We start from the raw sequence: 57,671 nt of genomic DNA on the forward strand, positions 1-57,671 counted from the left end.
TAAAAGGTTTTATATCTCTCAATTTTTCAAATATTTCACCTGTATACAAAATATTTACTTTATCATGTTTTAGTAATGATGGTTTCTCTCTTTGTCTTAACCTATTAAACAAATCTTTATCAAACCCTCTTGTTACAACAAATGTATCTTCTGAATCTAAGTTATAGGTTTCTATATAATCTTGTCTATTAGGTTCTGTAACAAAAATATATCTATCTGCTACATCTACAATCTTTTTTTCCATTCTTTTTTCTATCATTTTTTTTATAATAAATGAATTTTCTTTAGTTGAATCTTTAAGCCACGGATCACTCCAATAAGTTATCCATGGAATATCTTTAAATCTCTTTTTTATTTTGTATGCACATAAATGTGATGAAGGCGGTTCATGCATTGAAAATATAACATCTATATTCTCTTTTTTTATAATATTCATTCCAACCTTACTTGCTCTTTTTGCCCAATTATAATACATATCTGGAATTATTATTGCATTTTTGATTTTTCTTAAAATCTTAAACCTTTTATTTTTTTTGTTCTCATCATATGCTGTATTGTTAGTTTTTTTAGGAACTAATCTATTAAAAATAGTTCCTCCATCTATTTGAAAAACCTTTATATCTTTATCTAATAATTCTGCTAATTTTTCATCATAATATATTGAATTCTGCGGAAATCTTACAGTTAATAAATAAATCTCGTTTTCTACTATCTCGTTTAATTTATTCAAATACTGCAATGATTCTATTGCAGCCGAATTATTAATAAATGGCGAATAACACGCTATAAATAATATCTTCATTTTCTTCTCCTTCTAATCAATTCAACTAATTCCTTAATTCCATTAACTTTAAATAATACTATTGTTATAATATATACTATTCCTCCCAAAACAACACTTATAATTAATATAATAAAATTATTATATTGCTTAAGAAAATTCTTTAAAGGTACTAAAGTTATTATCATTATTATTGATGCTATGATTATTTTTACAATATCATACCCTATATTCTTAAAATTTATATATTCATATTCTTTTTTTATGTAAATAGACAACAATATAGAAGTAATAATCATAGAAACTGATGATGCAATAGCTATACCCATAATTCCTATAAACTTAGACAACAAAATACTTAGAATAATATTAATAATAACCCCTATCACACTAATTTTAGCTGTTATTTTTGTCTTTCCCATAGAAAAAAATGATGAATTAAGTAAATCCTTAACTCCTATAAAAAATATACCTATAGAATACCCTACAAATGCAAGAATTGTAAATTTAGTGGCTTCCAAAGTATATTCACCTCTTAAATACACAACTTCTATAATTTCTTTTCCATAAACTATTGCCCCAAAACTTATTGGAATTAATAAAATTCCTAAATACACTAATGTTTTATTAATTAATTCTCCAAATGATTTTTGTTTTTTTTCATTCAATTGATTAACTAAAACTGGGTATATTACTGATGATATAGCAGTCAATGCTAGATTAGTTAATACATTAACTAGTAATTGTGCATTATCCAATGTTGTTATTACCCCATTTCCTAATGATGAAGCAATTTTTTTATCAATTATTAAATTTAATGAATTTGCACTTGCACTAATTATTACTGGTATTATTATAAATACAAAACGCTTGATTCTATCATCTTGTAAATCAAACAAAAATGAGTATTTAAATCCATTCCGTTTCAAACTAGGAATTTGTACAAATATCCTAAATATATTTCCCAAAACATTAGCTATAGTTAATCCATATATACTATATTCTTTAACAATTAACATGTATAATATCATTGGTAAATTAAAAAATAGGCCTAAAATAGTTGGCACTATAAAATCTTCATTAACCTGTAATATAGCAACAAAACAAGCATTAACGACTAAAAACACAATATTAATAAGTATTATCTTGGTCAACTTTACAGTTGTTGCTAATGTTATAGAGTCCATATTTTTACTAGCAATCAATCCTACGATTTTTTCAGGAAACATTATTCCTACAATAAATATAACCACCGCAATAACCGTTAGTATATTTATTATTTTACTAGCAAATTCGTTCATTTTATCTTTTCCTTCTTTTGCACGTACTTCACTAAGCATCGGAATAAAAGCAGTAGATATAGCTAGCCCAATAATTGTAAAAATAACATCAGGTATAGATATTGCAAGTTTGTAAGCATCCGTTTGATATGAAGCACCAAACTTATATGAGATCAAAACATCTCTTAATGCACCTATTAGTTTACTTATAATTGTTATTATTATTACAATTATAGCTGACTTTGCAACACTTGATTTCTTCATTATCGTTCTCCATTATTTCTATTTTTAAATACTATCCATAAAAACTTAGGAATTACCCAAAGTCTTTTAATTCTAAATGGTTCTTTTACAACTCTATATAACCACTCTAAGCCTAATTTAATCATCCATTTAGGAGCTCTCTTTAGGTTACCTGCAAAAATATCAAAACTTCCTCCAACTCCCATAAAAACAGAAGCAGGAATTTTATCAAAATTATTGTATATAAAATTTTCTTGTTTAGGTGAACCCATTGCAACAAAAATTGCCCAAGGCTTACTTGCAATAATTTCATCTACTATATCACTACAATTATCCACATCAAAATATCCATCATGATATCCTGAAACCTTTAAGTTAGGATACTCTTTTTTTATATTTTCCACACATTTTTCTACCACTTCTTGTTTACTTCCTAAAAAATAAACAGGCTTCTTTTCCTTTGCTGAATTTTTAATTATTTCTTTCATAACGTCTATTCCAGCTATCTTTTCCTTAACAGGATGTTTAACTATCTTTGATGCTATTACAGTACCTACTCCATCTGGAATTATAATTGTATGTTCATTCATGAAATTCTTTTTTAAAAATTCGTCATTTAATCCATTATAAAGTATTTCTGGATTACCAGAAACTACACTTACTTTATCTCTAGTCATAGTTTCCACTATTAAATCTTCTTTCCCTTTATTAAATATTTTATATTCTAAAATATTAGTAAACATAATTACTCCTTATCCTCATTTCCATTTTTTATGCTTATTAGCCTACCTAGATACATCCAAAAAATTATAGATATATAACTTGTTATATATAATATATTACTTTCAAATACATTAACAAATAATATTCCAATAACTAATGAACTTAATAAAAACATAGATAAATCTAATTTGTTTGTATCAAAATTGTTTTTAAATAATTTACTAAATATAATAACTAATAATATAATAAATATAGCTAAAACCGCTATTCCATTTACAGTTGCTACTTGCATAAAAATATTATGAAGTCCTCCAAATTCTAATCCTGGTAATAAAACATCTTTTCTCACTACTTTAACACTATTAACTAAATCTGAATATCCTACACCCGTAAGTAAATTTTGTTTTATTACCATCATAGCTGAAATCCACAATTCATTTCTAGCTGATAAAAAACTATATAATTTATCAGAAAAAGCTATAAACGCTCCTATTGTTCCTATTATTCCCAAAAGCAAAATTGTTCTTCTAAATATTTTATTTTTTATCTTTATGTAAATAAATAAAAACGGAATTGCAATAAATAATAAATACACACTTCTAGATTCAGATAAAATAACTATAATAAATTCAAAAATACAATTTATAATAAATAAATATTTATATTTTTTCTCATAACTAAAACATAAATATATAGATAAAATTAATGAAATACCTGCTGATATAGCTAATGAATTATTATAACTATATATTCCTTGAAATGTTCCTTCTGTTCTACAAGCGTATGTTTTATCTATAAAATACATAACAATTGATATAAATGATAATATTGTTGTTAACAAAACAATTATTATACTTGAATTTATCAACTCTTTTTTTATTATATCATTAGATTTATATCTTTGTATCTTAAATATTCCATATAAGAGAATAACATTTACCATCCATGTTGTAATATTTTCTGTACTTCTGTAAACAAAGATATTTAAACTGAAAGTTACTGCCAAAAACAATAAAACAATAATTTCTATCACATTAAATTTGTTCTTAAATGATATATATAAATTATAAGCACAAATCCCTCCCCCCCATAACAATGATATCTTTATCATAAAATTTATAACATTATTGTTTAATGTAGTTGTCATCAAAAAAGAAAGTATTAAATATATTAACGCAAAATAATAGTCATTTAATACTATTCCTTTAACTTTTTTTTTCATATATATATATCTCCTTATTCTGCAAGCATTCTATCTAAATCACATACTATCTCATCTGTCGGATCTAATTTTTTAGCAATGTCTAAATTAAGTTTTGCCTGTTCTTTATCCCCTAATTTGATATAGCACATCACTATATTAGTACATGCTTCAATGTCTTTTGATGCTTCAAATACTTTTTTGAAATATTTTAAGGCAGTATTATAATCTCCCAAACATGCATAATTTATTCCAAGTTCATTAATAACTTCTGCTATTCCTGATTCTAATGTCAAGCTTTCATTTAAATAATATATAGCTTTTTCATAATTATCTAGCTTCCTATATGCAACTGCTAAATAATAATATAAAAGTGGATTTTTATCAAATTGCTCTAATAACGATAAAAATGTTCCTATTGATTTAGCTGGATCTTCGTCTATATTTTCAATAGCTTTTTCATAACTTGATAGATTATTAATATCATTTATAATAATATCAATATCTTCATTAGTTTCTCCACCTAATCTAAGATATTCATTTATTTCTACTTTTGCTTTCTGAATGTCAGATTTTTCTTTATAATATATAGCTCTATATAAGTGTGGCTCTGGCATATCCTCAAATTCCTCTAATGCTTCATCACAATCAGCTAATAATATATTAGAGAAACCACTATCTTTTTCTCTTATACTTTCTTCAACTAATAGTTGCTTCTTCAAGTATTCTTCATCTCCTGTAGCTAAATATAACCCTTTAAGAAGAAGATATGCTTCTAGCAATTCATCTTTTTTGATATTATCTGCTACTAATGCCCTACCACATGCTTCACTATCTTTTAAATTATTAAAAATAATAATATAATCTTCTGTATAAGCTAGATTCTTATCTGCTCCTAATGCAATAAGCATTCCCTCAATAAAATAATATATTGGTAAATTTTTCACCTTTATAGAATCTGTAGCATTATCAGCTACATATTTTGAACTTATAGGTATATATATATCTTTTGTCTTTAATTTAATATTAGAAGGTATTCCTACTGATACTTTGAACTTCTCCCAATCAATTTCTAAGAATAAAAGCTTAGCAAGTTTTTCTTTTATTAAATCTTTATAATTCATAAGTCTACTTCTCCAATCTATATACTTTATAACCTATTATATATCATAAAGGTTAAAATTAAAATTAAATGCTTCAAAATATCATAAAAATATCTTGAAGCATTATTTAACCCTTTATAAATTAAACTATATTATTTATATTATAGATATTTGTTTATTAATTCCATAACAGCTTCTTTAAACTTAGCGCCTTTTTCGTCAGCATCTTCTAAGCTAGTACCTTGAACTGCAAAATAAACTTTCATCTTTGGTTCTGTACCAGAAGGTCTTACTACAAAGCTTGATCCATCTTCTAATATAAATTTTAACACGTTAGATTTTGGTAGTTTGATTTCTGTTACTGTATTTTCTTTGAAGTTTTCTTCTTTACTTAACTTATAATCATATTTTATAACTACTTTGCTACCATTAACTGATTCTATAGTAGCATTTCTTAATGAATCTATACATGAAGCTATCTTTTCTTGACCTTCTTTTCCATCAAGTTCAATTGCTTTTTGTTCTTCTTTAAAGAATCCATATTTCTTATATAGATTAATAAGTGCTTCATATAAGCTCATTCCTTGTTTCTTATAGAATAAAGTCATTTCAGATATTAACATAGAAGCTATAACTGCATCTTTATCTCTAACGAAGTCTCCTGCTAAATATCCATAGCTTTCTTCAAATCCAAAGATATAAGTTTTATCCTTACTTACTTCGAATTCACGCATCTTTTCTCCAATATATTTAAATCCTGTTAATACATCTATACATTCAACATTGTTTGCTTCTGCTATCTTTCTAGCACCTTCTGTTGTAACTATTGTTTTAACTACAACTCCATTTTTAGGTAATTTGTTAAGTTCTTTTAATGATGTTATAACATAGTCAGTTAATAATAAACCTGTTTGGTTTCCAGTTAATACTTTGTATTCACCGTTTCCAGTATTAACAACAACACCTATTCTATCGGCATCTGGATCAGTACCAAATATAATATCAGGAGTTTCAGTTTCAGCCATCTTTAATGCTAATTCAAAAACTTGTGCTGCTTCTGGATTAGGATATGGAGTAGTTGGGAAATCACCATCTGGTAATTCTTGTTCTTTAACTACATTTACATGTTCATAACCTAATTCTTTAAGTACTCTTCTAACTGGAATATTACCAGTTCCATGAATAGGAGTATAGATAATTTTTAAGTCTTTAGCTCCTTCTTCTACTAATTCTTTTCTTATAGTAACACTCTTAACCTTTTCTATATAAGCTTTATCTACTTCTTCACCTATATAATTTAATAATCCTTCTGCTACTGCTTTATCTTCACTTATAGTTTTTATCATGCTAAAGTCACTTATTGCTTTTACACAATTAATAACTGCATTAGCTTTATTGTCTGTAAGCTGACATCCGAATTCATCATATGCCTTATATCCATTGTATATCTTAGGATTATGTGATGCAGTCATCATAATTCCACCTTGACATCCTAAATGTCTTACTGTAAAAGACAATACTGGTGTTGGTCTTAAGCTTTCATATAAGTAAACTTTTATATTATTAGCACATAAAGTTAATGCTGCAGCTTTTGAAAATTCTGGTGACATATGTCTTGAATCATATGCTATAGCTACTTTTGGTTCTTTAAAGTTAGCATTTAAGTAATCTGCAAATCCTTGAGTTGCTTGTGATACAGTATATACATTCATTCTGTTAGATCCTGCACCTATTACTCCTCTTAATCCACCTGTACCAAATTCTAAGTCTTTATAGAATCTATCTTCTATTTCTTTTTCGTCCTTTATGTTTCTTAATTCTTCTTTGATTTCTTCACTTATTATACTTGAGTCAAGCCAAGCTTGATATTTTTCCTTATACAACATAACATCCTCCTTGCATTTATATCCAAGTATTATTATACAACAACTTCTTACTTTTACAATATCAGAATTAACAATATTCCTATTTTTGTGATATATTACAGTATTAAATAGCTATTTTTTGTCGATTTTTTAATATTTTTTTATCAACAAGTTAATATATACTACAATATCTGTTCTTCACTAACAACTTCTATATTATTCTCTAAAAACATTCTAGTTGTTATTCCCATACCTTCTATCTTATTTCCACTAAAAGTACCATCATATATATAATGCACTCCACAAGAAGGACTTCCTTCTTTCATTATAGCCTTTTTTATCCCTGTTATCTGTGCTATTTTAAGTGCTTCTTTTGCTCCTCTTTTAAAATTATCAGTAACATCTATTCCTTCTTTAGATACAACTCTATCTTCTCTTATTTCAGAAGGGACTCTAGGAGTAGTAAGTCCACCTAATTGTTCAGGACAAAAACATATAGCTTTATTTTCTCTTAATAATTCTACACATTTGTCATTTTTATTATTCTTTCCATTGTACTTACAATTTACACCACACAAACATGAACTTATCATTATCATTAATTATCACCTACTTTAGTGTAACTATTGTTACTCCATCTCCACCTTCTCCATATTCTCCAAGTCTAAAAGATTTAACATGAGGGTGTCTTTTAAGCATTGTAGAAACCTCTTTTCTCAGTATTCCTGTACCTTTTCCATGAACTATTGTTACTTCTGCAAGATTACCCATATATGCCTCATCTAAATATTTATCAACTACATATAATGCTTCTTGTGAATCCATTCCTCTTAAATCTACCCTGCTCTCTACACTTCTCTTATTTAATTTCAATTCTCTCTTAGCTTTTTTCTTTTGCTCTTTTGATATACTCTTCTCTACGGCCCTTAGGTCTTTTAACTTCACACTTATTTTCATAATTCCAGCTTCAACTTGAACTTCACCTTTATTATCCGGCATAGATATTACAACTACATTTTGATTAAGGGATGGTAAGAATGCTTCCATTCCAGGTTTCACTTCTTTTATTTCTTTACCACTATTTTCTCTTTCTTTTATTAAACTATTTTCCTTTTCAATAAGAGATTCTTTAAGTTTTCTTCTCTCTTCTTCTAATCTGTTTCTTCCACCACCAGAGATTCCCATCTTCTCTAATTCTCTCATAGCCTTTAATATCTCATCTGCTTCATCTTTTGCATTAGATATTATCTCCTTTGCTTCTCTTCTTGCATCAGAATAAGCTTTATCTCGAGTTCTTTCTAATTTTTTTAGCTTTTCTTCATATTTATGTTTTAACTCTTTAACCTCAAGTTTTGTTTTTTCAGCTTCTCTTAATTCATTTTTTGCAATTATACTCTTTTCTTGAAGCTCTTTTATCAAGTCTTCAAATTGCATGCTATCTTTTGAAATATTTTCTTTTGCTCTCTCTATAATATAATCGTCTAATCCTATTCTTCTACTTATTTCAAAAGCATTAGACTTACCAGGTACTCCTATAAGTAGTCTATATGTAGGTTTTAAAGATTCTACATCAAATTCTACAGAAGCATTCTCAACTCCTGGAGTCCTCATAGCATATCCTTTAAGTTCACTATAGTGAGTAGTTCCTATTACTTTTGTATTTCTCTCTCTAAGAGTATCAATTATAGCCATTGCAAGTGCAGAACCTTCTGTTGGATCTGTACCGGAACCTAACTCATCAAATAGAACTAATGATTCATTGTCTGCTTCCCTCATAATTTTAGATATATTAGTCATATGTGCAGAGAATGTAGATAGATTTTGTTCTATACTCTGCTCATCTCCTATATCAGCAAATACTTCTCTATAAAAACTTACTGAAGATTGATCCTTACAAGGAATCAACAAACCACTTAGTGCCATTAAATGTGCAAGACCTACTGTTTTTAATGTTACAGTTTTTCCTCCTGTATTAGGTCCTGTTATCATAAGAACATTAAACTCATCACCTAAATATACATCAGAAGGCACAGCCTTTTCTGGGTCTAATAGTGGATGCTTTATTTTATTCAAATGAAATCCGCCATCTTCTCTTACCTCTGGCACCATACCATTTATACTAGAACCATATTTTGCTTTTGCAAATATAAAATCAATATCTAAAAGAACCTTCATGTTAGAATCACAAATTTCTTCATTATCTTTTACTTTCATAGTAAGCTCTTTTAGTATCTTCTCAACTTCAGCTGTTTCCTTAAGTTTAAGCTCCTTTATATCATTATTTATATTTACAAGACTCATAGGTTCTATAAAGAGAGTTGCACCTGTTGCACTTTGATCATGTACCAATCCTTTTACATTGCCTTTATATTCAGCTTTTACAGGTAATACATATCTATCTCCTCTCATTGTATATATAGCATCTTGAAGATATTTTGAATTACTTCTTACTAATTCATTTATCTTTTCTCTTACAGAAGAATTTAATTCTTTTATATTTCTTCTTATATTGTATAATGTACCACTTGCTTTATCAGAAACTTCTTCTTCTGATACTATACATCTTTCAATTTCTTGTTGAAGATTCTTTATTGGCGTTAATATATATGCTAAGTCTTCTAATCTCTCAAATTTTTCATCCTCTTCATTTCTACCTAAATATTCCTTTATACTAGCTGTACATCTAAGCATATTTCCAATATATAATAATTGTCCTGCTGTTAATGTACCTCCTTTTTTTGCTCTTTTAAGTCCTTCCCTCACATCATGTAATCCTTCAAATGGTGGATTGCCTCTTCTTTGAAGAATCTCGTATGCTTCTCTAGTATCTTCTAGTGCATTTCTTACTTCATAAGCAGATTCATATGGTTTAAGTTCTAATACTTTTTTCTTACCACCAGAAGTAACTGCATACTTTTGAACTTTTTCTATTATTTTATTAAACTCTAAAACTCTTAGAGATTTACTATTCATTTACTCTACACCTCTTTTATAATGACCTTTTGTATATTTTTCTGAATTTATTGTAGCTTTTCCTTCTATCATATCAAGAACATTATCTACTTCCTTGCTACTTTCATCTTTAAAGTCCACTCTAAATGTATCTATACCTATTTTCTTTAATTCATCTATCTCAGAAATAAGATTAGTTGCATAAGAATTAAATATATGGCTTCTACAGAATTTATCTGTCATAACTTTAAATCTTGCTTTTTTTTCATCTATTAAATAATATTGATCTTGCATACAAGCCTTATTACATTCTCTTGTAGTATTTTTTCCTCCAAAACTACTTCCTATAGGACAATATTCACTTACCATAAGTTCTGATTTCCCATATATCACACAAGAGATACCAGAAATCTTATCTGCAAGTGCTTCCTTTATCTCATTTCTAGTAAGTTCCATACTTATTGTAACATTATTAAGATCTTCTCTATAGAACTTCACAGCTTCTGAATTAAATATATTTAACTTATAATCTCCTATTATATCTAATGAATCTTTGTATTTATTTATTATACCTGCATTATCAGTAATAATACCTTTTATTTTATCTATATTTTTATCAATTATCTTACATATATAATCAAATTCCTTTTTTATTATTTCAGGAAGTAATAGATATATTTTAACATCATCTAATACATTTATATTATTTATATCTATTGCATCTTTTGATTTATTAAAAAGATCTATACCTAGTACTTTTATGTTTCTTTTTAATAATGTTTGTAGTTGCTCATTGCTAGTACAAGTATATATATATTCATGAGAAATTGAATGCTTTAACTTACATTCTTCTTTTTTTCTTTCCATAGGTCTTTTTCTATATTTTGAAAGATTTTTCTTAGATATTAATTCAAACAATTCTCTTCTTATTGTATTTATAGATGATATTCTAATAAATCCATCTTGAAATTCTTTAAAATAAACCTCATCTATTTTATAAGAGTATTCTCCTGACTTCTTTAAATTATCAATTATTCTTTCTCTATCTAAAGGCTTTTTCTCAGCTACTTCTACAATATCTCCCTCTACATAATAGCACTCTTTATTATACTTAGCCATAAGTCTTATAGGCTTTCCAACTGCAAATTCAACTTCAACTGATATAGGAATTTTTCTTTTGTATGGTTTTATTGTTTCATCTAATGCATCAAACAATTCCTTACTTGATGTTCTATATAATATATCTCCCTTTTTATAATCTTTAGGATAAAGAACAACTTCTTCATTAGCACTAGCTTTTTTTACTTCATTTCCTTTTACTGTTATCTTATTTATAGTAAAACCTTTATCTCTATATCTAATTCCATCTCCTACAGCTACAGAACTAGATAATAATACTTTGTTGCCTTCTGTTACCTTACCTACCTCTACGCCTGTATTCTTAGGGAAATTATAACTCATCATATCTCTTCCTGTATTTTTCTTAAGATATGCATTTGAAAAACCTTCTCTATTAAAAAGTTGTAATAATACTTTTTTACCTTTCTTATTGTCATAAACAGAATTATGCAAGACTCTATCAATGGCTGCTCTATAATTCTGTACCACTCCTGCGACATATTCAGGTCTTTTCATTCTTCCTTCTATTTTAAGAGAATATGCGTTGCTTTTAATAATGTCCTCTATATTATCTATTGTACACATATCTTTAGGACTTAATAAATATCCCCTTTTCTTGCCATTATTTTCAGATTCTAATATGTATTCTTTTCTACAAGGTTGTGCACATCTACCTCTATTACCACTTCTGCCACCTATCATAGAACTCATTAAACATTTACCAGAATAAGCTACACATAATGCACCATGAATAAACATCTCAGTTTCAATATTTAATTCCTTTGATATATATTCAATCTCTTCTAAGGAAAGTTCTCTAGATAAAACTATTCTAGTAAATCCTTTATCTTTGAAATATATAGCCCCTTCTCCATTATGTACAGTCATTTGAGTAGATGCATGTATCTCAAATTCAGGATATCTCTCTCTTATCAGCTTAACTAAACCTAAGTCTTGTACAATAAGTGCATCTACACCTATCTCATATAAATATCCTACATATTTTATTGCTTCCTTTAATTCCTTTTCTTTTAATAAGGTATTCATAGTTACATATATTTTAACATTATAAGCATGACAATACTGAACTGCTTCTTGCATTTTTTCATTATTAAAATTAGATGCATATGCTCTAGCAGAAAACTTACTACCTCCTAAATATACAGCATCGGCTCCATTATTAACTGCTGCATATAGGCTCTCCATACTTCCTGCTGGTGCTAATAATTCAACTTTTTCCATATTAATTACGTCTCCTGTTTATAGAATTCACTAATTAGTATACCTTAATTTAATTTATATTAAAATAGAATGACATGGATTTTTCAAAGCATTTAATCTCTTTGTCATTCCAACTCCAAATACAACCACATTTTTTAATTGTATGTCTTTTATTTTAGAATAGCCAACAATCTTGCCTCCCATAATCCAACCGCCATATTTAATATTACTTATAAAAAATAGGCAAAGATACTATTAAAATGCTCTATTTACCAAGCTCTGGGTTATAGCATTTAATGACCTTTACCTACTTCTATTATTTTATAAACACTTAATAATATTAATCATGAGAACATATTAGATTTTCTATGTTATTTTAATAATGCATTTCCACTCTTCTTTAACTTTGCAATTTCAAACTGTGCATCAAGAAGTTTTTTCTCTAAATCTAACACTTTATATTTTGCATCTTTTAATTCTTTACTAGATCCATTTTTATCTGTTTTTATATTAGCTATTGTTTCTTTAAATTCTTGATTTTTTTCTTTCACCTTAGATAACTCTTCCTCTAGCTGCTCTTTTTCTCCTGTTAACTTTTCTATCTCTTCACTAATTGAATCATGAGCTTGACCTTTTTCTAAAAGTTCTTTTTCTATAGTTTCTTTAGCTTTTAATGCTTCTTCAAGGTCTTTTCTTATTAAGCCCTCTTCATATTCATTTTGCATTACTTCTTCTTTTAATGTTTCACTTTCTTCTTTTACCTTAACTATTTCCTTATTAAGCATATCATTTAAGTTTTTAACTCTAGACATTTCTTCTTTTAACTTATTACTATCTGACAAAATAGATTCATTAACTCTTGAGTTTTTCTCTATTTGTTTAGCTAGTTCAGCCTTTTCCTCGTTTAACTTCTCTATTTGTTCTTGTAACAAATCATTTTTCATATTCAATTCTGATATCTTAGAAGCATCACCTTTTTTATACAATTCTATCTCTTCATTAAGCTCTCTTATCTTCTTATTAAGCTCACCATTTTCTTTAATGCATTCTGCCTTTTCCTTTGCAAATCTTCTTGCATCTACATCTCTTTTGTATAATTCATCTGCTACGTTAACACATGCTAACACAGATTGATCAACCAAACTTAAAAGAGGATTCTTAAGCTTAATTTCTTCTATTCTATCATTTACATAACTTGCTACATCTTTTAAATATTCTTCTTCTTCTTTTCCTACCAAGTTATAATCTTTTCCATTTATTTTAACAGTTACCTTTATCATATTCCACCTCACACAAAACATACTACAAATAGTACACATTTTAATTATAGAGTACTTTTTTATATTATACAATGAACTTTTATATTTTTTCATATACTTTAGATTACTATAATATTATTCATTTATTTTGATATATATACTATCACATTAAAATTTAACATTTATACAATAAAGTATGATAAAACAACTTTTCTTCCTAATTAATGGCTAAAAAAAATCGACGACTCCATAAAGTCGCCTTGACAATTTTTTATTTAGAACTTCAAATTCATTTTTAGTAATCTAAGCTCTAATTCCTCAAAAAATTCATCATCATTCTCTGCTTCAAACGTAACTGAAAATCTCAAGTAGCTTCCAACATCATCCCACGGAACTACTGATATTAATTCTCTATATATGAAGTACTCACTAGCTTCTTCAGCATTCTTAAAACAAACACTTCCAGCTGCCTTAGGCGACTTTACATAAAGATAGAAGCTCCCTTTAGGTTTCTTCACTGTAAATCCTACTTTATTTAATATTTCTATTAATTTATCTAACCTTGTTGAATATCTTTCATTTATATCTTGGGTTATTTCTCTATGAGACAAAGCATATATTCCTGCTCTTTGTATAGCTTTAAATTGACCCGAATCCGAATTATCCTTAACTTTTTTTAATGCATCTATTACTTTTTCATTTCCTACTATAAATGCTAATCTCCAACCTGTCATATTGAAAGCTTTCGACATAGAATGAACTTCTACTCCTACATCTATAGCCCCTTCTACCTCTAAAAAGCTAAGAGGTTTATAATCATCATATGTAATGGCAGAATAAGCTGCATCATGAACAACTATTATTTTATTTTTTTTTGCAAATTCTACTACTCTCTCAAAAAATTCGCCATTAGCTACAGCACCTGTAGGATTATTAGGATAATTTAGATATAGAAGCTTTGCTCTCTTTCTAACATATAAAGGAACACTTTCAAGATCTGGCAAAAAATCATTTTCTTCTCTTAATTCAAGATTATATACATGACCACCTAAATATTCAGTATGTGTACCTATTATAGGATAACCAGGTACTGTTACTATGCTATAATCTCCCGAATTAATTACTGTTGTAGGTAGCATAGCCAATATAGACTTAGAACCAATACCATGAACTATGTTTGTATCTATATTTAAATTTTGTACACCATATACTTCATGCATATATTTTATAGCTGCCTCTTTATATTCTTCTATGCCATTATCAGCGTATTGTCTATTTTCTTTTTTCTTTGCTTCTTTATATAATGTATTAATTACTCCTATATCTGCACATTTATCTGGTTCTCCTACTCCCATATCAATTAACTTCACAGATGGATTATTCTTCTTTGCTTCCTTCTTTGCTCTTTTTATCTTTTCAAATTTGAATATATCATCTTCTGAAGAAGTATTGCTATTCTTTATTCTTTTTGATATTAATGAATCTATATAACTCACATCATATTCCACCCTTGATTTATTAAGCATTTCTATAATTATTATGCTTATATATCAATAGATATGATTAAGTAAATTCATATTTCACTCAAATAATCCTTGATTCTCCACGATATCTTCATTTGAAAACAAATCATTTAGTGTCTCTAAATAATCAGACATTCTTTGTGATTTCTTTATTCTCTTATTATATTTTTTATTATTTGAAAAAATATAAATCATATAGCTCCAAATCTCTTTCATTTTAAATAATACATTTTTTTCACTTTGCAATCTTTTCATATATTCTTCTAATAATTCATCTACAAAATTCCTTAAATCTTGTTTATTTAGAAATGTGTTATTTTTTATTTCATTTGTAAGTCCTGGATTAGCAATTATTCCTCTTCCAAGCATAACCATATCTATATTATTATATTTTTGCTCAAAAGCATTATAATTATCTTTAGTAAAAATATCACCATTGTAACATAATTTATTTTTACTAAGTTTAATAGCATCACTAAAGATATCCATATTAGGCTTATTTTTGTAAAAATCTTTTTGTATTCTAGGATGAACTATAAGTTCTTCAAGTGGATACTTATTATATATCTCTATTAGTTTATAAAATTCTTCATGATTATCTCTTCCATTTCTAGTCTTTATAGATATTTTCATATTCACTTTATTAAATATTTCTTCTAAAAATTTATCTAAAGCTTCTCTTTCACTTAAAAATCCAGATCCCTTATTCTTAGATACAACTGTTCCAGATGGGCATCCTAAATTCAAATTAACTTCATCATATCCATATTCAATAAGCTTATCAGCCACTTTTATAAAATCTTCTGAACTGTTAGTAAGAATTTGTGGTACTACTACCATTCCTTTATTATTTTCGGGTAAAATATCATTTTTTTCTTTATAATTCATGATTTTATTTTGATGTGGTGCTATAAATGGAGTAAAGTATTTATCTATATTATCAAAATACTTATTATAAGTTCTTCTATAGATATCTCCAGTTATACCTTCCATAGGTGCAAAATAAATTTTCATAGTCTTCTCCTTTTAATATCTTTATTTAACCTCTTCCCTAGACTTTAAAAAATTTCTGTATTTTCTCTAAGTTGTCTAAAGCATCTTTTCTTCCTAATTCATATAATTCTTGAAGTTTCTTAGTATTCTTTTCCATTCTTGAGATCTTTATGTTTTTGCTTGGTGCTATAACAATTGCTTCTTTTTTATCTTCTAATTTCTTTATGTCTTTCAAAGTTTTGTTATACATCTCATGCCTTTCTGCGCATCTTTTTATGTATTTAGGATATTTTTTATATTTTCTTTTAATGATATTCATCATTTTTTCTTTTGACTTTTTATAACCTTTAGGTCTTGTTAAAACAACTATGTTCTTAAGATATCCCATCTTTCTAAATGCCATAACTGGTATACTATCACAAGTTGCACCGTCTAATAACTTCTTGCCATCTACCTCTACTATAGTTGATACTAATGGTAATGATGCAGATGCTCTTAAATAATCTGAATCTCTTTCATTATCTAAATCAGTACACTTTATGTATTCTGCCTCACCAGTTTCTAGATTACTACAAGTAACATAATAATCTATATCAGATTTTCTAAAACCCTCATAATCAAATTTATTTAATTCTTTTGGAATAATAGAATAGCAAAATTCTTTTCCAACTATATCCCCTGTCTTTATCAAAGAATATATGCTCATATATCTCTTATCCTTGCAATAATCCATAGTATATTTATATTCTCTTCCTATTTGTTTTGTAACATAAGAGCTTGCTCGTATAGCCCCAGCTGATACCCCTATCACTCCATCTACATATATATCATTTTCCATTAACACGTCTAATACGCCAGCTGTATATATACCTCTTTGTCCTCCACCTTCTAATACTAAACCTATTTTCCCCATTACATAACTTCCTTCTCTCATTTTTTTATTATTATATCATAATATAAAATAAAATGTATAACTCAAAACAACTCGGTCTAATTACATTAGCCGAGTTGTTTCATTTATTTTATTATTTTAAGTTTATCAATTTTTTTATTCTGAAAGATATACTTTTAATTCTTTATCTATTGCAGATAATGTTTCATCCATATTCTTTTTACCAGTAACATAAGCAGTCATATCATCTATTGTCTTATCGATAATTTTTGAATCAGCTACTCTAGCATTATCAAAAGATTCAACCATTTGTATAAAGTTATTCACTTCTTCATCTGTAAGAGGTGCTAAGTCAATTTCAAAAGTATCATTACCTTCCTCATCTGAATATCCCATAGTTCCTTGTAATGCTTCTTTATCTTGAAGAGTTTCCTTTAATAATTCTTTATTAATAGGTAATGAATACATTTGGCTATTCTTTTGATATTCTTTACTAAATAATGCCTTTAAAAATTCTTTTGCAATATCTTGTTTAGAGCTTTTTGATGATATACCAATTTTACCTCTAGGTATTATTGATTTACTTCCCATACCTTGCCATGCAGAATATTTGTATGAAGGATATTTTTCAATAACCTTATTATTACAAACTACATCTTGATTATAATTAATAGTACTTAACACAAATGCCGGACAAGTATCTTTATTACTTAATAAAGAATAATCAAGATAATTATAGCTATACATAGATTTTGCAAAACTTTCTCCAATTTCATCTTTGTATTCTTCATAATCTTTCAATGATTTTTTATGTTCATTAATTGCTGCATCTGTATGATTATCTTTTGAAGCTTCATATATTGTTTTTATATCTTCTAAGTATTCTTTTACTTTATCTTTATTAAGAGATTTATCATTATTAAGTAAATCTGCACCACATGTACTATAGAAATAATATAATAATTCATCTGCTTCTATTGGAGTTACAATATCTCCTGAATAATTTCCTTTAAGTTCTTTAGCTGCTGCTGCTAATTCATTTAAATTATTTACATTTTTATCTGTTCCATTAAATAATATAGGAATTTCAAATGATGTAGGTATAGAATATACCTTTCCATCAACATTTCCACTATTTAATACATTAGTTAAAGTTGTAGCTTCATCAAAACTATTAGCTATCTCTGTAATATCAAGAAGCAATCCTTTATCTATATATGATTTTTCTGGAAGCTCATCAAGACATATTATATCAGGACCTTTACCAGCCATTATTTTTGTGTTTAATGCTTTTATTGCATCGTCTTCACTTATCATATCTTCTTTATCGCCCTCATAAGTTATGCCTGTTTCATAATTAATATATACATCAGCATGTTCTTTTTGATACTTAACTATACTTTGCTTTATTGAACTATCTTCATATAACGAATAAATTGTTATCTGTTTATCTGGCTTACTTGATTGCTTACTATCATAGTAATAATGCTTTAAAATCACATTATTATCTTCTGAATTAGAGAATGTAGCTAAAAATTCATTTTCTCCAATTTCAACAAATTTGTCTAAATAATAATCATTGTCGCCAAATGTAGTTAATGTTGGATCCATTAATTGTTCTACTTTATCACTACCATTTTTGTATCTATAAACTCCATCTTCCCCCACTAAATACAAGTTTTTATTATCCATACCACTATAATAACTTAAATTTGATGTAGCTTTTTTAGATAATGCTTTAATTTCCCCTTTTTCTTTACCATCTTTTAAACTATATTCTAAAACCTTCTCATAATCATTTGCAATAATACTATCTTCTAATATAGCTACTTCATTTACATATTCACCTTTTAATTTTATAGTTTTATCTACTTTATTATTTTTTACATCATATTTAATAACTTGTGACGGATCATATTGTTCAAAGTACAAATAATCTCCATCGTCAACAATTTTACCCATATACCCAGAATTGAAAGATTTATCTCCTATTTCACTTAAATTACCTTCTGTATCTCTCTTAAGAATCTTCGTATTATCTTCTGTATCATCAGATTCATTATATATCTCTACGTCATCATCTTCTGTATCATCTGTTTCTTCAGTCGCATCTTCATCATCTGCTGATGCTATCTCTTCATTAATACTATCTATTTCTTCTTGAGTATATTCAGTTGTTGTAAATATTATAGATCCATCTTTTAATATTTTTGCTTGATCATAACTTATAAATTTATCGTCTTTTTTTTCTGGCAAATTAAGCTCTTTCTCTTCCCAGCTTTTAGCACCATCACTAGACTCATAATATTTTACTTTTGTTAAAGAAAATGTTTCCGATTCTTGATTTTCACTAGGTACTCCTATAACAGCAATATTACCATTGTCTAATTTTGAAATATCTAATAGATAACCTAATCCTTCTACCATATTATAGTCTTCTTCAATATATCTACCTTTTGAATTTTCAGTTTTATCACTGCTTTTACATCCCACAATAGTTGTAAAAGAAAAAACAAAAACCAATAAAGCTAAAATTAAATTTTTAGTTTTTTTCATATAATACCCCCAATCTTTAAGTTCAAATTGATTATATCAAACTAATCTCTAAAATTTCTCTAAAAAAATTATTGAATATATTTTTTTGATTACTTATTTTTCAGTTATTAATATCAAATTATTGCTTTAAGTAAATTAATATTATTATAATGAAAAATCCAATGTTATTTGATAATGCTAATATTATGATTTTCTTTTTTAGTATCAATATTATTGCTTTGAATAAATATTGATAATTAAAATATAATAGCATTAGTTTAGTAACCTATTGTTCCATATTATTTCTACTAATCTTTAATTCTTCATGGTTATATCATTCTATATCTACCTATAATTCTAACCTTAACAATAATGGTTACTTCCACTAAACTTATTATATTTTAATTATTTAAGCGTTATGGTGATTTTTAATATATCTATATTATTAACAAGTATCTTATGTCTTCAGTATTTCTTATTTAAAAAATTATTGAATTTATTTATTTTTTATCACTTATTTTTCAATTATTAATATCAAATTATTGATTTAAGTAAATTATTTATAATAGAATTTAGTATTTCTTATAATAAAAAAGTAAAGATCCCGTTAAAAATACTATACTGTCTGAGCTTTAGCGAGTTTATAGTATTTAGGGATCTTTACTCTTTTTTATTATATTAGTAAATACTTAATGATATTATATTATTTACTTAAACATATAATTTTGATATTAATTATTTTAAAATATAAGTTATCTTACAATATTTATTCTACTGATACTGCTTGTTTTTTCATTGTTGTTGCTTCTTTAGCTTTAGGGAATTCAATAACCCTTTCATCTAAATTTTTAAAGGCAACTGATAACATTAATTTAATTCTATTTAATTGATTAACCTCTGAAGCACCTGGGTCATAATCAACAGCTACAATATTTGCTTTTGGATATTTCTCTTTTAAGGCTTTTATCATACCTTTTCCAGTTACATGGTTAGGTAAACAAGCAAATGGTTGCATACAAATTATATTTTCTGTTCCACTTTCTATAAGTTCTATCATTTCTCCAGTTAAGAACCAACCTTCTCCACTTTGATTTCCTATAGATAAAATATCACTAGCCATATTTGCTAACTCGCTAATATGTTTTGGTGCATGGAATCTATTCGATTCATCAAGGCATTTCTTCATAACCTTTCTATAGCTTTCCATATATGAAATAGCAATATTAGCTATTTTCTTACTTAGTTTGCTATTTCCATAGTTATCACTCTTAAATGTATTATCATATGCTGAATAGAAGAAGAAATCAAGAAGATCTGGCATAACAGCTTCGCCACCTTCTCTTTCTATCACTTTAACTACTTCATTATTAGCTGTTGGATGGAATTTAACTAATATCTCACCAACTAGTCCAACTTTAGGTTTCTTTATATCTAATAATTCAAGTTCATCAAATTCTTTTATTATTTGTTTAATATTTTTATTAAACTCTCTCTTGCTTCCATTTCTACAATTTTCTTTAGCAATTTCATTCCACTTTTCATATAGTGCATTTGCAGATCCTTTTACTTTTTCATAAGGTCTTACTCTATATAATACTCTCATGAATAAATCTCCATACACTAATGCCATTAATGCTTTTCTTACTAATCCAATTGATAATGTAAATCCTGGTTGTTTTTCTAATCCAACTAGATTTAATGATAATATTGGTACTTTTTCAAAGCCTGCTTCTTTTAATGCTTTTTTCAAGAATCCAACATAATTTGTTGCTCTACATCCACCACCAGTTTGAGTAATTAACACAGAAGTAGTATTAATATCATATTTTCCTGACTTCAATGCATGAATAAGTTGTCCAATAACTAATATTGATGGATAACATGCATCATTATTTACATACTTTAATCCTTCTTCTACTGCACCTCTATCTATTGATGGTAGAACTACAAAGTTATATCCGCATGAATTTACTGCTGCTTCTACAATTTCAAAATGAATAGGACTCATTTGAGGTGCAATAATTGTATTAGTCTTTCTCATTTCTTTAGTAAATATTGCTTTTTTATATTCAATATCTTCTTCTACTGGAACATAACCATTTCTTTCTCTCTCTTCTATAGCTGCTTTTAAACTTCTTATTCTTATCTTAGCAGCTCCTAGGTTATTACCTTCATCTATCTTTAAACAAGTATATATTTTTCCCTTAGCAGCTAATATTTCTGCAACTTGATCGGTAGTTACAGCATCTAATCCACATCCAAATGAATTAAGTTGTATTAATTCTAATGAAGGGTTCTTGCCTACATATTCAGCTGCTCTATATAATCTTGAATGATACATCCATTGATCAACTATTCTAAGAGGCTTGTCTAAATCAGTCAAATGTGATACTGCATCTTCTGTTAATACAGCCATATCAAATGAATTAATTATATCAGGAATACCATGATTAATTTCTGGGTCAATATGATATGGTCTTCCTGCTAACACTATACCTTTTTTACCTGTCTTTTCAAGATATTCAAGAACTTCTTTTCCTTTATTTCTTATATCTTCATCAAAATGTTCTCTTTCAGCATATGCAGCTTCTACTGCTTCAGCAGCTTCACTTTTAGTAACATTAAAATCTTTGAATTCTTCAGCAATTCTTTCTTTTAATTTTTCTTTATTCTCTAATGATAAAAATGGCTGTATAAACTTAATGTTTTGTTCTTTTATTGCATCAACATTATTTCTTATTACTTCAGGATATGATGCAACCATAGGACAATTATAATGATTATTAGCATCTTTAAATTCTATTCTTTCATAAGCTATACATGGATAGAATATATTCTTTATTCCTTTATTAATTAATGCCATAATATGTCCATGACTTATCTTTGCAGGATAACATGCTGATTCAGATGGTATTGTCTCTATTCCTAGTTCATATACATCTTTACTTGAAACTGGTGACAATTCTACTCTAAAGCCTAATTTAGTTAACATTGTAAACCAGAATGGATAATTTTCATACATATTAAGAACTCTAGGAATTCCAATAACACCTCTTTTAGCTTCTTCCTTCTTAAGTGGTTTGTATCCAAATGTTCTTGCAAATTTATATTTGAACATATTAGGTACATCTTCCTTTTTCTTATCTAATCCAAGTCCTCTCTCACATCTATTTCCTGATATAAATTCTTCATCAGTTGAGAACTTATTTATAGTAAGTAGACAGTTATTTCCACACTTACCACATCTTCTAAAGTCAGAAGTCATCTTAAAGCTATCTATCTTATCACTTGAAAGTAATGTTGTTTCACTTCCTGCAACATATCTTTCCCTTGCAATAATTGCTGAGCCAAAAGCTCCCATTAATCCTGCAATATCAGGTCTTACTGCTTCTCTACCTGATACAAGCTCAAAGCTTCTAAGTACTGCATCATTATAGAAAGTACCACCTTGAACTATTATCTTTTCTCCCATTTCTTTTTCATCTCTTATTTTTATAACCTTAAATAGAGCATTTTTTATAACAGAATAAGATAATCCAGCTGATATATCAGAAACTTCTGCACCTTCTTTTTGAGCTTGTTTAACTTTTGAATTCATAAATACTGTACATCTAGAACCTAAATCAACTGGTGCTTTAGATTTTAATGCTTCCTTAGCAAAATCTGCTACTGACATATTTAACGTCTTAGCAAAACTTTCTATAAATGATCCACATCCTGATGAACATGCTTCATTTAATAATATAGAATCTATTACACCATTTTTTATTCTTAAGCACTTCATATCTTGACCACCAATGTCTAATATAAAATCAACACCTGGCAAGAAATATTCAGAAGCTTTATAGTGTGCTATTGTTTCTATTTCTCCAATATCTACATGTAATGCTGCTTTTATAAGTGATTCTCCATAACCAGTAACACAACTATTTGCAATAGTAACTCCATCTGGAAGTTTAGAATATACTTCTTTAAGAATTTCTATAACCTTTTTAAGTGGGTTACCTTGATTACTGCCATAATGATCATATACAATTCTACCTTCTTCGTCTATTAATATAGCTTTAGTAGTAGTTGACCCTGCATCTATTCCTAAGAATACCTTTCCTTTATAATTATTCAAATCGCCTCTCTTAGCTTTATCCTTCTCATGTCTTGTAGAAAATTCTTTGTATTCTTCTTCATTTAAGAATAAAGGTCTTAATCTATCTATTTCTTCATCATTGATATCTGTTATATTTTTTACCTTTTCTACTAATTCTTTTATCTGTATAGGCTCTTGTTTTTTTGATAATAAAGCAGCCCCTCTTGCTACAAATAATTGAGGATCTTCTGGAAATATTATTTCATCATCTTTTAAGTTTAATGTTTCAATAAATCTTTGTCTTAATTCAGATAAGAATGTTAATGGTCCTCCTAAAAATGCAACTTTTCCTCTTATAGGCTTACCACATGCTAAACCACTAATAGTTTGATTAACTACTGCTTGGAATATAGAAGCTGCTATATCTTCTGTCTTTGCACCTTCATTTATTAATGGTTGAACATCTGTCTTTGCAAAAACACCACATCTAGATGCTATAGGATATAAAACAGTATGATTCTTTGCTAACTCATTAAGCCCAGTTGCATCTGTATTAAGCAAGCTTGCCATCTGATCTATAAATGCCCCTGTTCCTCCTGCACATGTACCATTCATTCTTTGTTCTATTCCACCTTTAAGATATGTAATCTTTGCATCTTCTCCACCTAATTCTATTGCTACGTCTGTTTGTGGAATAACTTCTTCTACTGTCTTAGTACATGCTATAACCTCTTGAACAAATTCAACTCCAAGCCATTTAGATACTGATAATCCACCTGAGCCTGTTATAGCTATACTGATATCACTATCTCCTAAAACCTCATAACACTCATTAACCAAATCTACAATAGTAGTTCTGATATCTGAAAAATGTCTTCTATATTCTTTATACTTTACTTTATTATCTGAATCTAATGCTACAACTTTAACTGTTGTAGAACCTACATCCAAACCTATATTATATTTATTCATAATTCACCCACCTTGATTTCTATCCCTTCTTATTATTATAAATCATATATTGTTTTTTTCAATAATTTTATTAGTATTATTTTTTACTTTATACAGAATCATATTAAATTTAAGCTTATATAAAAGTATTATAAACATAGTATTTTTATAATTTGAAAATATGTTAGCTATAGAATGTAAAAATTCCTTGCAAAAACTATAAAGATAATTTTTAGAACATGTCATAATAGCTAAACAAAATCTATATATCCCTCGATTTTATTTTATTATAAATAAACTAATTATTTTAATAAATCCATATTTTTTTATAATATACGAATATTTTTCAAAAAAAATGTATACATTATATAAATAGTGTCTATAATAATAAATGTGATCATTAACATTTTATTAACATTTTAGGTATTAATGGTTTTTAATATTTTACGGAGGGATTTTAATGGATTTTTTTAGTGAAGGCAATAAATTATATAACAATCAAGATTATCTTAAAGCCATTGACTATTATACCCGTTCAGTCAAAAAAAACGAAAATGAAGCTTGCTCTTATTATAATGCAGGAGTATGTTTTATAAAATTAAAAGATTATGATAATGCAATAATTATGCTAAATAAAGCTATTGCCATTCAACAAGACAGTAAATACTTTTTCAATTTAGGCTATTGTTTTGCTATGAAGGATATTTCTCATAAAGCATTACTTAATTTTAATATAGCATGGGCTCTTAACAATGATGATAATGATTGTGAGAAAGCAATTAATTTAATAACATCTAAACTAAAGCAACAATAATATAACATAACCACGTCTTCTCTAGGGCACAATTATGCATATTTTATTAATAAACTTCTATATTGTAATTTTCAGAAATTAATTGTTGTTAGTGTAGTAATGAATATTCATAATGAATTTTAGTATTTTCCTATATAATAAAAAAATTAAGTTAGCATCTAAAATGTTGTATTATGCAAGCTGTAATTAGTTCACAACATTTAACTAACTTAATTTTTTATGAATTATATAATTAAATTACATCTAAAATATTTTCACCACTTATTGCAATATATAACTTATCTAAATATAATTATCTGTTATTCTTTTTAACTAAGTGTATCCAATACAATAATACAAAAAATATTCCTACTATAGCAAATATACCTCCTATAGTTGATAAAGTTATAAAATATCTTTGTATTATACTAGAAATATTTTCTTTCAAAGTCTCTGAAGTAAGTGCAATATTATTATAAAATTTAGATATATAACCACTTAAACCAACAACTAACACTAATGCTCCAGAAGATAACGAAGAATATCCAATCCATGAAAATGCTCTTGTAATAGATTTTCTCCACATTATCATAAGTGCTATCGCTAACACAATATATACACCTATTATTGATAAGAAATATGTTTTATTAGTCATAATAGCCACTATTTTTTGAATCTTTGTGCTATAACTAGATGAGCTTATCTTACTAACATCAATATTTTCAACTTCTGAATCTATTATGTCATTTGCTGATTCTTTAATTTCATCTAGTACTTCTAACACTTCCGGTGTAAGTGCTACTCCATTTTCTGTAAGCTGTGATTTTATTGCTTCTATAAGTCGTTCTGAATATATTGAAGAATCAAATTGCTTAATACTATTGTTATTGCCTTCTATATAATCTAACACATTAGAAACTGTTGTAAAAACACTATCTTCCACTTCATCTTTAGTTATTATGTTATTTACTACAGATTCTGGTATATTGTTAGATAGCATTACATACTTCAATTTATCATTAACGCCTTCATATATATCATCTACTGTTTTATTGTCTTTTACTACCTCAAAATATAACTTTTCATTGCCTATCCCATACATAAAAAATAACATACCCATTGCAACTAATAACAATAACATCATAATAAAGGATATTAAAAATGATATTCCACTTTTTACTTTTCTCATATTCTATCCCTCCTTATGATCTACTTTTACAAATTTACATTCTACTATATAACGTTGAGGTGCACTTCCTATATAATCAAATGGATAACAAGTATACATAGTAAGTTTTTCTTCATCCGCAGGTGCTGTTACTGTCATGTCATCTGGTTCAGCTATCCATATATTATCTACCTCATAATAATATGTTCCATAAGATGTATCAATTATTACCTCATCCCCTGTTTTTACATATTGAAGTGGTAAAAAATACCCATCTCTATGTGCACATAGAACACAATTCCCACCTTGGCCAGGCATTGTCGTATATACATTATGTCCTGCCCCTCTAGATATTTGTCCTTCATCATCACCTTGATAAACATCAACATTCATATTAACAGATGGAATCTTTAGACTTGCAAAAATCTCTCCATTTAGCGGAATAGCTACTTGTGTTTCATTTACTTCAAATGAATATTGATTTAAATTAATAACAGGTTTTGAAAATACTATCTTTCCAAAATTAATACTAGATGATATATAATTCCATCCTACTACACATATAAGCAGTCCCCCTAAAATAGTCAAAAAGATAGGAATAATAAATGTAATTCCTATCTTCTTCACTAAAGAACTTTTATGCATAGACTTAGATTCATTATCTTTTGCCATGATAAAACTCCTTACTTTTTATAAATTCAATTTTTATGCTACAACTTTCTTTCTAGAAACTGCATAAACAGTACCACCTAAAGCTATTAACATAACTCCAGCTAATAATAAATTACCATTATTACTTGCTGTTTTCTTCATTTCTGTAGCCATTATAGGATTCTTAACAGCTGCATCAAATAAAGTTACTTGGTTACCATTTGCATCTGTAGTAGTTGTTGTATTCTTTCCACCATCTACAGTAGGTACTTTTGCATCATCAGAAACTAATTGTGCATCAACAACTAATGTTAACGCTTCTTTTAATTTACTTGAATCAGATCCTAAAACAGTTTCTTTTAAATCTGCTGCTTTATAAGTTCCTAAGTCTGTACTTCTAAAATCAGTAACTGTTATTTTGTTATCATCACCAATTGTTAAGTTCATACCAAATGATTGTGCTACTGATTGTGCTTCAGCAAAATATTGTTGTTTTTCTGAAGCAGTAATATCTTTACTATTAAAATCTACTCCAGCATATTTAGATTCTAATGAAGAAATTTTTCCAATTAGTGCATTAGCATCTGCTGCTGACATATTAGTAGTTGAGATATAATCAACCATACTTGTAGCAACGCTATTTGGTACTCCAGCTTCAACAATCTTAGCTTGAACCTTTGATAATGTGTCTTGACTTACTGCTGCATTTGCAACAACTGCTGACATTAACATTGTAAGAGTTATAAGTAATAAAGCGACCCTCTTTAACCTTTTCATAGTGCTCCCTCCATATATAATATTTTACATCATTAATTATACATATTATTTACAAAAAGTTCAACATTTATTTAATCATCCCATTTGTAGACACTTTACATTTTTTTGTATTTTTTATTATAATAGTTTTTTTATCTATTTTGTCTAGCTTTTTTTTATCATTTTTTCTAAAATAGCTATATATTTTTTTACATTTTGCAATTATTTTTTTTACTCTTTAGAAAATTATATTTTGTTTATAATTGTGTATAATTATCTTAGATATAGTATTTAAGTAATGTTAGAGCATACTACCTAAAGAGCAAAAAATAATATAATGACACAGAGCACAAAAACAAGTTTTAAATTCTATCATAATGGCTAAAAATAGTTAATATTTGTATTTTAAAATTCTCCTGCTACACTTTCTTCTCTATGATATGTTTCGAACTTAGAACTATCAAAAAAGTCTCCTGCCTTATAAAATGTACTGTCTACATTAATCCAAGCACCTTCTTCTGGTATATATACCTTATTCCATGCATGACTTATATATTCACTTCCATTATAAGCTTCTCCTATTATAACTTGTGTCTTTAAATTTATAGCTGAACACATTGCTGTATACAAACATGCATAATCAAAACATATACCACTTTTTTCTTCATAACATACAATAGCTCCACTTTTCATATTATTTGAATTGTTACTTAATGCTTCTTCTGCCTTTGCATTATCATAAGAAATATTTCTTCCTATCCATTCATATATTGCTTTAGCTTTATCTCTATTACTTGAATATTCACTAGTTATTTCTTTAGCCTTATTATCTATATCATCATTAGATGCAACCCCATCTTCTATAGTAACTCCATTATAATAAATTATTTCTTTATTATTAATTACATTAGCTATCTGTTCATTTACACCACCTGTTAATATATCTATATTTTGCTCGTCTAATATAGCACATAATTTTTCATAAGGTTTAAACTCATCTAGAACTGATATTTTATTATCTACTAAACTGTTAAATAAAACTATAGGAATACATAATAATATTATTACTACTACACCTCTTATAAATCCAAAAATCACAGATAAAACATATAATACAACTTTGTTTTGTATAGATTTTATTCCCGAAAAAGAATTAAGTATTCTTAAAAGAATCTGTATTAAATATTTTATTAAACAAAATAATAAAACAATAGCTATTAATTGAATTATGCCATTATACTTGAGATTATTATTAAAAATTTTACCTAATATATTATTACTTATCTTATTAAATCCATTATAATTAGTTATCATAAGTAAAAATGTAAGAACAGTTGCCGATACTGACATTATAGATTCTACTATATCCTCATTACTTTGTTCTACACATACATTTTTTATAGATAATATAATTGATATTATTATAATAGCTATACTAATTATCTCACTTATACCAATATGCATAATTCTTCACCCTAATCTTTATTAATTATTTTGCTTATAGTCTCTTGTATAATACTATACTCGTATCCCCTTCCAGCTAAAAAAGCATATAACTTACCCTTTATCTTATATATATCCTCTTCTTTTTTTATAAGTAAATTATATTTTTTTGTTGCTACTTCTATAGCTTTTTCTCTCTCATATTCTGATTCTGAGTCAATGTTATCTAATACATTATTTATAGTTTCTTCATCTATTCCTTTGTGCAGAAGTTGATATTTTATTTTCTTTTTTCCTTGAGTTTTAATTTTACTCTTTATGTACATCTCACATAACTTCTCATTATCTACAAAATTATATTCCTTGAGATAATCTATAGTTCTATTTATCTCTATATTGTTATATCCTTTTTCTAACAATCTTTCTTTAAGTTCTTTTTCACTCTTATAACTTCGTTCAATTATTCTAAAAGCCGTTTCTCTACACTTAATAAAATTATCTTCTTGTATAATATTACTAAGCTTATTATCGTCTATGTCTAATCCTTTCTGCAGTGACTCTTTTATTAAAACATCTTCACTTACAGAAAAGGCATATTCATTATCTACATATATATTATATCTTTTTTTATTGTTCTTCTGAATCTCTATGTTACTTATTCTTCCCATTCCGCCATCACCTATTAATTACTTGTTAATATATGAATTGTTGGATTCTTTAAAACTTTTTTTGCTACTAAATTTAATGTATTAATATCTATTTTGTTAAGTTCCTCCATATCATGTACAAATTCATATATATCTTCTCCATCTAGCTCTTGATGTAATACATAATTACATAATTCAGATGAATCTTCTAAAGTATTAATTACTGCAGTCTTATGAACCTTCTTCATTATTTCTAAATCTCTATCGTTAAATATAATTTTATTATCAACTATATTATTAATAGCTTCATCTATAGATCTCTTAGCTTCTTGTATATCTTCCTTGGCAACTGCAGTGTATATATAGAGTGTCTTCACCAAACTAGTACTCTCTAGATGAGTATATATATCATAAGCCAAACCACGTTTCTCTCTAATCTCTCTAAACAATAATGAATTCGAACTCTCTCCTAATCTATTGTTAAGTATTCTAAGCGGCAACTCGTATTGTTTATCTAAATCATAGAATGTATACAAATATATTATAGTACTCTGTTCTATATCTCTCTTATATGAAGTTTTAATTGTTTCCACATTATCTTCTTTAATAGATATTTCTTCTATATTATTTCCACTTTTCCACTTTCCTAAACATTCTTTAATAATTTTTATTATATAATCATGTTCTAATGGTGAAACCACAGTTACAATAGAATTATTAGGTATATAATATCTTTTATAGTATTTCTTCAAATCATCTCTATTATATCTTGATACATTTTTCTCTGTTCCAGTTACATCATATTTTAGAGGGCTTTTAGAAAATCCAATTTCATTAACTCTCTTAAATGATAAATCTTCTATATCATCTTTGCCACTTTTTATCTCAGAAATAATGACTCCTCTTTCCTTCTCTAGCTCGCATTCAGGAAATGTTGAACATGAAATCATATCACTTAATAATCTTATTGCATTTTCTATCTCATCAGCTAAGCAACTAATAGTATATACTGTTGCATCATAATCTGTATAAGCATTGTATTCACCACCTAAGAACTCTAGTTCATCATTAATCTCTTCATTATTTCTATTGGAAGTACCTTTAAATAGCATATGTTCAATAAAATGACTTATGCCTCTTTCATCGTCATTTTCATACATAGCTCCAACCTTTACCCCTATATTAACAGACGCAATTTGTGAAGAATTCTTAATTGTTAATACCTCAAGGCCATTTTCTAATATTGTTTTTTTTGAATCAAAATTTATTTTAAACATATTCTCTCCTTAAATAATATCATCTCTGAAATATATTATACATTTTATTTAAGCTTTATTTAAGTATTTTATATTATATTTTAATTAAATAGAAGCTAAATTTGTAGTATAATTATTTTGTGCAAAATTAATATACTATAAATTCAAAAGAAGGGAGATAGGTTCTGAAAAATTCTCATATAAACAAATATAATTTTTCAGTTGCCATAAGGATATATGAAAAAAACTATTTTAATTGTAGAAGATGAAATAAGGATTAGATTTTTAATTAGAGATTATTTACTAAAAGAAAATTTCACAGTTATAGAAGCAGAAAATGGCCTAGAAGCTTTAGATTTATTCAAAACTAATAAAATTGATTTAATGATTCTAGACATAATGATGCCCAAAATGGATGGTTTAACTGTTCTAAATAAAATAAGAGAAATATCTACAGTACCTGTTATTTTATTAACTGCTAAAAGCCAAGAAGAAGACAAACTTCAAGGTTATGAGTACGGAGCTGATGATTATATGACTAAACCTTTTAGTCCTAAAGTATTAGTAGCAAAAATTAAAGCTTTACTAAAAAGAAGTCGTGAAGAAATAGATTCAAGTACTCAAGATTACAATGGATTATCTATAAACAAGCTTTCCCACGAAGTCAAACTAGACGGAGATTTATTGTCACTATCACCAAAAGAATATGAACTTTTAATTTATCTAGTTGAACATGAATCCATTGCTTTATCAAGAGATAATATTTTAGATAATGTTTGGGGACTAGATTACTATGGAGATATTAGAACTGTTGACACAAACATAAAAAGATTAAGGGAAAAATTGCAAGATAAATCAAGCTATATAGTAACAGTTAGAGGTAGTGGGTATAAATTCGAGGTGAGATAGATGAAATATAACTTATCTAAAAAATTATTTGTTGTAACGTTAGCTTTACTCCTTATGCTTATGGGAGGAACATTGTTATTTCAAGTATTATTTTTTGAAGACTTTTATGAAGAAAGAAAGGTTAATAGCTTAACTAAATCTATTGAAAGGTTCTCTAGCCTCTATTCTTATCAGCTTAATTCTGATACAACAAGATCAACAGCCATGTATGCATTTGAAAATAACAATAATGCCAAAATAGTAATATTTTCTTATAATAATGGTTCTTTTAGCCCACTATATATTACTAACTTTAATAATAATTCCGACAAGGATGAGATGCAAACATTAACTTCATATTGTAGAGAATTAAGTGAAGATTCCGATCTAATAACTAATGTTATGGAAAACAATAAAACAGAATCATCAATATTTTATAATAGAAGCAGTAGCACTAAGAGAATAGGTGTTATAACCCCTATCTCACTTAATAGTAAAAATGATGGATTTGTAATTGCAGTTTCATCTATACAACCAATTGAAGAAGCTGCTGGTGTAATAGGAGAATTCTATATATATATATTTATTGCTTTTATATTTATATCTATTATACTTTCTTCTATATATTCAAACTTTATATCAAAACCGCTTGTTAAATTAAATTCAGTTGCAACTAAAATGAGTAATCTAGACTTTTCAGAATCTTGTGTTACTAATAGAAATGATGAAGTTGGTAATTTAGCGAAAACTCTTAACTTCTTATCTTCTAATCTAAATGATGCCTTAGAAGATTTAAAACAAAAAAACAAGCAATTAGAATTAGATATAGAAAAAGAAAGAAGTTTAGATACAATGCGTAAGGATTTCATAGCTTCTGTAAGTCATGAATTAAAAACACCTATAGGTATTATAGAAGGATATGCAGAAGGTATTAAAGATGGTATAGTATCTCAAGAAGATGCAATAGCTTATTTAGATACTATAATAGATGAATCAAAAAAAATGGGTGTATTGGTCAGTAATATGTTAGAATTATCGAAATTAGAATCTGGAGCTACAAAACCTAATATAGAATATTTTAATATTAATAGGCTTATAAAAAAAGTAGTTACAACTCAACTAATTAATGCAGAAGATAGGAATTTAAATCTAATATTTACACCTCATACAGAATATTCTTATGTAAATGCTGATACATTCCAAATGGAACAAGTTATGACTAATTTAATTACTAATGCAATAAAATATACTCCAACTGGAAATAATATAATTGTTTCTATAGACATTGAAGGAGAAGAATATAAGATTTCTGTTATAAACGAAGGTGCTTCTATTGACGAAGAAGAATTACCTAAAATTTTTGATAAATTCTATAGAATAGATAAATCAAGACAAAGAAACACAAACAGTACTGGGTTAGGTTTATCTATTGTGAAGAACCTTCTAGAAATTCATAATTTCAGATACATTTTTCACAATATAGATACAGGAGTTGAATTTGTATTTTATATTCCTATAGCAAAAGAAGAGTTACTAGAAGATTAATATTTTCGCAATCTTACAAAATCACAAAATGTAGAAACTCGGTTAACCATGTCAGCCGAGTTTCTACATTTTATAATTTAAATAATTTTAACATCATTTATCTTTATTCTGATTTTATAAGCTCTAATAAGTCTTCCATCTTACTTCCTATATTTTTAACAATTTCTAAGTTGTTCTCTTCTGCATTCATTGTTTCACTTGCATGAGCTGTTACCTCTTCAGAAACAGCTGATATTGTCTGAACTGAATCAACAATTTCTTGATTAGATTCTTTAAGATCTTGAATGTTATTTGCTAACTTATCTATGTTATCTCTAATAACAAATGTATGTTTTTTAATCATATCATAACCATGTGATGTATTAGAAGCTGATTCACGCTCCTCATTAATTCCTGAAATCATATTAGATATAACTTCAACTACTTCATTTATAGCAGTAGAAACATTTTCAATAAGTTCTGTTATATTTACAGTTGCTCCCTTAGTCTGATCAGCCATTCCAGATATTTCTGATGCCACTACTGCAAAACCTTTTCCAGCTTCCCCTGCTCTAGCTGCTTCAATACTTGCATTTAAAGATAATAAACTAGTCTGAGATGTAATTCCATCAATAATTTCAACTATTGAATTCATTTCTTTCATATACTCATTTAAAGTTTTTAATTTTTCTGCAACTTCTTCACCATTCTTTACAGAAGTTTCAACTTGTTGAACCAAAACATCCAACTCTTTACTTCCTGATTCTATAACTTGTAGAGTTTGCTGCATATTATCTGTAATTATATTAGCTGATTTATTAACATCATCAACTTTATTCTGAATTGCTTCAGTTTGTATACTTTGTTTTTGAACAGCATCTGCAGTTTCATTAACTCCAACAGTCACTTCTTGCATAGCAGTTCTAGTGCTTGTTGAAACTTTATCTAACTTCTCTAAATCCTCATATATTACATTAATTCCATCTTTCATTTTAGTAGAGGTATCAGAAACATTCTTTAAGACTTCTTCTGTTTTTTCTTTATTTTGTCTTATTACATTAAGTTTATGTTCATTATTTTCTTCTAATGTTTTTGTAGATATAAATGAATATATGCAAGTCATTATAACCATAACTATCTGAATAATGGAAGAATCTGCTCCTGCATAACCAAACTTTCCAGTAATTCCTCCCGCAATTACAAGGACAAAATTAACAGTTATTACTGCAATATTTACAAATAATGAGTACCTAACATCATTATACACTGCAATAACCAATAACATAGGAATTACAAACAAGAATACTAAATTATTTACAGCTGTAAATATAGATATAATATAAAAGGCTCCATATCCAATAGCTGCTATATGTTTTATTGCATTAGTATTATGATCTTTGTTCCAATATATCTTCTCTAATATAATTGGTCCACACCCAAACAAAACCATAATAGCTACTGTACCCCAATTGTGTAATCTAGATGCTGCTTGCAATAAACAAAAAAATAACATTATAACAACACTAATCATGTGAGTACTTATTAAAAGCGAATTATTTCTTTCACTTTCAGTCATTGCCTTTTTCTTCATATAATCTCTCCTCTTTTCTCTTATAATATTTTGTAATAAACATTAACATAGAAAAAAAGGATTAAAGTTTATTAAAACGTTTTTCTACAATATTCGATATTATTCCCCTAATAATATTTCCCTATGACATAATTATACTATTTACAAGATATATACTCAACAATATCACAATATGTTTAAATATTTCTTACAAAAAAGCCCCATCTACTTTTATTATCTGCCCTGTAATATAACTACTATCTTCTGAACATAAAAATACAGCAGTTTTAGCAACTTCTTGAGGATCTCCAAACCTTCCCATAGGTATTTCTTCTTCAAGATCCTTCCTTTCTTCAATACTTAAAAAAGAATTCATCTTAGTATCTATTACTCCTGGTGCAATAGCATTTACTCTAACACCACTTAATGCCATTTCCTTTGCCAAAGCTTTAGTAAGTAAATTAATTCCACCTTTGGTTACTGAATATAACACTTCACAAGAAGCTCCTACTTCTCCCCATATAGAAGATATATTTAATATCTTGCCTTTTGTATCAATTAAATGTGGCAAAGCAATTTTAGATAAATACATCATAGATAAAAGATTATTATTTATCATATTATCTATGTCTTCTTTAGTACAGTCCATGAATAATCCTACTGTACTTATACCTGCATTATTAACTAATATATCTAATCTTCCATAATGCTTCATAGTTTCTGAAATTATATCCTTACAATTATTGTAATCAGAACCATCTTTTTTTAATACTAACACATCTGAACCTATAGCTTTTACTTCTTCTACAAGACTCATTGCTCCTTCTTCATCTTTTGAATAAGTTATCACTATATTTGCTCCATTTCTTGCCATTTCTAAAGCAATAGCTCTGCCTATTCCTCTAGATCCTCCTGTTATTATTGCTACTTTTCCTATTAAACTTTCCATATTTACTCCTTTAATATTGTATTAAATACTCTTGTTGCATTTTTATAAAATATTTTTTCTATTTCATCATAAGTAAACCCATGTTTTTCTAAGGCGTATTCTAATTTATCCATTTCTGATATATTCTTAATTTCAACTTCACTATCTATTCCATCATAATCTGTTCCTATTGAAATAACATCGATTCCACCTATATTTTTTATATGTTCTATATGCTTTATCATATCAGATATTCGCGAAACTTTTGCATCACCTAAAAATTTTGCATAAAAATTAATACCAATAACTCCTCCTTTTTCTGATAATTTTTTTATCATATCATCTGTTGCATTTCTATAATGATTATGCATGAATCTACTATTAGAATGAGAAGCTATAAAAGGTGTCTTAGAATACTTTAACACATCATAAAATCCAGCATCTGACATATGAGAAACATCTATTATCATACCTAATTCATTCATTTTTTCAACTAATTCTATTCCTTCATTAGTCAATCCTTTATCCTTATACAGAAACTCATAATTAGGATACCCAAAAGCATTCTTATAATTCCATGTTAATGTAATAATTCGTATTCCTTTATTATATATATCTTTTAAAGATGCATTTCTTACAACTTCTCCCTCTTCTATAGATAAAATAGCATGCATCTTTGATTCATCTTCTAATTGATTTTTAGAAATTAATATGTCTATATCATCATTTTTATTTATTTCTTCAATAAAATTATTATACATTTTTTCAAATTCTAAATATGGATTACTAGCTTCTCCAATATCTATAAAAAAAGCAAAAACTTGTGCTAAACTATTACTTTTCTTTAATTTTTCAATATCTATTGATAAGTTATTTTTATATAATTTTTCTTCTTCATATAACATTCTGCTAGCAGTATCGCAATGTAAATCTAGTAATTTCATTTATTATATCTCCTTTGTTGTTTTCATTAAATAACATGCAAGCGGCTTAGGTCCTCCAATTACACTCCTATCTATATATAATACTGCATCCTCTCTAACATATACAGACCATTTAACCAAAGATATTTTCCCCTCTTCTATCTCTAAGCAACTAATAGAACTAGGTTGTACGCAACATCCATCATTAAAATATGGCACTTCATCTGTATCTGGAAATCTACTTCTGTGAGTATGCCCACATATTATCATCTTTTTGTGTTTCTTGGCCCATTGTTCTAACTTTTCATCAACTAAACCACCTTTTTTATAATTATTAGCAGGACTAGTTGGTTCTTTAAATCCTGCAACTCCAGCTAAAACTCTCCATACATGCCTTACTAAAAACTGGCTTATTTTACACAATTCATAGTTCATAGGATCTAATTGATTGCCATGAGTTATAAATATGTCTTTATCTAATTTAGTATAATTAAGTACTAATCCTTCCATAAACTCTACATTTTTTGCAAACTTAACAAACTCTTTTCCTATATGTTTATCTATACAATTAATTTTAGATATCTCTTTTGTTATAAACTCCTTATTACTTTTTGCATAATCATGGTTACCATATAACATATATAATCTCTTATTAACATTAAACTTATTTAATATTTTGAAAATTCCATTATAATTATATGCAATATCTAAAAAACTCTTATTTTTCCACAGTTCATCTCCATCTCCTGCTTCAATAAGTGTATATCCTTTTTTATAATAATACACTAGTGCACCAAAATAAATATTTCTATTTCCTATTAATGCATCTGAAAAGGATCCATCACCTCTATGAACATCACTAAGTATTATAATTTTAGATTTATCGTCAATGTTGACTCTCCTAGATTGCTTATATATTTTTTTCATAGAATTTTGTCCCATTATAATACTCCTACATAAATATTATAATTATATTTTATTAAATTTAAATATCATTGTTCCAAAAAAAATTAAGTTAGCCTTTAAAATGTTGTACTTTTTAATCTCTTACAAGTTTACAACATTAGGCTAACTTAATTTTTTACTCTATTTAATCCTAACAATCAAGAAATGTAATTTGCATTTTAATTCTATAGTGCTGACTTACCTCTTTCTCCAGTTCTTATTCTTATACAATCTGTTATTTCACTTACAAATATTTTTCCGTCTCCAACTTCTCCAGTCTTTACTGTTTTAGTTATTACATCAATTACCTTTTCAAGCTTTTCTTCATTTATCACTATTTCAATTTTAACCTTAGGTAAAACATTTATTAAAACTTCACTACTTCTATAATATTCTTTCCAACCGCCTTGTCTACCACATCCCATTACTTGAGATATTGTAAGTCCTTCTACATTTATCTTCTTAAGTCCGTCTTTTAACTCTTCAAGCTTTGTTGGACGAATTATTGCTTCTATTTTTTTCATATTTTAATCCTCCTAGTCTAATCCCATAAATGATGGATATGCTGATTCGTTATGTTGTGAAATATCTAATCCATTAGCTTCATCTAACTCTGACACTCTTATATCTGTAAATACTTTCATTATCTTTATTATAACAAATGTTGCTACTGCAGCTATTACTATTGTTACAACAATACTTAATATTTGAACTAAGAATAATTTAACATCTCCATAAATAAGACCATTACACATTATATCTGGATTAACCTTTTTGCTAGCAAATATACCTGTAACAATACCTCCAAATATACCACCAACACCATGACAACCAAATGCATCTAATGCATCATCATATCCAAACTTATTTTTAACTCTTCCCATACAGAAATAACAAAGAGGACTAACAAGTGCACCTATTATAAGTGCTGACCATATTGGTACAAATCCTGCACCTGGAGTTATTGCAACTAATCCTACAACAGCACCAGTTGCTGCTCCTAACATAGTTGGTTTACCATGTCTTATCCATTCTACAGCCATCCATGATATAAGTGCCGCAGCTGCTGATGTATTTGTTGTTAAGAATGCATGTACTGCAAGTGAATTTGCTCCAAGTGCACTACCTGCATTAAATCCAAACCATCCAAACCATAACAATCCAGCACCTAAAACTACAAAAGGTATATTATGAGGTTTGTATGAAACCATTCCATATGCTCTACGTTTGCCCAATAAAATACATGCTACAAGTCCAGATACACCAGAACTAATGTGTACAACATTTCCTCCAGCGAAATCTAATGCTCCTAATTCTTTTAAGAAACCACCATCGCCCCATACCATATGTGCAAGTGGATAATATACTACTAAAGACCAACATGCTATAAATATAAATAAAGATGAAAATTTCATTCTACCTATTAATGATCCAGTTATTAATGCACAAGTAATAATTGCAAACATCATTTGAAACGCTGCAAATAATGTTTCTGGAATAGTTGATGCATATGTTGCATTTGGAGCATTAGATACATTGTGAAAGAAAATGTTACTAAAATCTCCTATAATACCACCATGATTACCTCCAAATGTTAATGAATATCCAATTATCACCCACATAACAGATGCTAATCCACATATAAAGAATGATGATAACATTGTATTTAATACATTTTTTCTTCTAACCATTCCTCCATAAAAAAATGCTAATGCAGGAGTCATTAAAAATACTAATGCAGCACAAATTATAATAAACCCGCAATCTCCTGAACTGATATTTGCCATAATTAACTCATTCCTTTCTTTTTAAAGCCATCAAAAAAAGGGATAATATATCACAGATTATATCTCAATAATCTATAATATACTATCCCCATTGATAGTTCATGTTTAATACAAAAACTATCATATATCAAATTCTATATATTGTCAACTATTTTTTAGAATTTTCCATTTTATATTTTATTTGTATAATGGATGTTTATCACATAAAGCTTCAACTCTAGCTTTTAAACCTGATAAATCTCCTTCTTTATTCTTAATAGCTAAATCCATAATTTCTGCTATTTCAGCCATATCTTCTTCTACAAATCCTCTAGTTGTAACAGCTGCTGTACCTATTCTTACACCTGAAGTTACAAATGGACTTCTTGTTTCATTTGGTACAGTATTTTTATTTAATGTTATACCAATTGTGTCTAGTAATTTTTCTGCTTCTTTTCCAGTTATATCTTTATTATTTAAATCAACTAATATTAGATGATTGTCAGTTCCTCCAGACACTAATTTAAAGTCTCTCTTAACTAATTCTTCTGCAAGTCTCTTACAATTTGCTACAACTTGTTTAGCATAATCCTTAAAACTTGGATCTAATGCTTCTTTTAAACATACAGCCTTTGCTGCAATAACGTGCATTAAAGGACCACCTTGCATACCTGGGAATATGTTTTTATCTAAGTCTTTTGCATATTTTTCTTTACATAAGATTAATCCACCTCTTGGTCCTCTTAATGTCTTATGAGTAGTTGTTGTAACAAAATCAGCATAAGGAACTGGTGATGGATGAACTCCACCTGCAACAAGTCCTGCAATATGTGCCATATCTACCATAAATAAAGCTCCAACTTCATCACATATCTCTTTAAATTTTGCAAAATCTATTACTCTTGGATATGCACTAGCTCCTGCAACTATAAGCTTTGGCTTATGTTCGATAGCAAGTCTTCTTACTTCATCATAATCAATAGTTTCTGTTTCTTTGTTTAATCCATATGATACGAAATTAAATAATTTTCCTGAGAAATTTACAGGTGCACCATGAGTTAAATGTCCTCCATTACTTAAATCCATACCTAAAACTGTATCTCCTGGTTTAAGTACTGTAAAATATACTGCCATATTAGCTTGTGAACCTGAATGTGGTTGAACATTAGCATGTTCTGCACCAAATAATTCTTTAGCTCTATTTCTAGCTATTTCTTCTATTTCATCAACAACATAGCATCCACCATAATATCTCTTACCTGGATATCCTTCAGCATATTTATTTGTTAAATATGATCCCATAGCTTCCATAACAGCTTTACTAGCTATGTTTTCTGATGCTATAAGTTCTATTCCTTTTTGTTGTCTCTCTAATTCTTTTTCAATTAATGAATATACTTCATTGTCGACTTTTGTTAAATTATCAAAATTCATTATATCACCCCATAAGTTTATTTTACTATCTACCATTATACACGAAAATTTTTGAATTTAAAATGATTATTTAACTTTATACTAATTTAAAATTTTTTAATATCTTATTTATAATTTTCTTTATGCTATAATAAACTATAAGGAGGCTAGAACTTATGAATTTAGACAAAATATTACACATCTCTACTTATGCAGGTACTATTTTATTAGAAAGTGGCGCAGAAATATATAGAGTTGAAGATACTATCATAAGAATATGCAATGCATACGGAATCAAAAACGTAGATAGCTTCGCAACTCCTACTGGAATAATAGTTAGTGTTACTGATGAATTTAAAACATCTTCAATTGTAAAAAGAATTAAAGCTCGAGGAGTAGATTTAAACAAAATACATCTAATTAATGATCTATGTAGAAATATTAATTCAGATAATATTTCTCTAGATGAATTTTATGACAAACTATCTATTATCAATAAAAAGCCTACATATCCTCTATGGATATCTATCTTTTTTGCCGCTATTGCTGCAGGTTCATTTGCTGTTATATATGGAGGCAACTCAAGAGATTTTTTAGGAGCTTTTTTTATAGGATTAATAATAAAAACAATATCTATAAAATTTTCGCAAGCTTCTATAAATGATTTTTTTATAAATTTTACAGGTGGTGCAATTACTTCAATAGTTGCTCTAATATTAAACAACCTACATATCATATCTAATATAGACAAAACAATAATAGGTTCAATAATGCTTTTAGTCCCTGGTTTAGCTATAACTAATGCAATAAGAGATATTATAGCAGGTGATTATTTGACAGGATTAACCAAATGTGCCGAAGCACTAATGATTGCAATCTCTATAGCTGCTGGTACAGGTATCATCTTAAGTATCTGGAGCAAAATAATAGGAGGTGTTTTTTAAAGTATGATTAAACAAATACTTTTATCTACACTAGGTTCATTAGGTTTTGGATTTATTTTTAACATAAAAGGAAAAAAACTTATATTTGCTTCTCTAGGTGGTGGACTTGGTTGGGGAATATATAACTTATTAACTAGATTAAATACTTCTGTACTTTTTGCTATGTTCTGTGCTTCTATAGCAATAAGTATATATTGTGAGATTGCAGCTAGACTATTAAAGTCACCTGTTACAACCTTTATTATAGTTTCCTTGATTCCATTAGTGCCTGGATCAGGAATGTATTATACTATGTATGAAACAATTCAAGGAAACACTTCAAAAGCAATACATACAGGAATATCCACACTTGCTTGTGCTGGAACATTAGCAATAGGAATTATATTAGTTTCTTCTATAACAAGACAAATTGCAAAAAGAAAACTATGATTTACAATTATGGTTCTGATAACTAGTATCAATATTATATGTTTTCATAAATAACATGCTATCATTAACTATTTCTAAATAAAAAAAAATTAAGTTAGCTAAATGTTGTAACCTCGCCAAAATTCAAAGAGCACAACATTTTAAACGCCAACTTAATTTTTTTATTATGAGAAATTCTAAAATTCATTATTAAAATCAAACTCATTCTATTTTAATCAGTTACTGAGGCTAATACCATTATATTTTAACTTAATTCTTTAAACGGAATTATAATATTTTCTCCTACTTCTCTAGTTCCGATTACCTTTTCCATCCATACTATTCCATGCCACATATTATTTTTATAACCAATCTCTTTAAATCGTCCTACTTCTTTAAATCCTAATGCTTTATGCAATTCAATACTTTGTATATTAGAATCTGTTATTACACCATAAACAAGTTTAAATCCTTGCTTTTTTAGTATTTCTATTAATTTCTTATATAATGCACTTCCTATACCACATCTTTTAGGTGCATCTTTAGATAAATATATAGTAGCTTCTACTGCATAACGATATGCATCATGATGCCTAAGTTGACCACCATAAGCAAATCCTAATATTTCTCCATTTGATTCTGCCACAATAAATGGATATACTTTCTTTGTTTCTTCTATTTTCTGCTCATATTGCTCTATTGTTTCATTCTCTATAGAAAAAGTTATATTTGTATTATCAACATAATATTCATATATATCATGTATATCTTTTGCATCTTTTTTTTCTGCTATTCTTATGTTATACTCCATGTAATTTCTTCCCTTCTAAATAATCCCTTATTATTTATTATATATTTTACCCTTCACATCTTTTATTACTTATAAATGTATATAACGATGCTATAAATATTAAAATATATCCTATAAAGCTAAACTTATCTGGAACAGTATTAAATATAAATATACTTAATATTGTTGAAAATATTATATTAGAATAATCGAATATAGATATTTCTTTAGCTGGTGCATATTTATATGCTAAAGTCACTCCAAATTGTCCTATACTTGCAAAAACTCCTGCAAGAAGCAAATAAATAAGTTGTTTTATGCTCATTGACTTATATGTGGCTATCACAAAAGGAGTTATTACAACTGTTGAAAAAAATGAGAAATAAAATACAATTGTATAATACTTTTCTTTATTTCCAAGTGCTCTTACGCATGTATATGCTGCTGCTGCAGATATTCCTCCTAAAACTCCCACTATATATGGAATTAATCTCACACTAAATTCTGGATTTATTACAAATAAAGCTCCAATAAATGCAACTATTATAGGTATTACTTGTTTAAGTTTAATACGTTCCTTTAAAAATATAAAAGAAAATATTACCACAAAAAAAGGCGATAATTTATTTAACATATTTGCATCAGATAATACAAGTCTATCTATTGCATAATAATTAAAAATTATTCCTAAGGTTCCAAATGTACTCCTCATAATAAGAAGCTTTTGATTTTCTTTCTTACCAAAGCAACTTTCTTTATGTTTTAATACAAATATAAATGCAACTACTAACGAAACTAAATTTCTAAAAAATGTCTTTTGAAATGATGGTAAATCTCCTGCTAACTTAACAAAAGCTGACATCATAGCAAACCCAAATGCTGAAATTATTATAAATATAACTCCCTTTACTCTATCATTCATCTACTTTTCTTCCTTCCTATCTTTTTTCATATGTTATTATAGCAAAAAAATCACCAATGCGCCTTTATGAAACCATCGATTTCTTGAAGCCGTCGATTTTTTTAACCTTATGACAGGTTCTAAAACTTGTTTTTGGTGTTCTGTCATGGCAATATTTTTCCCTTTTTTACTCTTTAGGTAGTATATCCCAACATTACTTAAACAATATAGCAAAGATATTTATCCGTAATCACAAGCAAAATATAATTTCCTAAAGAGTAAAAAAACATCCTTTAATAAAAAGAATGTTTAATAATCTGTTTAATCTATATCATTATCCACATCATGTGAATGAGATACTCCATATATCTCTCTTCCTTTAAGTTTGTATTTTTCTCTAGCTTCCTCAACAACATCAGATAACATGTCCCTAACTTCTTTAGGTCTTTTTATCTTTGCAAGCTTTAACTCTTTATCAGTTTCATCACATGTATATAAAGTAATAGTTCCTACTCCAAATATTTTATCAAAAAAACTTCTCTCTAACCTAAAATCAAGTATCCTATATAATAGTAACTCATCTTCTTTAGTAGAGAAAAAACCATTTTCTGTATATAATCTATTATTTTTTATACAGTATTTAGTAAAAGATAATGGTAGCCCTAATACTCTTTTTCTATCTTTCCACATAATATTATCTTCTGATTTCATTATATATATCCCCCTTATATGTTGCCCCAAAATTTCATCTCTTATTTAAAATTTTTCTTCAAAAACTTTAAAATTAATCGTTGTCATTATATCTCTTTCTTGCCAATGAGCTTTACATCCTGAAAAATCTAAAGGCATACATTGAGGAATATATCCTAATCTAATTGCCTTTAAACCACCTGAATATAGTTTTGGAACACATGCAATACCTATTAATCCTTTTTTTCTCTCGTAATTAATAAGTTTAAACAAAGAACTTTCATGCGGAACTATATAAGTCATCATATTTTTTTCCTTTGCTATCTTATCAAGCTTATATATATTACATGATCTTCCACATGCTCTACATCTATATCCTTTTGATGTTAAAATGCTCTGACATTCATTAGCTGGTTGTCTCATACAACTTGGTAGAAACATAACTTTATCAGCACACTTTTTAAATTCATTACTATATACTTGATTTAGTATTTCTGCTGCTACCATATTAAAATAATATTGTATTTCTCCTTTTGTTCTTAAAAAAACATCTTCTTTTTTGCTTTTTTTGCATTTTTCAGCTTCTAAAAAACTATATAAATATTTAGTATACTTCCATAAATATTTTTCTCCAATTTGATATAACTTATCACTTATTTGAAGTGCCATAAACAAAATATTCTGTGCTAAATTACTTCTTACACTTTGTAGAAAATTTATCCAATTATTTATTCTAATAACTTCTTCTTCAAATTCATTAGTTGCTTCAAGCCAATCTTTTAGCTTAATTAGTCCTTCAATATTGGGATGATTTCTGCCCTCTACCTTTTTTAGTAAAATTTTATTTGACAACATACCTCTATATACATCTATCTTATGATAATTCTTGTTAGCTTTTATTTTTTTTACTCTTTGCTTATTAAGATAATTAAAGGGCATTTTTTTTAAGGAAGTAAATGCTCGTGCATTATCAATGTATTCATTAAACAGAACACCTATCATTAGTAATTCTAATCCATATTCTTCAAATGTTCTTAAACTCTCTATTTTATTAGCTTTTATAAATTCCATAAAAGCTTCAACATATTCTTTTACGTTTTCTCTTAGCATTTCTTTAACTTCTTCTGATGGTATAAGTATTTCTCTATAATAGCTATCTGAATCAAATTCGCCTTCCAACCTTAAAGAATACGTCTTTCTCATTGACATACACCCCCTCTCAATATTATTTCATCTTTTCTATATTATGTCAACCATTAACAATAAATTGAATTATTTATTTTTACTAAATATTTACATTTTTTAAAATTTATAGTATAATTTTTTTGTTATCATTTTTCACCCCACAACAAGGAGGTTTATATATTATGAAAAAACGTTATTTTTTATTAATTGCAATTATTGTACTGCTCCAACTGACGTTTACGTCTTATCAGGTTAACGCTGATGATAAAAACACTTCTGAATGTCAGGATTTTATAGAATCTATTGTTCCTGAAGCAATCGAAGGATATAAAGAATATAAAATATTGCCTAGTCTAACAATAGCTCAAGCAATACTAGAAAGTTCTTGGGGCAAATCTGCTCTTACTATTGAAGCAAACAATTTATTTGGAATTAAAGCTTATGATGATTGGACTGGAACTTCAATTCCAAAACCGACCAAAGAATATATAAAAGGTAGCTTTGTAGTTATATGTGCTAATTTTAAAGTATACCAATCACGAGATGAAAGTATAAAGGATCATAACTATCTACTAAGTTCTGATAGATATAAACTAGTTCGAGAAGCAAGTAACTATGTAGACGCTTGTTATGCAATATATAATTGTGGCTATGCATCATCTCCCAATTATTCTAATAGTTTGATAAAAATAATAGACAATTACAAATTATATAATTATGATACTCTTGCAAAAGATATAGTTACTAAGGAAGAAAGAATACAAAAAACCTTAAATGATCCAATTATCCTTACAGCAAATAATAAAAATTATACACTTCTATTAGAAGATGAACCTACAGAAAAAGAACTATGTGTTAATACTAATTCTATTAAAGATAGTAAAGAAGATACCAATAACATACCTCTTTTAGTATCAAATAATGCAATTACTAATTATAACTATTGGTATGTTATATATTGTCTTCTTCCAGCTTATTATTCTGACACTATCCTTTAAAAAAAGAATACAAAGCAAAGATTTTAAACTATATAAGGCAATCTTTGCTTTGTAATCATTTTATAACATCATACAGGCGAACTTACAATAAATATTTGTCCATCTTCATCTAAATAAGCTTCAAAATTTCCACATAATTCTTCAATTTTCTTCTCTTTAGTTCCAATTTTTATAATTGTGCCTGGGAAAACAACATTAGCTTTTATTTTTCCTTTTTCTGATACTTCAAGTCTTGTTATAACATTTCCCAAACTTCCTACTCTTCCAAGAATTATATTGCCTTCTGAACTTATACTACCGCCTCTTGCTACAGCAGTATTGCTTACAAACTTTATATCACCTATTGCATGAATTCTAGAATTATATTCTCCACCTCCAGTAAAAACTATTTCTCCTGTGGCTTTTATTTTGCTATTTTGAACATATTTAAGATTAATATTTATCGGAATAAGGTCACCACCTTCCCAATATTCTATTTCATCGTCTATTAACTCCAATAAATATCTCAAATCATTAGAACTCTTGATATTTGCTATATTTATTCCCAAAAATTTGTTTCGTAAAAATTCTATAAGTGGATTTACCTTTATTGCTCTACATATATTATAAGATATAATATTTAACCCCATCTTAGGCAACTCTTTAATTCTATTATCAATTATCTTTTCAACTATTTCAGTATAGTTCTTTTGAGAATCTGATTCTTTATAAAATTTGTTACTTAATTGTAGTAATAATTCTATTTTTTCTCTAAATAGATTTAATTGATTAACATATATCTTCTTATTTATATCTACCTCTCCACACATAACTAATGAATCTATAACATTACCATATATAGTTGTATCGCCATTGCTTATTGCCTTTGCCGAATAAATATTTCCACCAACTACTAATGAATTTCCTGCTTTTACAGTCATACCTTCTTTTATGTCTCTTCCTACAACTACATCTCCCTTGAAGTTTACATTTCCAGTGCTTAAATCTATATCTGTCAACTCATAACTATTATATACACTTATCATTTTACCTTTATATGAAGGCTTACCACTTACATCTGCTATTATTTGATTTCCTTCTATATGACAATTCTTATCTACTCTTACAGGAGTATCTCTAACAACATTTCTAGATAGCACCTCTCCATAAACATTCATTCCATCTTCGCCTTCAATTCGTGGAATTATTTCGGCTATTACTTCTCCTTTTGATACATTTTGTAATATAAATGTTTCCCTATAATCTATTCTAGTATTATCATCTACTTCTATTTTTTTATCTTCTTTAAACAATATATTCACTCTTGATGGTATATCTTGAATAACAGGCTTTCCTTCTGCTATTAATAGAGGCTTTAATATATCTCCTTTTGTTGCCTCTAACAAATTATCTTTGTTTATACCATAATTTATGTTTTCCAACTTAAGTAAATATATCAAATCATTCATAGTATACTTTGTTGCTTCTTTACTTTTTACTTTTTTAGCCATTAATATTAGATTCTTTTGTATATTTTGATCTATCAATTTATAAGTATATTGGGGCATATATTTAACAGTTATATAGGCTCTCATTTTATTATTATCTACTTTTATTTTGTATTCCCTATCTTCTTCTATTACTTCTGCTTCATATCTTATATTATCCATAGATGATACACTATATCTTCTTCCACTTATACATAGTTCTCCATTTATAAATAAATTTATTCCTCTACATGAAGCAATACTTATTCTTTCATCTGCATCATCATCTGAAATCACATTAATAACCCCATCTTTAATACTTACACCATTTAGTACTTCTTCATGAGTAGGTGTAGTATCCTTAGGTTCATCTATCTTATTTAGTTCTTCAAGGTTAGTTTTTATAAGTTTTTCATTAACCGCTTCACTTTTTATACGTTTAAACTTCTTATTTTTAGATTTCTTTAAAATACTCATGCCCTCACCTCCCAATATCTTATTTCAAGTATAGCACATTCTGTAAACCTTTTCTATGTAAATTGTCGAAATTTCTTGTAAACTATAATTTACAAATTATTTATAATAGAATTTTGAATTTCTTATAATAAAAAAGTAAAGATACCATTTAAAATACTATACTGTCTGAGCTTTAGAAAGTTTATAGCATTTATGGATCTTTACTCTTTTTTATTATATTAGTAAATACTTAATAAAATTATTCTATTTATGAAAACATATAATTTTGATATTAATTATTGAAACATAAAAATTTTTAAATTTTTAACTCTACTACATACCCTTTTTCTCTAGATGCTTTTACATCAATAACTCTTTGATTATCAGATCCTCTATACTTAAGCATAAGATCTCTTCTTTCTAATACAAATCTGCCGTCTATTAAAACATCAACATAGCTTAATATCTCACTTTTTAGGTTGTCTTCTATTATATCTTCATAAGTATATCCTGACCAAAGCCATATATCCTTATCTGTTTCTTGCTTTATTCTATGAAGTAGATTAACAAGGTCTCTGTCTCTTGTTTGATCCATAGGATCTCCACCTAAAATATTAACTCCATGTATATTTTCATTTTTTACATACTCTAAAAATTTATCTTCTATTTCCTTAGTCCACTTATTTCCATAATTAAAATCTTGTTGTTCTTTATTAAAGCACCCTTTACAATTATTTGTACAACCTGATACAAATAAAGTTGTTCTTACATTAGGTCCATTAGTTACATCATATTCACGTATTTGTGCATAATTCATATCCTACACCTCTTGTTTTTATAAATGAAGCACCCTATCGCCTATTTCTGCAGTTCTTCCCTTATTCCAGAAGTTTGTTCCTATATAACCACAAGTTCTTCTCATAACTTGCATATCACCTTCATCTCTGTTACCACAAGAAGGACAATACCAATTTAGATCCTCATCTAATTGAATTTCTCCTGTAAATCCACAAGCATAACATATATCAGGTTTTGTATTTATTTCGGCATATTGGATGTTATTATATATGAATTTAATTATCTCTTCTACCGCTTCTAAATTTTTACTCATATCTGGTACTTCTATATATGAAATACAGCCACCAAGACTAATAGAATGAAATTGTGATTCAAACTTTAACTTACTAAATGCATCAATCTTTTCTCTAACATCTACATGATATGAGTTTGTGTAATATAACTTATCTGTTACATTTTCTATCTCACCAAATCTTTGTCTATCAATCTTACAAAATCTATATATTAAATTTTCTGCAGGAGTTCCATACAAACTAAATCCAAGTCCTGTTTCTTCTTTCCACCTATCACAAGCTTCTTTCATATGATTCATTACAGCTAATGCAAATTTTTCTCCTTCTTCTGTTGTATGACTAACACCTAGCATACCTTGAACCATTTCATATATACCAACATATCCAAGTGACAATGTTGAATATCCATTTTTAAGTAACTCATCTATCTTTTCACCTTTTTTTAACCTAGCAATAGCACCGTGTTGCCAATGGATAGGTGAAACATCTGATGTAGTTCCAAGTAACATATTATGTCTTACAAGTAATGCTTCTTTGCATAATTCTAATCTTTGATCTAACATCTCCCAGAACATATCCATATCTTTATCTGCAATTATAGCTATCTGAGGCAAATTAATACTTATAACACCTTGATTAAATCTTCCATACCATTTATAATTTCCATTTTTATCTTTGTAAGGACTTAAATGGCTTCTACAACCCATTGGTGGAAATGTATTTCCTTCATAATTTTGTCGCATTATTTTAGCTGATTGATAGTCAGGAACTAACCTCTTTGCAGTACATTTTGCAGCTAATTTAGTTATATAATCATATTTGCCTCCTTCAAGACAATTATTTTCATCTAATAAATATACTAGTTTAGGGAATGCTTCTCCTATTTCTTGACCTTTATAATTTTTCATTCCTTCTAATCTCTGCTTTATCATTTCTTCACATATTAAAGCCATCTCTTTTTCATATTCATGACCTTCTTCTATTTCTAGATATATTGTTCCAAAAGGTGATTGACCATTAGTTGTTTGAAGAGTTGATAATTGATATCTTATAGTTTGTACTCCATCTTTTAAATCCTTCATTTCTAAATCAGTAGCTAATTCTTTTGCTAATTCTTCATTTTTATACTTTTCCAAATAGAACTTGTAAAATTTATTGTAAGTTACTCTTAAATATTTTGCTAAATGTTTTATTGTAATACTCTGTCCACCGTATTGGTTACTTGCAACTTGTGCCATTATTTGAGTTGCAACAGTACAAGCAGTACCAAATGACTTAGGTGTTTCAACTAATTTATCATTTATTACTGTTCCATTGTCTAACATATCTTCTAAATTAATTAAACAACAATTAAATATCGGTTGAACTGTATAATCCATATCATGCCAATGAAGTATTCCTTCATCATGCGCTTGAACTATATGTGCAGGTATAAGTCTTCTTCTTGATATATCTTTTGATACTTCTCCAGCAATTAAATCCCTTTGAGTTGCTGCAATTATTGAATTTTTATTAGAATTTTCTCTTAAAACATCTTCATTAGTTTTACTTATTAGACCTATAATACTATCATCTGTAGTATTAATATTTCTTTTAAATGATTGAACTGCTCTATATCCTTCATAAGCTTTTGCAGTAACAGATTGACCATAATGAACTAATCTTTCATATACATAACTTTCAATCATATAAATAGTAGCTGTTTCTTCTAATTGTCTAAAATATTTTTCTGCATCACTTGCTATAAGTTTTGCTATATCAGGAAGATATATTCCACTACCATATCTCATTGCCTTTTCTACAGCATCTTTTATTTTTGATTTATCAAATTCTACTACACTTCCATCTCTTTTTATTACTTCCATAAGTTCTCCCTTCTTAATTGCCTAATACAAAAGCTAACTTTGTAACTCTTAGTTTATTTCTAACATTTTCATCTACTATAAATCAGATTCAAAAACTTATTTTTGAATTCTATTTTGGCAATCTAATTGTTTTTTTAACATCTTTTCTACACAAATATATCTTAAATTTCTTATAATCATATACTTTCTTAGATGTTAAAACTCATAAGCAATCTCTTTTATTTATTTTTATAATATATTCTTTAGGAAACAACAAAAACACAATATATAGTTTTTGCACCAAACAATTATACAACATATATAGTTTCATTAAAAGTATTTTTTAAAGTATTTTTTCTACTTTTTATTTTTTTAATTAACAATTTTGTTACACATTCTACATAATGCCTTCATATATTTCTACTATAATAAACATGTAATAAATATTAATGATTTGATTTTCCAAATTTTTTATTTGGTTATTCACACTACTATTCTCTTGAATAGAAGGTTCAACATTATGTTGAATATTTTCCCTTATTTAACGTCATCAACCCCTATAAGATGACAGACTAAAAAGTATTACATCCCCTGTAATACTTTTTTTTACTCTATATGAAATTATACAAAATTTAAGACTTTAATAGTCGCATTGAATTTTTTTATAAATACATATATGCAATTTATATTTACATACTGAAAAAAACAATTTTTATTTTTAGGAGAATGCTTATGGTTAATAGTAAATTTAATAAAGATTTTGATTATAATTCAAATAAAATAGTTAGTAAATGTATGCTAGTTACTTTACTTATTCTTTCATTTGTATTTTTACTAAATACTTTTAATTTTTTCAAAATAGATAAAAATATTGCCTTAATAAGTTTTCTATTTTCTATATTATTTTTAATTATTCCAACTGTTGTTGTTGATATATTAAACAGAACAGATTGGTGGGTTAAATACTTAAATATTTCTCTAAGTTGTATAGCCATTGGAGTATACTATTCATTACTTACATATTATACAGTACTTCTATTTATTTTCCCTTTACTATTAGCTAATTTATTTTTCAACAAAAAATTAAATAACTTTACAATAATTTTTTCAGTAATTTCATTTACCATTGGACATATTGTATCTTATTATTTAAATATATCTTATCACTTAAATATTAACCCTTATGTCAGTGGTAAATCTTTAAGCTATGTAATAGTCTTTGGATTACTGCCAAGATTATTTGAATATGCTGCTTTAGCTTATATATGTACAAGTAATTCATCTGCCACTTATAAAATATTAAATAAATTATATGAATCAACCATAGCACATGAAAAAAGGCAAGCTGGTCTTAATAGTATAATAAAAGGTTCAGCCTCTCTATTCACTGCTAGAAATCATACAGAAATCGCTAGTGCTATTATAACTGAAATTAAAGATACTTATTCTATATTAATGGAAGGCACTACCCCTTGTAAATGTTGTGTCGCACTAAAAACTACTAATGATACTTTTTATAGAATTGATGAAAAATATAAACCTTCCATTGTTAATAATGATGGGTTATATGTCTATGATTCCTTAAATAAAAACTATAAGTTTAATTTATTTAATTCCACTAGTTCTATAACATACGAGGATAATATAATAATAAAATATTATGATCAAAACATTTTAATTGCTTACATAATAATAGAAAATAAAATAGATACTAATAATGAAACAATTACAAGCATATTTAACACTTTATATAGCAATATATTATTAGGAATAAAAAATGCAAATTTATCTCAAGAAATATTCCAAACACAAGAAGAGATTATATTCTCATTAGCAGAAATATCTGAATCGAAATCTGCTGAAACAGGCATGCATATAAAGAGAGTTTATGAATACACAAGAGTAATGGCAAAAGCTATAGGATGTAGTAAACGTGACGAAGATAACTTTGCCCTTGCTTCAATGATGCATGACATTGGTAAACTATTAATTCCACCAGAAATACTTGAAAAACCAGGTAAATTAACAAAAGAAGAATTTGAAGTTATAAAAACTCATGTAACTATAGGATATGATCTTCTAAAAAATTCACCAGGTACAGTAATGAACTTAGCCAAAAACATAGCTCTTATGCATCATGAAAGATGGGATGGAAAAGGATATTTAGGAATGAAAGGTGAAGAAATTGATTATTATGCACGAATAGTTGCTGTAATAGATGTTTTTGATGCATTAGTTAGTGATAGATGTTATAAAAAAGCATGGACCCCTACCGAGGCATATAACGAAATAGTTTCTCAAAGTGGTAAACAATTTGATCCTAATGTAGTTGAGTTATTTAAAGCTAATTTTACCAATCTTGTTGCTATACTACAAAAATATCCTGATAAAAAAAGCATAGATTCTAATATCTCTTTTAACAAATAAAAAAATCAAAGCAAATAATTTACTGTGATTTCATATTAGGCAAAAAAATTAAGCTAGCATTTAAAATGTTGTACTGTTTATGCTTTAGTAAGTTTACAACATTTAGCTAGCTTAATTTTTTATTATAGCCTAATTAAATAACTTGTATGAGCTGGCACCTTTAATATTAAATTATCCTCTTCTATGTCATAATCTAATTTATTTTCAAACTCATCTTTGTCTCCAATTGTTAAATCAATTCCAAATATCTTATAAGGAATATTTATCTTTCTCTCTTCTTCATCTGTTGAAAATACTGTTATAAATACTTGTTTATCTGTAAATCTTGCAAATGAAATTACATTATTATCATCAGTTAATATCTTCATACCACCATATTTTAATGCTTCACTACTTGTTTTTAAATGACATAATTTAGAATATAGCTTATAATAATCTGTACTCTCTATATCTTTATTCCATGGCATTGTATATCTACACCCTTCCATAGAATCAATTCTTCCATCAATTCCAGCTTCATCACCATAATACATATTAGGTGCACCTATCAAAGTAAATAATGTTATAATTGCTCCTCTATATTCCGAAAAAGATATACTTGAATCATTATGCAATCTACTTATATCATGACTGTCTATTAAATTAAATTGATTTTCTTGTATTACAAATGGTAATTTACCTAAATATCTTTTTAGTCTAGCTGAAAAACCTCTTGCATTTAGTTTAGTGTGTATTCTTCTTAATTCATCTTCTCTTTCAGTCATTCTTTCATGTCCACCTAAAAATTCTCTTATAGGTCTACAAGAGCCAAAATAATTCATAGAAGAATCCCATTCTTTACCTTGTAAAAATTCTGAAGCATCACTCCAATCTTCTCCAATCATATAAGCTTCACTATTTACTTCCTTTATGCTCTTCCTTATTTCTGGCCATATCTCATGATGTAATTGAATTCTATCATTTCTAGCCATAGTATCTGCCACATCAAATCTCCAACCATCTATACAATAAGGTTCTTTTAAATATTTTTTAACTAATGAATTTTCTCCTCTATATATTATTTCTCTAAGTGCATCTGAAGTATAATTAAGAGTAGGTAAAGTTTCCACATTGAACCAAGACTTATAGGAATTGTCATCATTAAAGAAATAATATTTTCTCTCTACTGCATCTTTATTATTATATGCACCTACTGACTTATCAAAAAATATTCCTTCCTTATTAAACCATTTATTAGCAGTTCCTGTATGATTGATTGATGTATCTAACATAAGCTTCATATTGTTATTATGAAGTTCATCCATCAAATCTATAAATCCTTTATCGCCACCAAAATGAGGATCTACAGTAAAGTAATCTAAGCAATCATATTTATGAACAGTTGCAGCATAAAAGATAGGATTCATATATATTGCATTTACTCCAAGCTTCTTTAAATAAGGTATTTTATTTTTTACTCCTATAAGATCTCCTCCATAAAAATCTAGGCAAAAAGCTTCATTATATTCCTTAGGAGCAGCATTCCAATCATCTATATGTTTAGCTGGATGCCCATCAAAATAATATTCTTCGTTTTTAACATCTAAAGATGGATCTCCATCGCAAAATCTTTCCGGAAAAATCTGATAAAAAACTGATTCTCTAACCCAACTTGGTTGGTCATAATCCGTAAGAATCCTAAAATCGTATGTTTCATCAGGTTCATAATCTGTTATCTCTAGTTGATTATAATAATATATCTTATCATCTGTACTTACATAAAAATGATAATGGAACACATCTTCATATACTGTAAATTCTCTACTATAATATGTTAGTCCTGATTTTACATATTCTTTATTCATTTTAAATATCATTTCCACACCATTAAGCTTAGTTTTAATGTAAATACTCCTTACAGGTGAATCTTCGTATACTCTAATGTATATCTTTATTTTTTCTCCTTTTTTAGGTAATGGATTACTCACAAAATATTTTGATCCATCAGTATATAAACTCTCTAACCATTTCTCCATTTCATCTTCCTCCATAAAACATATATATACTAAAAATATTTTTATAATAATACTTGATTATTAATAACTAATTGAAATTTTAAATTAAGTTTTTCTGCTGCCTTTCTACATAGCATCATTCTCTCTAAAAATATCTCAAAATAATCCATAACAGCTGATATTTCTGTATCTATATCTATTGTTAATATTATACTCTTCTTATCTTCTGATATATTAGTAGAAGACTTCTTAACAGCATAGTTAACTCTATCATGTATATCAAATGTAGCAAAATCTCTATTTCTTACTCTACTTCTTCTAACATCTGTTTTATCAGCTAGAATTAAAGCTGCTGCTACTGCATTTACAGCTACTGCAGTACCCTCATCATGATTACCTATAGCAGATACTATTGTAGCTATTTCCTCTGGTTCAGCCCCTAATCTATCTAATATTCTAAATGCCATTATAGCTCCACTTTGTGCATGGTCTGTTCTATTAACCATATTACCTATATCATGAAGATATCCTGCTATCTCTGCTAATTCACATTCATGCTTAGAATATCCTAAAGTAGTCAATATTTCTCTTGCTTTCATTGCAACAGATGTTACATGAGCAAAGCTATGCTCTGTATACCCTAATGCTCCTAATGATTCATCAGCCTTTCTTATATATGTGTTTATTGCTTCATCGTTTTTTATGTCTGTAAAAGATATCATACTGCATCCTCCTTTGTTTTATGTCTACCTTTATTTTACCACACAACTATATACAAAAAAATTGAATAAATTAAAATATAATAGCATTAGTTCAGTAACCTATTGTTCCATATTATTTATACTAATCTTTAATTCTTCATGGTTATATCATTCTATATCTACCTATAATTCTAACCATAACAATAATGGTTACTTCCACTAATCTTATTATATTTTAATTATTTAAGTGTTATGTTTTTTAATATATCTATATTTTTAATAAGTATCTTATGTATTATACATTTCTACATAAACAATTATTGACTATATTTTTTTGATTACTTATCTTTTAAGTTAATTAATATCAAATTATTGCTTTA

The 57,671-nt window shown here is 27.4% G+C and carries 45 protein-coding genes (1 of these 45 only partly in view); 7 read left to right on the top strand and 38 right to left on the bottom strand.

The features are described 5' to 3' along the window. From KQI77_RS05295 to KQI77_RS05365, 16 genes are all read right to left on the bottom strand, one after another. Positions 1–802, bottom strand: partial view of a glycosyltransferase gene (locus KQI77_RS05295; RefSeq protein ID WP_216389151.1) — the 5' portion only. 470 nt of this gene lie to the left of the window's left edge; 802 of the gene's 1,272 nt are visible here — the first part of the coding sequence; it begins with the start codon at positions 800–802; its stop codon lies beyond the left edge, outside the window. Continuing rightward, positions 799–2,325 carry a murein biosynthesis integral membrane protein MurJ gene (murJ, locus tag KQI77_RS05300; RefSeq protein ID WP_216389153.1) on the bottom strand — a complete coding sequence of 509 codons (1,527 nt, stop codon included), beginning with the start codon at positions 2,323–2,325 and terminating at the stop codon, positions 799–801. The genes KQI77_RS05295 and murJ overlap by 4 nt, the downstream gene beginning before the upstream one ends. Then, positions 2,325–3,047: a WecB/TagA/CpsF family glycosyltransferase gene (locus KQI77_RS05305; protein WP_216389155.1), complete on the bottom strand. Its 723-nt coding sequence runs from the start codon at positions 3,045–3,047 to the stop codon at positions 2,325–2,327. The genes murJ and KQI77_RS05305 overlap by 1 nt, the downstream gene beginning before the upstream one ends. 2 nt (positions 3,048–3,049) lie before the next feature. After that, positions 3,050–4,249 carry an O-antigen ligase gene (locus KQI77_RS05310; RefSeq protein WP_216389157.1) on the bottom strand — a complete coding sequence of 400 codons (1,200 nt, stop codon included), beginning with the start codon at positions 4,247–4,249 and terminating at the stop codon, positions 3,050–3,052. 14 nt (positions 4,250–4,263) lie between these two features. After that, positions 4,264–5,352: a tetratricopeptide repeat protein gene (locus KQI77_RS05315; RefSeq protein WP_216389159.1), complete on the bottom strand. Its 1,089-nt coding sequence runs from the start codon at positions 5,350–5,352 to the stop codon at positions 4,264–4,266. A gap of 140 nt (positions 5,353–5,492) precedes the next feature. Then, positions 5,493–7,217 carry a phospho-sugar mutase gene (locus KQI77_RS05320; RefSeq protein ID WP_216389161.1) on the bottom strand — a complete coding sequence of 575 codons (1,725 nt, stop codon included), beginning with the start codon at positions 7,215–7,217 and terminating at the stop codon, positions 5,493–5,495. Positions 7,218–7,378: 161 nt separating this feature from the next. After that, a complete protein-coding gene (locus KQI77_RS05325; protein ID WP_216389163.1) occupies positions 7,379–7,795 on the bottom strand; it encodes a DUF523 domain-containing protein in 417 nt (138 codons plus the stop codon). Positions 7,796–7,805: 10 nt separating this feature from the next. Next, positions 7,806–10,169, bottom strand: coding sequence for an endonuclease MutS2 (locus KQI77_RS05330; RefSeq protein ID WP_216389165.1), 2,364 nt, complete (start codon positions 10,167–10,169; stop codon positions 7,806–7,808). Beyond that, positions 10,170–12,509, bottom strand: a complete 2,340-nt coding sequence (locus KQI77_RS05335; protein WP_216389167.1) for a DUF3656 domain-containing protein — start codon at positions 12,507–12,509, stop codon at positions 10,170–10,172. A gap of 54 nt (positions 12,510–12,563) precedes the next feature. Continuing rightward, positions 12,564–12,692 carry a hypothetical protein gene (locus KQI77_RS13170; RefSeq protein WP_301281675.1) on the bottom strand — a complete coding sequence of 43 codons (129 nt, stop codon included), beginning with the start codon at positions 12,690–12,692 and terminating at the stop codon, positions 12,564–12,566. 167 nt (positions 12,693–12,859) lie between these two features. Further along, positions 12,860–13,768, bottom strand: a complete 909-nt coding sequence (gene zapA, locus KQI77_RS05340) for a cell division protein ZapA (RefSeq protein WP_216389169.1) — start codon at positions 13,766–13,768, stop codon at positions 12,860–12,862. A 254-nt stretch (positions 13,769–14,022) separates the two neighbouring features. After that, a complete protein-coding gene (locus KQI77_RS05345) occupies positions 14,023–15,243 on the bottom strand; it encodes an LL-diaminopimelate aminotransferase (RefSeq protein ID WP_367397276.1) in 1,221 nt (406 codons plus the stop codon). Positions 15,244–15,327: 84 nt separating this feature from the next. After that, positions 15,328–16,284, bottom strand: coding sequence for a tRNA-dihydrouridine synthase (locus KQI77_RS05350; RefSeq protein ID WP_216389178.1), 957 nt, complete (start codon positions 16,282–16,284; stop codon positions 15,328–15,330). A 37-nt stretch (positions 16,285–16,321) separates the two neighbouring features. Next, positions 16,322–17,176: a patatin family protein gene (locus KQI77_RS05355; protein WP_216389180.1), complete on the bottom strand. Its 855-nt coding sequence runs from the start codon at positions 17,174–17,176 to the stop codon at positions 16,322–16,324. 135 nt (positions 17,177–17,311) lie between these two features. Further along, positions 17,312–19,711: an ABC transporter substrate-binding protein gene (locus KQI77_RS05360; RefSeq protein ID WP_216389182.1), complete on the bottom strand. Its 2,400-nt coding sequence runs from the start codon at positions 19,709–19,711 to the stop codon at positions 17,312–17,314. Between the two features lie 745 nt (positions 19,712–20,456). Next, positions 20,457–24,746, bottom strand: a complete 4,290-nt coding sequence (locus KQI77_RS05365) for a 2-hydroxyacyl-CoA dehydratase (RefSeq protein WP_216389184.1) — start codon at positions 24,744–24,746, stop codon at positions 20,457–20,459. Positions 24,747–25,185: 439 nt separating this feature from the next. Between KQI77_RS05365 and KQI77_RS05370 the strand changes: the two genes are divergently transcribed. Continuing rightward, complete coding sequence (locus KQI77_RS05370) at positions 25,186–25,539, top strand: tetratricopeptide repeat protein (RefSeq protein ID WP_216389186.1); 354 nt, start codon at positions 25,186–25,188, stop codon at positions 25,537–25,539. Between the two features lie 292 nt (positions 25,540–25,831). On the opposite strand, the gene KQI77_RS05375 is transcribed toward KQI77_RS05370, so the two are convergent. From KQI77_RS05375 to KQI77_RS05400, 6 genes are all read right to left on the bottom strand, one after another. Next, the gene (locus KQI77_RS05375; protein ID WP_216389188.1) at positions 25,832–26,707 is read right to left on the bottom strand and encodes a hypothetical protein; all 876 of its coding nucleotides are present in this window, start codon (positions 26,705–26,707) and stop codon (positions 25,832–25,834) included. Positions 26,708–26,710: 3 nt separating this feature from the next. Further along, positions 26,711–27,358, bottom strand: a complete 648-nt coding sequence (locus tag KQI77_RS05380; protein WP_216389190.1) for a class D sortase — start codon at positions 27,356–27,358, stop codon at positions 26,711–26,713. A gap of 33 nt (positions 27,359–27,391) precedes the next feature. Beyond that, on the bottom strand, positions 27,392–28,114 hold the full coding sequence (locus KQI77_RS05385; RefSeq protein ID WP_216389192.1) for a hypothetical protein: 723 nt from the start codon (positions 28,112–28,114) through the stop codon (positions 27,392–27,394). A 384-nt stretch (positions 28,115–28,498) separates the two neighbouring features. After that, positions 28,499–29,557 carry a transglutaminase-like domain-containing protein gene (locus KQI77_RS05390; RefSeq protein WP_216389194.1) on the bottom strand — a complete coding sequence of 353 codons (1,059 nt, stop codon included), beginning with the start codon at positions 29,555–29,557 and terminating at the stop codon, positions 28,499–28,501. An 11-nt stretch (positions 29,558–29,568) separates the two neighbouring features. Continuing rightward, the gene (recX, locus tag KQI77_RS05395; protein WP_216389196.1) at positions 29,569–30,204 is read right to left on the bottom strand and encodes a recombination regulator RecX; all 636 of its coding nucleotides are present in this window, start codon (positions 30,202–30,204) and stop codon (positions 29,569–29,571) included. 14 nt (positions 30,205–30,218) lie between these two features. Next, positions 30,219–31,460 carry a pitrilysin family protein gene (locus tag KQI77_RS05400; protein WP_216389199.1) on the bottom strand — a complete coding sequence of 414 codons (1,242 nt, stop codon included), beginning with the start codon at positions 31,458–31,460 and terminating at the stop codon, positions 30,219–30,221. 216 nt (positions 31,461–31,676) lie between these two features. Between KQI77_RS05400 and KQI77_RS05405 the strand changes: the two genes are divergently transcribed. Continuing rightward, positions 31,677–32,348: a response regulator transcription factor gene (locus KQI77_RS05405; protein WP_216389201.1), complete on the top strand. Its 672-nt coding sequence runs from the start codon at positions 31,677–31,679 to the stop codon at positions 32,346–32,348. Further along, complete coding sequence (locus KQI77_RS05410) at positions 32,349–33,872, top strand: ATP-binding protein (RefSeq protein ID WP_216389203.1); 1,524 nt, start codon at positions 32,349–32,351, stop codon at positions 33,870–33,872. A gap of 103 nt (positions 33,873–33,975) precedes the next feature. Here KQI77_RS05410 and KQI77_RS05415 read toward each other — a convergent pair whose 3' ends face one another. The 7 genes from KQI77_RS05415 to glyA form a co-directional block, all read right to left on the bottom strand. Next, complete coding sequence (locus KQI77_RS05415; RefSeq protein WP_253289356.1) at positions 33,976–35,442, bottom strand: methyl-accepting chemotaxis protein; 1,467 nt, start codon at positions 35,440–35,442, stop codon at positions 33,976–33,978. Positions 35,443–35,629: 187 nt separating this feature from the next. Next, positions 35,630–36,370: an SDR family oxidoreductase gene (locus KQI77_RS05420; RefSeq protein ID WP_216389205.1), complete on the bottom strand. Its 741-nt coding sequence runs from the start codon at positions 36,368–36,370 to the stop codon at positions 35,630–35,632. 2 nt (positions 36,371–36,372) lie between these two features. Next, positions 36,373–37,293, bottom strand: coding sequence for a dipeptidase (locus tag KQI77_RS05425; protein WP_216389206.1), 921 nt, complete (start codon positions 37,291–37,293; stop codon positions 36,373–36,375). Between the two features lie 3 nt (positions 37,294–37,296). Then, the gene (locus tag KQI77_RS05430) at positions 37,297–38,214 is read right to left on the bottom strand and encodes a metallophosphoesterase (RefSeq protein ID WP_216389208.1); all 918 of its coding nucleotides are present in this window, start codon (positions 38,212–38,214) and stop codon (positions 37,297–37,299) included. Between the two features lie 188 nt (positions 38,215–38,402). Further along, positions 38,403–38,741, bottom strand: coding sequence for a P-II family nitrogen regulator (locus tag KQI77_RS05435; protein WP_216389210.1), 339 nt, complete (start codon positions 38,739–38,741; stop codon positions 38,403–38,405). Positions 38,742–38,753: 12 nt separating this feature from the next. Continuing rightward, on the bottom strand, positions 38,754–40,004 hold the full coding sequence (locus KQI77_RS05440; protein WP_216389212.1) for an ammonium transporter: 1,251 nt from the start codon (positions 40,002–40,004) through the stop codon (positions 38,754–38,756). 177 nt (positions 40,005–40,181) lie between these two features. Continuing rightward, positions 40,182–41,417: a serine hydroxymethyltransferase gene (gene glyA / locus KQI77_RS05445; protein WP_216389214.1), complete on the bottom strand. Its 1,236-nt coding sequence runs from the start codon at positions 41,415–41,417 to the stop codon at positions 40,182–40,184. A gap of 155 nt (positions 41,418–41,572) precedes the next feature. On the opposite strand from glyA, the gene KQI77_RS05450 reads away from it, so the two are divergent. Both KQI77_RS05450 and KQI77_RS05455 read left to right on the top strand, forming a co-directional pair. After that, positions 41,573–42,340 carry a threonine/serine exporter ThrE family protein gene (locus tag KQI77_RS05450; protein ID WP_216389216.1) on the top strand — a complete coding sequence of 256 codons (768 nt, stop codon included), beginning with the start codon at positions 41,573–41,575 and terminating at the stop codon, positions 42,338–42,340. Positions 42,341–42,343: 3 nt separating this feature from the next. Then, complete coding sequence (locus tag KQI77_RS05455; RefSeq protein WP_216389218.1) at positions 42,344–42,769, top strand: threonine/serine exporter family protein; 426 nt, start codon at positions 42,344–42,346, stop codon at positions 42,767–42,769. A 244-nt stretch (positions 42,770–43,013) separates the two neighbouring features. Here the strand turns inward: KQI77_RS05455 and KQI77_RS05460 are convergent, their stop codons facing one another. From KQI77_RS05460 to KQI77_RS05475, 4 genes are all read right to left on the bottom strand, one after another. Continuing rightward, entirely contained in the window at positions 43,014–43,559 is a 546-nt protein-coding gene (locus KQI77_RS05460; RefSeq protein WP_216389220.1) for a GNAT family N-acetyltransferase, read from the bottom strand. A gap of 46 nt (positions 43,560–43,605) precedes the next feature. Then, entirely contained in the window at positions 43,606–44,460 is an 855-nt protein-coding gene (locus KQI77_RS05465; RefSeq protein WP_216389222.1) for a DMT family transporter, read from the bottom strand. Positions 44,461–44,760: 300 nt separating this feature from the next. Further along, positions 44,761–45,150 carry a PH domain-containing protein gene (locus KQI77_RS05470; RefSeq protein ID WP_216389224.1) on the bottom strand — a complete coding sequence of 130 codons (390 nt, stop codon included), beginning with the start codon at positions 45,148–45,150 and terminating at the stop codon, positions 44,761–44,763. Positions 45,151–45,195: 45 nt separating this feature from the next. Then, the gene (locus KQI77_RS05475) at positions 45,196–46,332 is read right to left on the bottom strand and encodes a DUF116 domain-containing protein (RefSeq protein WP_216389225.1); all 1,137 of its coding nucleotides are present in this window, start codon (positions 46,330–46,332) and stop codon (positions 45,196–45,198) included. Positions 46,333–46,496: 164 nt separating this feature from the next. Here KQI77_RS05475 and KQI77_RS05480 point away from each other — a divergent pair, with 164 nt between their 5' ends. Then, positions 46,497–47,312, top strand: a complete 816-nt coding sequence (locus KQI77_RS05480) for a glycoside hydrolase family 73 protein (RefSeq protein WP_216389227.1) — start codon at positions 46,497–46,499, stop codon at positions 47,310–47,312. Positions 47,313–47,380: 68 nt separating this feature from the next. On the opposite strand, the gene KQI77_RS05485 is transcribed toward KQI77_RS05480, so the two are convergent. From KQI77_RS05485 to nrdD, 3 genes are all read right to left on the bottom strand, one after another. After that, positions 47,381–49,255: a DUF342 domain-containing protein gene (locus tag KQI77_RS05485; RefSeq protein WP_216389228.1), complete on the bottom strand. Its 1,875-nt coding sequence runs from the start codon at positions 49,253–49,255 to the stop codon at positions 47,381–47,383. Positions 49,256–49,550: 295 nt separating this feature from the next. Then, entirely contained in the window at positions 49,551–50,051 is a 501-nt protein-coding gene (gene nrdG / locus KQI77_RS05490; protein WP_216389230.1) for an anaerobic ribonucleoside-triphosphate reductase activating protein, read from the bottom strand. Between the two features lie 18 nt (positions 50,052–50,069). Next, positions 50,070–52,190, bottom strand: coding sequence for an anaerobic ribonucleoside-triphosphate reductase (gene nrdD / locus KQI77_RS05495; RefSeq protein ID WP_216389232.1), 2,121 nt, complete (start codon positions 52,188–52,190; stop codon positions 50,070–50,072). 711 nt (positions 52,191–52,901) lie between these two features. Here nrdD and KQI77_RS05500 point away from each other — a divergent pair. Further along, entirely contained in the window at positions 52,902–54,596 is a 1,695-nt protein-coding gene (locus KQI77_RS05500; protein WP_216389235.1) for an HD domain-containing phosphohydrolase, read from the top strand. 122 nt (positions 54,597–54,718) lie between these two features. Here the strand turns inward: KQI77_RS05500 and KQI77_RS05505 are convergent, their stop codons facing one another. Both KQI77_RS05505 and KQI77_RS05510 read right to left on the bottom strand, forming a co-directional pair. Continuing rightward, on the bottom strand, positions 54,719–56,611 hold the full coding sequence (locus KQI77_RS05505) for an alpha-amylase family glycosyl hydrolase (RefSeq protein ID WP_216389237.1): 1,893 nt from the start codon (positions 56,609–56,611) through the stop codon (positions 54,719–54,721). Positions 56,612–56,652: 41 nt separating this feature from the next. Then, positions 56,653–57,312, bottom strand: coding sequence for an HD domain-containing protein (locus tag KQI77_RS05510; protein WP_216389239.1), 660 nt, complete (start codon positions 57,310–57,312; stop codon positions 56,653–56,655). Between the last annotated feature and the right edge of the window lie 359 nt (positions 57,313–57,671).

Source organism: Clostridium sp. MSJ-8, assembly GCF_018918325.1.
Classification (GTDB): Bacteria; Bacillota; Clostridia; order Clostridiales; family Clostridiaceae; genus Clostridium.

What these genes read in the sequence shown, in the direction of transcription:
- murJ (WP_216389153.1), bottom strand. Translation starts at nt 2,325, where the DNA reads ATGAAGAAATCAAGTGTTGCAAAGTCAGCTATAATTGTAATAATAATA.
- KQI77_RS05305 (WP_216389155.1), bottom strand. Translation starts at nt 3,047, where the DNA reads ATGTTTACTAATATTTTAGAATATAAAATATTTAATAAAGGGAAAGAA.
- KQI77_RS05310 (WP_216389157.1), bottom strand. Translation starts at nt 4,249, where the DNA reads ATGAAAAAAAAAGTTAAAGGAATAGTATTAAATGACTATTATTTTGCG.
- KQI77_RS05315 (WP_216389159.1), bottom strand. Translation starts at nt 5,352, where the DNA reads ATGAATTATAAAGATTTAATAAAAGAAAAACTTGCTAAGCTTTTATTC.
- KQI77_RS05320 (WP_216389161.1), bottom strand. Translation starts at nt 7,217, where the DNA reads ATGTTGTATAAGGAAAAATATCAAGCTTGGCTTGACTCAAGTATAATA.
- KQI77_RS05325 (WP_216389163.1), bottom strand. Translation starts at nt 7,795, where the DNA reads ATGATAATGATAAGTTCATGTTTGTGTGGTGTAAATTGTAAGTACAAT.
- KQI77_RS05330 (WP_216389165.1), bottom strand. Translation starts at nt 10,169, where the DNA reads ATGAATAGTAAATCTCTAAGAGTTTTAGAGTTTAATAAAATAATAGAA.
- KQI77_RS05335 (WP_216389167.1), bottom strand. Translation starts at nt 12,509, where the DNA reads ATGGAAAAAGTTGAATTATTAGCACCAGCAGGAAGTATGGAGAGCCTA.
- KQI77_RS13170 (WP_301281675.1), bottom strand. Translation starts at nt 12,692, where the DNA reads ATGGGAGGCAAGATTGTTGGCTATTCTAAAATAAAAGACATACAATTA.
- zapA (WP_216389169.1), bottom strand. Translation starts at nt 13,768, where the DNA reads ATGATAAAGGTAACTGTTAAAATAAATGGAAAAGATTATAACTTGGTA.
- KQI77_RS05350 (WP_216389178.1), bottom strand. Translation starts at nt 16,284, where the DNA reads ATGAAAATTTATTTTGCACCTATGGAAGGTATAACTGGAGATATCTAT.
- KQI77_RS05355 (WP_216389180.1), bottom strand. Translation starts at nt 17,176, where the DNA reads ATGGGGAAAATAGGTTTAGTATTAGAAGGTGGAGGACAAAGAGGTATA.
- KQI77_RS05360 (WP_216389182.1), bottom strand. Translation starts at nt 19,711, where the DNA reads ATGAAAAAAACTAAAAATTTAATTTTAGCTTTATTGGTTTTTGTTTTT.
- KQI77_RS05365 (WP_216389184.1), bottom strand. Translation starts at nt 24,746, where the DNA reads ATGAATAAATATAATATAGGTTTGGATGTAGGTTCTACAACAGTTAAA.
- KQI77_RS05370 (WP_216389186.1), top strand. Translation starts at nt 25,186, where the DNA reads ATGGATTTTTTTAGTGAAGGCAATAAATTATATAACAATCAAGATTAT.
- KQI77_RS05375 (WP_216389188.1), bottom strand. Translation starts at nt 26,707, where the DNA reads ATGAGAAAAGTAAAAAGTGGAATATCATTTTTAATATCCTTTATTATG.
- KQI77_RS05380 (WP_216389190.1), bottom strand. Translation starts at nt 27,358, where the DNA reads ATGGCAAAAGATAATGAATCTAAGTCTATGCATAAAAGTTCTTTAGTG.
- KQI77_RS05385 (WP_216389192.1), bottom strand. Translation starts at nt 28,114, where the DNA reads ATGAAAAGGTTAAAGAGGGTCGCTTTATTACTTATAACTCTTACAATG.
- KQI77_RS05390 (WP_216389194.1), bottom strand. Translation starts at nt 29,557, where the DNA reads ATGCATATTGGTATAAGTGAGATAATTAGTATAGCTATTATAATAATA.
- recX (WP_216389196.1), bottom strand. Translation starts at nt 30,204, where the DNA reads ATGGGAAGAATAAGTAACATAGAGATTCAGAAGAACAATAAAAAAAGA.
- KQI77_RS05400 (WP_216389199.1), bottom strand. Translation starts at nt 31,460, where the DNA reads ATGTTTAAAATAAATTTTGATTCAAAAAAAACAATATTAGAAAATGGC.
- KQI77_RS05405 (WP_216389201.1), top strand. Translation starts at nt 31,677, where the DNA reads ATGAAAAAAACTATTTTAATTGTAGAAGATGAAATAAGGATTAGATTT.
- KQI77_RS05410 (WP_216389203.1), top strand. Translation starts at nt 32,349, where the DNA reads ATGAAATATAACTTATCTAAAAAATTATTTGTTGTAACGTTAGCTTTA.
- KQI77_RS05415 (WP_253289356.1), bottom strand. Translation starts at nt 35,442, where the DNA reads ATGAAGAAAAAGGCAATGACTGAAAGTGAAAGAAATAATTCGCTTTTA.
- KQI77_RS05420 (WP_216389205.1), bottom strand. Translation starts at nt 36,370, where the DNA reads ATGGAAAGTTTAATAGGAAAAGTAGCAATAATAACAGGAGGATCTAGA.
- KQI77_RS05425 (WP_216389206.1), bottom strand. Translation starts at nt 37,293, where the DNA reads ATGAAATTACTAGATTTACATTGCGATACTGCTAGCAGAATGTTATAT.
- KQI77_RS05430 (WP_216389208.1), bottom strand. Translation starts at nt 38,214, where the DNA reads ATGGGACAAAATTCTATGAAAAAAATATATAAGCAATCTAGGAGAGTC.
- KQI77_RS05435 (WP_216389210.1), bottom strand. Translation starts at nt 38,741, where the DNA reads ATGAAAAAAATAGAAGCAATAATTCGTCCAACAAAGCTTGAAGAGTTA.
- KQI77_RS05440 (WP_216389212.1), bottom strand. Translation starts at nt 40,004, where the DNA reads ATGGCAAATATCAGTTCAGGAGATTGCGGGTTTATTATAATTTGTGCT.
- glyA (WP_216389214.1), bottom strand. Translation starts at nt 41,417, where the DNA reads ATGAATTTTGATAATTTAACAAAAGTCGACAATGAAGTATATTCATTA.
- KQI77_RS05450 (WP_216389216.1), top strand. Translation starts at nt 41,573, where the DNA reads ATGAATTTAGACAAAATATTACACATCTCTACTTATGCAGGTACTATT.
- KQI77_RS05455 (WP_216389218.1), top strand. Translation starts at nt 42,344, where the DNA reads ATGATTAAACAAATACTTTTATCTACACTAGGTTCATTAGGTTTTGGA.
- KQI77_RS05460 (WP_216389220.1), bottom strand. Translation starts at nt 43,559, where the DNA reads ATGGAGTATAACATAAGAATAGCAGAAAAAAAAGATGCAAAAGATATA.
- KQI77_RS05465 (WP_216389222.1), bottom strand. Translation starts at nt 44,460, where the DNA reads ATGAATGATAGAGTAAAGGGAGTTATATTTATAATAATTTCAGCATTT.
- KQI77_RS05470 (WP_216389224.1), bottom strand. Translation starts at nt 45,150, where the DNA reads ATGAAATCAGAAGATAATATTATGTGGAAAGATAGAAAAAGAGTATTA.
- KQI77_RS05475 (WP_216389225.1), bottom strand. Translation starts at nt 46,332, where the DNA reads ATGAGAAAGACGTATTCTTTAAGGTTGGAAGGCGAATTTGATTCAGAT.
- KQI77_RS05480 (WP_216389227.1), top strand. Translation starts at nt 46,497, where the DNA reads ATGAAAAAACGTTATTTTTTATTAATTGCAATTATTGTACTGCTCCAA.
- KQI77_RS05485 (WP_216389228.1), bottom strand. Translation starts at nt 49,255, where the DNA reads ATGAGTATTTTAAAGAAATCTAAAAATAAGAAGTTTAAACGTATAAAA.
- nrdG (WP_216389230.1), bottom strand. Translation starts at nt 50,051, where the DNA reads ATGAATTATGCACAAATACGTGAATATGATGTAACTAATGGACCTAAT.
- nrdD (WP_216389232.1), bottom strand. Translation starts at nt 52,190, where the DNA reads ATGGAAGTAATAAAAAGAGATGGAAGTGTAGTAGAATTTGATAAATCA.
- KQI77_RS05500 (WP_216389235.1), top strand. Translation starts at nt 52,902, where the DNA reads ATGGTTAATAGTAAATTTAATAAAGATTTTGATTATAATTCAAATAAA.
- KQI77_RS05505 (WP_216389237.1), bottom strand. Translation starts at nt 56,611, where the DNA reads ATGGAGAAATGGTTAGAGAGTTTATATACTGATGGATCAAAATATTTT.
- KQI77_RS05510 (WP_216389239.1), bottom strand. Translation starts at nt 57,312, where the DNA reads ATGATATCTTTTACAGACATAAAAAACGATGAAGCAATAAACACATAT.